Below are 43,491 nucleotides of genomic sequence, written 5' to 3' on the forward strand. Positions count from 1 at the left end.
CGATTGCGGTCACGAAATCTCACGGGTACATTCGTACAAGAACGCCGAGCCACGGCGGATAACAATAAGAATTCCCTGCTAGGGATGCGGAGTTGTACCCATGACAAGACGTCTGCTGGCTCTCACGCTGGTCGCCCTGTTCCTGTATTTCTCCCCCACTGCCAACGCCGACACCGGCGAAGACCTCCACAGGCTGCACCAGCTACGCCTCGCAGCCCAGAAGACCCTGGGCGACTTCTACATGTTCAACGGCATGGAGGGCGATCAGCGCTATGCGCAGAAGATCGACGAAGCCCTGCAGGCGGCCCATGGCTACCTGCAGCAGATCGGCGCCATGCCCGGCGACGCCTCGCGCGCCCTGCGCGAACGTCTGGACGAGCAATGGGCGGGCTACGAGTCCGCTCTCAACGTGCTGATCGGCCAGATCCGCAACCGGGGCTATCCGGAGCTGCAGCTGATCGCCGACCTGGCCGAGCGCAACCAGCAGCTGATGGAGCTGAGTGGCGAGCTGTACGAGCGGATCCAGCAGGAAAGCGGCAAGCCGGTGCCGCCACTGACCCAGCAGAGCCGCGCGCAGAGCCTGCTGATGCAGGCCATCGCGGTGGACTACGCCTCGCGCAGCGCCTCGGTGGGCGGCTCCTTCTTCGGCAACCCGGAGTCTGTGCGGCCGATCGATGAACTGGCCCGGGAGTTCGCCGGGCAACTGGAACGCATGACGAAGGCGCCGCAGAACAGCCCGCAGATCGCCCGGGACCTGGATAGCGTCAGCACCAAGTGGCGCTACATCGAAAAGTCCCTGCGGAACTACAACCAGAACAGCGTCCCATTCCTGGTCAACAAGTACTCGGACAGCATCATCGAGGAACTGGAAACGGTTGCACAGCAGTACGCGGTCGCCAACCTCTGAGGGCACTCACGGCGGGCCTGCAACTGCCCGCTCCTCCGGGGTCGATCAAGCCAGTGCGTCGAGCAGCGCGGCGATGCGGCGCAGGGTTTCGGCGTCGCCCCGTTCGCCCCAGTAGAGGGCGATCATCTGGCGATCCGCCTCGATCTTGTAGACATCCGCCGGCAGGCTGGCCAGGTGCTGGGCCAAGGTCTCATCCGTGCAGGGCTCGCCCCACTGGCTCACCCAGCGGCCGGCTTCCGGCTGCCAGTAGCACCAGGCGTCGGCGTGGCCGCTGCGGCGCGCCCGGGAGTACTGCGGGCAGGGGCTGGGCGGCGGGCCGGGCATCCAGTGCGGCCAGTCCTGCCGCGCCAGGTGCATGGCCAGGCCCATGCGTCGCGCCTCCAGGCGCAGGTTCATGCGCGCGTTCTGCCGCGCCGAGGGGCGCAGCCAGACCAGCGGGCTGAGCAGCAGAAAGAGCAGCGCGAGGATTATCCATGGGGCCATCGGGGGAATTCCGCTGGCAAAAGACTGTTCAGGGCGGCGATGATGGCCATACTTGAATGCAACGACCCACCTTTCGAGGAACTTCCATGACCTATCGGCACATTCTGGTCGCGACCGACCTTTCCGAGGAATGCCACCCGCTGATGGAGCGCGCCCAGGCCCTGGCCCAGGCCACCGGCGCGCGGCTGTCGCTGGTGCACGTCATCGAACCCATGGCGATGGCCTTCGGCGGCGACGTGCCCATGGACCTGTCGCTGCTCCAGCAGCAGCAGTTCGATCAGGCCCGCGAACGCCTGGACAGCTTCGCCGGACGCTACCCCGAGCTGACCCCGGACAACCGCCACCTGGTCTACGGCCAACCGCGCCAGGAAATCCACCGCCTGGCCTCCGAACAGGGCTGCGACCTGGTCATCGTCGGCAGCCACGGCCGCCACGGCCTGGCCCTGCTGCTCGGCTCCACGGCCAACGACGTGCTGCATGGCGCACCCTGCGATGTCCTGGCCGTACGCCTGAAGAAACCCGAGTGACGGCCGCACGGCTGCGCTCCAGTGCCCCCGGAGCGCAGCCGCCCGACTGAAACGGATCATTCCAGGGATTCGCCGGCGCTCATCACCAGCGGGCGGATCTTCTGCAGCTGCGTCTCCAGTGAATAGGTGATGCTCGAGGACATCGAGAAGAAGGTCAGGAAGGCCTTGAGGTTCGAGTCGCCCTCGCAGGTGTCGTGAATCCGCTGCCAGAACGCCTGGTTGACCAGTTGCAGCTGCTGGAACACCCGCACCAGGCCCTTCAGCTCCCAGTCCGGGCGGCGCCCCTCGCGCAGGTTGAAGTACTGCCGCGCCAGGTACAGGGACACCGCGCGCAGCACGAACTCCTGGTTGCTGGCGAACGGCAGGTGGTTGTGGGCCATGGGCTTGAGCTTGGCAAGCATCGGGCAGGCGCTGGTGGCCATGATCACTCCAAGCAGCGCACGCAGCCCCTCCTCCAGACCGGTTTCCTTGTGGTAGTCACGCTCCGGGGTGCGCACCCAGACGCTGGCGCGCTGGAAGGCCGGCAGACCGCGAAAGTCCTCGATCACCCGGTGCAGGTCGAGGGCCGCCGGGCAGTGACTGTACTCCTCGCGGCCGAGCGGACAGTTGCTGCACTGCTGGTACTCCAAACGCGTCCAGGCCGGTGCGGCGGGGATCCGCTCGCGGTCGTAGACGCGCTCCAGCTCGATGCGGTAATTGAACTCGTAATCGCCGCCCAGGCTGATGCGGTACTCGATGGCCATTCCCCGTCTCCTCAACCTTCCAGTTCGGCCCAGCGCTCGAGCATGGCGTCCAGCTCCTCCTGCAGCTCCTGCAGGCGCTGCAGCGCGGCGGCGGTCTCGCTGGCCGGCCGCTGGTAGAAGGCCGGATCGGTGACCTCGGCATTCAGCGCGGCGATCTTCGCCTCCTGTTCCTCGATCAGCCCCGGCAGCGCTTCCAGCTCGCGCTGCAGCTTGTAGCTGAGCTTCTTCTTCGCGGGCTGCTCCTTGGCGGCGCTTTCGGCCCCGGCCGGAGCGGGCGCAGCGGCCGGTTTCTCGGGCTTCTCGACCTTTTCTTCGACCACCCCGAGGAGGCTCGGCGAACCGCCCTGGCGCAGCCAGTCCTGATAGCCGCCGACGTACTCGCGCACCCGGCCCCGGCCTTCGAACACCAGGGTGCTGGTCACCACGTTGTCGAGGAAGGCCCGGTCGTGGCTGACCATCAGTACGGTACCGGGGAACTCCAGCAGGACTTCTTCCAGCAATTCGAGGGTTTCCACGTCCAGATCGTTGGTCGGCTCGTCCAGCACCAGCAGGTTGGCCGGCTTGCTGAACAGCTTGGCGAGCAACAGGCGTGCCCGTTCGCCGCCGGACAGCGCCTTGACCGGGGTACGGGCACGCTGCGGACTGAACAGGAAATCGCCGAGATAGCTGAGCACGTGACGGTTCTGGCCATTGATGCTGATGAAGTCGCGGCCCTCGGCAATGTTGTCGATCACCGTCTTCTCGGGTTCCAGCTGGTGACGCAACTGGTCGAAATAAGCCACTTCCAGTCGCGTGCCGATCTCGATGCGCCCCTCAGTCGGCTGCAGCTCGCCGAGCAACAGCTTGAGCAGGGTGGTCTTGCCGGACCCGTTGGCGCCGAGCAGGCCGATACGGTCGCCGCGCTGGAGGATCAGGGAGAAGTCGTCGATCAGCTTGGGGCCGCCCGGGTGGGCGAAGCTGACGTGCTCGGCGACGATCACCTGCTTGCCGGACTTCTCCGCAGCCTCCAGCTGGATACTGGCCTTGCCCTGCCGCTCGCGACGCTCGGCGCGCTCCATGCGCATCGCCTTGAGAGCGCGCACGCGGCCCTCGTTGCGGGTGCGACGGGCCTTGATGCCCTGGCGGATCCAGGCCTCTTCCTGGGCCAGCTTCTTGTCGAACAGAGCGTTGGCGGCTTCCTCGGCAGCCAGCTGCTGTTCCTTGTGGACCAGAAAGCTGGCGTAGTCACCGTTCCAGTCGATCAGGTGGCCGCGGTCCAGCTCGAGGATACGGGTCGCCAGGTTCTGCAGGAAGGCACGGTCGTGGGTGATGAACAGCACCGCACCGTTGAAGCCGAGCAGCGCCTCCTCCAGCCAGGCGATGGCACCGATGTCCAGGTGGTTGGTCGGCTCGTCGAGGAGCAGCAGGTCCGGCTCGGAGACCAGCGCCTGGGCCAGCAGCACGCGCCGCCGCCAGCCTCCGGAAAGCTCGGCCAGGATTTTGTCGGCCGGCAGCTGCAGGCGGCTCAGGATGCTTTCCACCAACTGCTGCAGACGCCAGCCGTCGCGAGCCTCGAGGGCCTGCTGGACGCGGGTCAGCTTGGCCAGGTCGTCGTCGGAGCGGATGTGCTGGCTCAGGTGGTGGTATTCGGCGAGCAGCGCGCCCACCTCGGCCAAGCCCTCGGCCACCACGTCGAACACCGTGCGCTGGTCGGCGGCCGGCAGCTCCTGGGGCAGTTCGCCGATCTTTAGCCCGGGCGCGCGCCAGATCTCGCCGTCGTCGGCTTGCTGGTCGCCCTTGACCAGACGCAGCAGACTGGACTTGCCGGTGCCGTTGCGGCCGATGATGCAGACCCGTTCGCCACGAGCAATCTGCCAGGACACCCGGTCCAGCAAGGGCATGGCGCCGTAGGCCAGGGATACGTCGGTGAACTTGAGCAGGGTCATGGATGCCTCCGGAAACAGGAGGCGGATTCTACCCGAAGCCACGCCTCCATTGGTCCTTCCACCGCTCGCCGACGGCCGCAACCAGCTGTTTTTTCGGGGATTGCCAGGCGCGCAACGGTGCTTCCTCCGGGTCCGGGCAACGGCTAAGCTAGTCACCAGCGATGCCCGACAACCGTGCATCCCTCAGTCGCCTGTCTGAATTTCCGGAAGTCCCATGCGCGGTCGCCTGCTCCTCCTGCTGTCCTGCTTCACCCTCTCCTCCGCCCTGGCCGTCACCAGCGTCCAGGCCGCCAGTCTGGCCCAGCAACGCCTGTACTACACCGAAGCCAAGCGCGCCCTGGCCAAGGGCGACGCCGGCCCCTACCGGCGCTATGCCGCGGCGCTCGCCGACTACCCCCTGGAGCCGCACCTGGCCTACGACGAGCTGACCGCCCGGCTGAAGACCGCCAGCAACGCGGAGATCGAGAAGTTCCTCACCGAGCACGGCGACCTGCCACAGATCAACTGGATGAAGCTGCGCTGGCTGCGCTGGTTGGCCGAGCGCGGCGACTGGAAGACCTTCCTCGACTATTACGACCCGCAGATGAACTTCACCGAGCTGGACTGCCTGTACGGCCAGTACCAGCTCAGCCACGGTCTGATCGAAGAGGGTAACGCCACCGCCGAGAAGCTCTGGCTGGTCGGCAAATCCCAGCCGGAAGCCTGCGACACCCTGTTCCGCATGTGGAGCAGCCACGGCCTGCTCACCGAGGAAAAGCGCTGGCAACGCGCCAAGCTGGCCGCCGAGGCCCGCAACTACGGACTGGCCAGCTACCTGGCCAAGGGCCTGGCGACCCGCGCAGTGGAAGGCCAGCTGCTGGTGGAGGTGGCCCAGAAGCCGCAGCTGCTCAGTCAGACCGCCCGTTTCGCCCCGGCCACCCAGGCCATGGCCGACGTGGTGGGTCTCGGCCTGCGCCGCCTGGCCCGTCAGGATCCGGAGAAGGCCCTCGGCCTGCTCGACCTCTACAGCAAGCGCATGCCCTTCTCCGCCGAGGAGAAGGTAGCCATCGCCCGGGAGATCGGCCTGACCTTGGCGCGACGCTTCGATGCCCGCGCCCTGCCGGTGATGGCCGAGTACGATCCGGAGCTACGCGACAACACCGTCAGCGAATGGCGCATGCGCCTGCTGCTGCGCCTCGGCCGCTGGAACGACGCCTACCAGCTGAGCCGCCAACTGCCCACAGAGCTCGCCGACACCAGCCGCTGGCGCTACTGGCAGGCGCGCAGCCTGCAGCTGGCCCAGCCCAACAGCCGGGAACCGATCGCCCTCTACCAGCCGGTGGCCCGGGAGCGTGACTTCTACGGCTTCATGGCCGCCGATCAGATCAAGACCCCCTACCGCCTCAACCACAAGCCCCTGGCCCTGGATCCCAAGGTGGTGCAGCGGGTGCGCAGTACCGCCGGCATCCGCCGTGCCCTGGAGTTTTACGCCCGCGGCGAGATCGTCGACGCCCGCCGCGAGTGGTACCACGTCAGCCGCCTGTTCGACCGCGAGGAGCTGGTCGCCCAGGCGCGTCTGGCCTACGAGATGGACTGGTACTTCCCGGCCATCCGCTCGATCAGCCAGGCCCAGTACTGGGACGACCTGGAGGTGCGCTTCCCCATGGCCTACCAGTCGATCCTTCAGCGCGAGGCGCGCAACCGCGGCCTGCACTCCAGCTGGGTGTTCGCCATCACCCGCCAGGAGAGCGCCTTCATGGCCGACGCCCGCTCCGGTGCCGGCGCCCTCGGCCTGATGCAGCTGATGCCGGCCACCGCCAAGGAGACCGCACGACGCTTCAGAATTCCGCTCAGCTCGCCGCAGCAGGTGCTGGCTCCGGAGAAGAACATCCAGCTCGGTGCCGCCTACCTGAGCCAGGTGCACGGCCAGTTCAACGGCAACCGCATCCTTGCCTCGGCCGCCTACAACGCCGGCCCCGGCCGCGTGCGCCAGTGGCTGCGCGGCGCCAGCCACCTGAGCTACGACGTCTGGGTGGAAAGCATTCCCTTCGATGAGACCCGCCAGTACGTGCAGAACGTGCTGACCTACGCGGTGATCTACGGCCAGAAGCTCAACGCCCCGCAGCCGCTGGTGGAGTGGCACGAGCGCTACTTCGACGGTCTCTGATCCTACGTGCCGGGGATGCACGCATCCCCGGATGAACCCTGGCGTCGCCCTATTCCAGCACTTCCACGGCCATGCCGAGGCGCAGCTCGCCCTGCCCCTGGTGGATCAGGTTCTGACCGAAGTACACCTCACCCTCGCGCGCACGGTAGGTCTGCAGGGTGGCCAGCGGCTCGCGGTCGGGGCTGCGCTCGCCGGTGGCCGGGTCGATGGTGGTCAGGATGCAGCGGCTGCAGCCCTTGACCACGCGAAATTCTGTAGAGCCGATGCGGATGCGCTTCCAGCCATCCTCGGCATAGGGCGCGCTGCCCTCCACCACCAAGTTGGGACGAAATCGCAGCATCTCCAGCGGCCGGCCGACCCGCGCCGAGAGGTCGTCGAGGGACGCCTGGCCGATCAGCAGCAGCGGAAAACCGTCGGCGAAGCCCACCTTCTCACCCGGCAGCCCGTAGCCGGTATCCACCTGACGGGCCCGCTCGGCCGGCACATGGACTAGGCGCAAGGGCTTGCCGAGCAGTTCGCTGAGCCAGGCCGCCGCCGCATCGCCGGAATCCGGCACCCGCAGGCTGTCACGCCACACGGTCACCCCGCGCAATGTGCCGTCCACCGGCAGCGGCACTTCCAGACGCGGCATGCCTGGCGCCTGCAGGGTCAGGCCGCCGGCAGCGTTCTCCCGGGCGAGAATCCGTCCCATCTGCGGCAGCGCGCGTTGCGACTGGAAGCGCCCGGTCTCGGCATCCACCACCATCCAGCGGCGGTCGCCGGCCAGCCCCAGCTCGTCCAGACGGGCCGCCTCCAGGGGCTCGGCCATGCCGGACTTGAGCGGGAAACGGTAGAGCGCGGAGAGTCGGATCATGGCCTGCGTCCTGACGGAGGAAAAGAGGTTGCCGTTATACGGAAGCCGCCCCCCGCAACTCAAGAAGAGGCGGGCTGATCGCGGCGCAGGCGGTCGAGGACGACGTCCACCAGGCCTTCCGGCTGAAACTTGGAGAGGAAATTGTCGCAGCCCACCTTCTTCACCATCGCCTGGTTGAAGCTGCCGGACAGCGAGGTGTGCAACACCACGTAGAGATCGCGCAGGCGCGGGTCGTGGCGGATCTCTGTGGTCAGCCGGTAGCCGTCCATCTCCGGCATTTCCGCGTCGGTAAAGACCATCAGCAGCCGGTCGCAGACCCGCTCGCCGCTGTCTGCCCAGGCCTTGAGCATGTTCAGCGCCTTGAGACCGTCGGTGGCGGTGTGCATCTTCAAACCCAGCTGGCTCAGAGTGTCGCGCAGCTGCGCCAGACCCACGCTGGAGTCGTCCACCAGCAGCACCTCGCGGCCACGCGCGGCCTCCAACAGCGGATCGCTGAGACGCTCGCCAGACAGCCGGGTGTCGTAGGGGACGATCTCGGCCAGGACCTTCTCCACGTCGATGATTTCCACCAGTTGGTCATCGACCCGAGTGATGGCGGTCAGGTAGTGGTGGCGCCCTGCACCGCCAGGGGGCGGCAGGATGGATTCCCAGTTGAGGTTGAGGATGCGCTCCACGCCGCTGACCAGGAAGGCCTGCACCGACCGGTTGTACTCGGTGACGATGATGGTGCTGCGCTCGTTTGCCTCCTGCGGACGCAGGCCGATGGCCCGCGACAGGTCGATGACCGGCAAGGTCTGGCCGCGCAAGGTGACCACCCCGCAGACATGGGGATGGCGATGGGGCATCAGGGTCAGGCGCGGCATGTGCAGCACTTCCTGCACCTTGAACACGTTGATCGCGAACAGCTGGCGGCCCGCCAGGCGGAACATGAGGATTTCCAGGCGGTTTTCGCCCACCAGCTGGGTGCGCTGGTCCACCGTGTCGAGAATGCCGGCCATCGTCTACTCCTTAGCTGAAACTGACGCTGCGGGGGATATGGACATATATCGGCCGGCGTCGGCGAAAACTGAAGCGCGGCACATAATGGCATAAAGACATCAGCAGACTCGTGCCACGCATCGGAATCCGTCACTGGCCGAGCAGCGGCGAGTCGACCGGCAGGTGCACGCGGAGCGCCGCGGGACGAACGCTGAAGCGCAGCCGGGCGCCGACCGACACCGATTCCAGGCCGAGGATGCCGCCGGCAGCTCCCCAAGCGTTCCAGCGCCGCATAGCATTCTCCCCAGGATTTTTAGCTGCCTATACTAGCCAGCCGCCGCGTGCGGTCACTGTCGAATCGAGCCCCCCCGAGTCGCCAATCAAAACAACGACAAGCATGCAAGCCCTGGGTTACACCGCCGTCCCCGCCCTGCGGAAATACCTGCGCCTGGCCGAACGCCAGGGGCTGGACCTGGAGGCCGCCCTCGCCGCCGCCGGCCTGGAACGCGACGACCTGCGCGACAATGGCCGGCGTCTGCCCAGCGAAACCCACGAGCGACTACTCGGTCATCTGATCGCTGCCTCCGGCGACCCGCTGTTCGGCCTGCACGCCGCCGAGTTCGTGCAGCCCGGCTCCTGGAGCGTGCTCGGCTACATCACCATGAACTGCGCCACCCTGGGCGAGGCCATGAGCCGCATCGCGCCCTACGAGAAGCTGGTGGGCGACATGGGCACCAGCCGCATCGAGCCGGCCGCCGACCATGTCCGGCTGATCTGGCACTGTCGCCATGAAACCCCGGAGATCCGCCGCCACATGGTGGAGAACGTCCTGGCTTCCTGGCTTTGCTACGCCCGCTGGATCGCCGACATGCAGCGCTCGCCCCGCGAGGTGTGGCTCGAACACCAGCGCCCGGCCGGTACCACGCAGGCCGACTACGAAACCGTGTTCGGCTGCCCGGTGCGCTTCGCCCAGCCGGTGAGCGCCCTACTGGTGCCTCTGGAGTTCCTGGACATCCCACTGCGCCAGGCCGATCCCAACCTGCTGCGCACCCTGGAGGAACATGCCCTGGCGCTCATGGCCGAGCTGGACGACGACGAACCGCTGCCACGCCGCGTGAGGAACACCCTGCGCCTGCTGCTCAAGGAAGGCCTGCCACGCAAGGAAAAGGTCGCTGAGCGCTTCGGCATGACGGTGCGCACCCTGCAGCGCCACCTGCAGCAGGCCGGCATCAGCTACCAGCAGATCCTCGACGAGCTGCGCCGCGAGCTCGCCGAGCACTACCTGACCCGCAGCGAACTGGCCGTGCAGGACATCGCCCAGTACCTGGGCTTCAGCGAGTCACGCTCCTTCCACCGCAGCTTCAAGGGCTGGACCGGCATGACTCCGGGGGAGTTCCGCGAGCGGCAGCGCGGCGCCGTGCCGCCCGCGGGGAGCGCTACACCAGCAGTTCGCTGAGCGGAATGAAGTCCACCGGCTCGCCCTCGACCAGGGTGCGGCCCTCGGGGATCTCCACCAGCCCGTCGGCCCAGGACACACTGCGCAGCACCCCGGAGCTCTGGTTGGGATAGAGCACCGCCCGTCCCAGCTCAAAGCGCGCGCGCAGGTACTCGCGGCGGCTGCCCGCCCTGTTCCAGGCGAAGCCGGCAGGCACCGGGAAGCGCAGCGGCGTGACCTTGGCCACGCCCAGGCGACGCAGCAGGTAGGGCCGCGCCAACAGGGCGAAGGTCACCAGGGTGGAGGCCGGATTGCCGGGTAGGCCGATCACCGGCACGCTCTGGTAGTGGCCGACAGTCAGCGGCTTGCCGGGCTTGATCGCCAGCTTCCAAAGCATCAGCTCGCCCTCCTCCCGCAGCACCTTGCCAAGGAAGTCCGCCTCGCCCACCGATACCCCGCCGGAAGACAGGATCAGGTCGACATCGCCCAGCTCGGCGAGGCGGGCGCGGGTGCGTGCCAGGTCGTCGGGCAGGATGCCGGCATCCACCACCGTGCAGCCGAGCCGCTCCAGCCAGCTGCCCAGCAGGCGACGGTTGCTGTTGTAGATCTGCCCGGGACCGAGCGGCTGGCCTGGCTCCACCAGCTCGTCACCGGTGGACAGCACCGCCACCCGCGGCCTGCGGCGCACCACCAGCCGCGCCGCTCCCAGCGAGGCGCACAGGCCCAGCTGCACCGGCCCGAGACGGGTGCCAGCATCCAGCACCTGCTCGCCGAGACGGGCTTCCTGGCCACGCGGGCGCACGTTCTGGCCGGCCTTCAGGGGCGCGAGGAAGCGCACTCGGCCGTCCGCCAGCACCTCGGTGTTCTCCTGCATCTCCACGCAGTCGGCGCCTTCCGGCAGCGGCGCGCCGGTGAAGATGCGCGCGCAGCTGCCCGGCTCCAGCGGCTCCGGCGCCTGGCCGGCAAGGATGCGCTGGCTGACGCGCAACGGCTCGCCCTGCCAGTCGGCCAGGCGCAGGGCGTAGCCGTCCATGGCGCTGTTCGGCCAGGGCGGCAGGTCGAGGCCAGCCACCAGCGGCTCGGCCAGCACCCGGCCCTGGGCCTCGGCCAGCGGCAGGGTTTCCCGGTCGAGGATCGGCGCCTGCTCCGCCAGCGCCAGCAGCTGTGCCAGCGCGGCTTCCACCGACAGCAGTCCGGGGCGCGCGTCGCCACTCATCCGCGCGACTCGCAGGGCGCCACCGGCTTGAGGTGGGCGACGAAGTTGCAGGGCCGGTGGCGGGCGTCCAGCTGCTCGGCGAGGATGCCGTCCCAGGCGGTGCGACAGGCATTGGTGGAGCCCGGCAGGCAGCACACCAGGGTACCGTTGGACAGCCCGGCCAGCGCCCGCGACTGGATGGTGGAGGTGCCGATGTCGGCCACCGAGATCTGCCGGAACAGCTCGCCGAAGCCATCGACCTGCTTGTCGAACAGGCAGGCCACTGCCTCCGGGGTGCTGTCGCGGCCGGTGAAGCCGGTGCCGCCGGTGATCAGCACCACCTGGATCTCGTCGTCGGCGATCCAGGTCGCCACCTGGGCGCGGATCCGGTACAGGTCGTCCTTCAACAGCACCCGCGCGGCGAGGCGGTGGCCGGCCGCGGTGAGGCGGTCGACGAACAGCTGGCCGGAGGTGTCGGTTTCCAGGGTACGGGTGTCGCTGACGGTGAGAACGGCGATGTTGAGCGGTACGAACACCGCATCGGCCTTGTGGCTCATGGGATATGGTCCGATTGTGCAGAAGGTTGGCCAGTGTTATATCACAGAGCCGCACCACCGGCCCCGAACCCCGCCATGCCCCGACCCGTCCGCCTCCCCGCCTGCTCCGTGCTGCTCCTCGCCGGCGGCCGCGGCCAACGCGTCGGCGGCGCCGACAAGGGCCTGCTGGAATGGCGCGGCCGGCCGCTGATCGCCCACCTGCACGCCCTGGTGCGGCCGTTCACCGACGACCTGATCATCTCCTGCAACCGCAACACCGATCGCTACGCGGCCTACGCCGACCGCCTGGTGCAGGACGACAGCCCCGATTTCCCCGGGCCGCTGGCCGGCATCCGCGCCGGCCTGGCCGCCGCCCGCCACGACCACCTGCTGGTGCTGCCCTGCGATGCCCCTCTGATCGATGCCGTGCTGCTCAAGGAGCTGTCGCGTCTTGCCGCGCAGCATCCGGAACAGGCGGTGATGGTGCGCCAGGCCAAATACTGGCAGCCGCTGGTCTGCATGCTGCCCAAGAGGCTCTCCGCCAGCCTGGAGGAAGCCTGGCAGCGCGGCGAACGCAGCCCACAGCGGGTGTTCCTGCCGCTCGGCGTCATCCCGCTGGACTGTGCACCGGACGATCCGCGCCTGGCCAACCTGAACACCCCCGAGCTGCTGGCCAACGCCGCAGCCGCGCGCTGATCGGACATTTTTTCTGAACCCTGGCGACCTCTTGATGTCAGATGAACGGTAATTCATCTCTTGATAAGGAGAAGCACCATGATCCAACGAATCCTGCCGGCCTTCCTGCTGGCCCTCGGACTCGGCATCCTGGCCGGCTGCTCGTCGCCCGCGGTGATCACCCTCAACGACGGCCGCGAGATCCAGGCGGTGGATACCCCGGAATACGACGAGGAGTCCGGCTTCTATGAATTCGAGCAGCTGGATGGCAAGCGCGTGCGGGTCAACAAGGATCAGGTCCGCACCGTGAAGGAGCTCTGAAGGCGTCCTGCCCCGCACGAAGCCGCGACGGATCGCGCTTCGCGCCCGCCCCCGGTTCCGGCGACTCCGCTGCCGGTGCCGGAGGCAAAAAAAATTTCACATAACCTCTTGTGCAATAAAAGTTTTTCGGTATCATTGTCGCCACTTACGGAGTGTAGCGCAGCCTGGTAGCGCGTCTCGTTCGGGACGAGAAGGTCGCAGGTTCGAATCCTGTCTCTCCGACCAATCGAAGAAACCCGCCCTCATGGCGGGTTTCTTTTTGCCCACGATTTTTCCGGACTGACCACGCCTCCCGGTCAGCCCGCATTCACCCCGTCAGCGCAGGAACTCCACCACCTGCTCGGCATCGAACGGCCAGTTCAACTCGGCCCCGGTGTCGCAGCGGCGCAGCACCGGAATCCGCAGGCCGTAGCGTTCGACCCACTCCTCGTGCTCGGCGATATCGATCAACTCGACCAGCAAGCCGTGCTCGACGAACGGCATGAGCAGCGCCTCGGCCACTTCGCAGAGATGACAACCCAGGGTGCCGAAGAGCTGGCATTCGGGAAGCATGGACGAACCTCGTGTGCGGAAAACTCGCAGTGTAACAAGCCCTCCGCCGGCAACCGAGCCTCTCCCGGGACAGCGCGACGGTCGGGTGACCAATTGCCGCGTTTCGTCCGGAAAATCCCTACCGACTAATGTCTAAAGGCCCGAACTTCACGGCATGTGCTTTAGTAAAGAAGTTGTAACAGTACGGTCACACACCGCCTGCCACATCCACGAGGAGACAACAATAATGAACAGCTCCCCTCTCGCCCGTGCCGTGGCCCTGGCCGCGCTGGGCGCTCTCACCCTTCCGGGGCTCGCCCAAGCGGAGTTCATCAAGGACAGCAAAGGCACGCTGGAACTGCGCAACTTCTACTTCAACCGCGACTTCCGCCAGGACGGCGCTCCACAGGCCAAGGCCGAGGAATGGGCTCAAGGCTTCCTGCTGCGCCTCGAGTCCGGCTACACCGAAGGCAGCATCGGCGTCGGGGTGGACGCCCTCGGCCTGCTCGGCGTCAAGCTCGACTCCAGCGCCGGCCGCAGCGGTACCGGCCTGCTCAAGCGCGACCGGGAAACCGGCGAAGCCCAGGACGAATACGGTGAGCTGGGCCTGACCGCCAAGCTGCGCGCCTCGAAGAGCACCCTGAAGATCGGCACCCTGCTGCCCAAACTGCCGGTGGTGCAGTACAACGATGCCCGCCTGCTGCCGCAGACCTTCAGCGGCGGCCACCTCAACTCCATGGAGATCGACGGCCTGACCCTCGACGCCGGCCGCCTGCGCCAGGTCAACCAGCGTGACTCCTCCGACTACGAAGACATGGTCATCACCGGTGGCGGTCAGCGTGGCATCAGCTTCGCCGACGGCACCACCGCGGACCACTTCGACTTCGCTGGCGCCACCTACAAGTGGAACGACCAACTGAGCACCAGCTACCACTTCGGCAAGCTGGACGAGTTCTACAAGCAGCATTACCTGAGCCTGGTCCACACCTGGCCGATCGCCGAGAAGCAGTCGCTGAAGTCGGACATCCGCTGGGCGCGCTCCACCGATGACGGCACCAGCAATGTCGACAACAAGGCGTTCAACGCCATGTTCACCTACAGCCTCGGCTCCCATGCCTTCGGCCTCGGCTTCCAGGACATGAGCGGCGACACCGGCTTCGCCTACATCAACGGCACCGACCCCTACCTGGTCAACTACATCCAGATCGGCGACTTCGCCAACAAGGACGAACGCTCCTGGCAGGCTCGCTACGACTACAACTTCGCCGCCCTGGGCATCCCCGGCCTGACCTTCATGACCCGCTACGTCACCGGCGACGACATCGACCGTGGCGCGGGCGTTTCCGAAGGCAAGGAATGGGAACGCAACACCGACATCGCCTACGTGTTCCAGGAAGGCCCGTTGAAGAACCTCGGCCTGCGCTGGCGCAACGCGACCTACCGCTCCAACTTCGGCAACGACCTGGACGAGAACCGCCTGATCGTCAGCTACACCGTGCCGCTGTGGTAAGCGCGTCACGCTGAAACACCGGGCGGTGCAAGGCCGCTCAGCGATGAACGCCGCGCTGCCGGTCAGGAGCGCGGCGTTCTTCTACCCGGAAGCAGGCGGCAAGAAGCCCCAAAACGACTCGCCGCGACAATCCGGCTCACCAGCCTGGGCCAGTGCCTGACAATCCACCGGCCCGGGCACGCCGGGGCCCCGCTCCCAGACCAGAAGTCATACTAGGAACCATTCGAAAGGCACTAGACTCATAACTTCATTCTTCAACCACAAGGAAGCTACCGCCATGCCTCGCAACACAGCGACATCCCAACAGGACGCGCTCCTGGCCGAATTCAAGGCTCTGGTCGCGGATACGGAAAAACTGCTGCAGGACACCGCCGAGCTGGCCGGTGCCGAAGCCGAGGCGATGCGCGCGCAGGTGCACGACAAGCTGAAGCGCGCCCGGGAAACCCTGCAGGGCGCCGAGCAGGCCATGCTGAGCCGCGGCCGGGAAGCGCTCGACAGCACCGAAGCCTACGTCGCCGAGCACCCCTGGCATGCCCTGGGCATCGCCGCCGGCGTCGGCTTCCTGTTGGGCCTGCTCAGCGCGCGGCGGTGACCATGAGCGACGCCATGGATACCTCCTCCAAGGAAGGCCAGGGCTCCTCGCCACGGCGCCTGGGGGCCGCCTTCCTGGGGCTGCTCGGCAACCACATCGAGCTGTTCGGCATCGAGCTGCAGGAACAGAAGGCCCGTACCCTGCGCCTGCTGCTGTTCGCCGGCTTCGCGCTGATCTTCGGCCTGCTGCTGATCGTCGGGCTGTCCGGGCTGCTGATCGTGACCCTCTGGGACACCCCCTACCGGGTCCCGGCGATGATCGGCCTGTGCCTGTTCTACGCCATCGCCGCCGCCTACTGTGCCCTGCGCCTGCGCGCCGCGGTGAACGACGAATCCTCCCCCTTCAGCGCCACCCTCGAGGAACTGGCACGCGACCGGGAGCACCTGCTGCCATGAACCTGCCCGAACTGCCTCCGAACGCCAGTCGCCGCGACATGCGCAAGGCCATCCTGCGCCTGCGCATGGAAATGCACCGCCAGGAGATCCGTCACGAGTCGCAGCAACTGCTGCAGCCCCTGCGCAGAGCCCGTGGCTTCACCAGCAACCTGTCCGGCACCCTGGGGCTCGATCGCGCACCAGCATGGGGCATTGCCGCACTGGCCGCGCTGGGATTCCTGACCGGCAGACGCCGGGGACTGTTGCGCCTGATCCGCCTAGGCACCCTGCTCTATCCCGTGCTGAGCCTGGCCCTGCGCCGTTCTTCCAGCCCAACTGACGGCAAACCGCCGGCTTCTTCCTGACAGCTGGCCGCAATCTTGCTAAGTGCTTGAGCCGTCGAGCGATTTCGACGGTCTCGAGCCAGCAGTTTCGACCCGCGCCCAGATGACGGGCTGGAACTGCCCGGCACGGGGACACTCACCCAGCCCAAGGATGCCGCCGTGATAGATGGGCAGCCCGTTGTCTGCTTCCAGCCCTTCATCGATACCGCCACCGGCCTGATCGCCGGGGTCGAGGCCCTCGGTCGGATTCGCCTGCCCGATGGCCAACTACTCTCCGTCGGCCCGCTGTTCGCCGATCCCAAGATCCCCGTCGGTGCCCTGCGCCGCCTGGACCGGCAGATCCGCGAGGAGGCCCTGCGTCGCCTGCACGAAGCGCCGGCCGACTGGTTCCTGAGCCTGAACATCTCGCCACGCTGGATCGGCCGCCTGCGCCCCCAGCAGCCACTGCCGAGCCTCAAGCAGCTGAAACGCACCGAGGTGGCGGCGCAGCGGGTGGTCTTCGAGATCACCGAGCTGAGCGGCGGCAGTCAGCGCCTGCCTGAGGTGGTCGAGCGCTACCGCGAGGTCGGCGCGCGTGTTGCCATCGACGATTTCGGCGCCGGCTATTCGCAGCTCGACCGCGTGCTGGCCCTGCAGCCGGACATCCTCAAGCTGGACATGCGCCTGTTCCAGGCCGCGGCCCGGGGCGGGCCGAGCAGCGAAGTGGTGCGGGCCCTGGCGCAGATGGCGGAAAAGACCGGCTGCTGGATCATCGCCGAAGGCGTGGAAACCGAGGCCGAGCTGGACTTCGCCCTGGAATGCGGCGCCCGCTACGTACAGGGCTACCTGTTCGCCAGACCCGAGCTGGAGTTCTTCCCGGCCGACACCTTCGTCGAATGCTTCTCGAGGCTGCGCGAGCGCTACGTGCAACGCAAGCTCGCCGAGCGCACCCGGCTGCTGCACCTGCGTCGGCAACTGGCGGAGCTGATGAGCCAGCTCAGGATCTGGGTCGAACGGGGCTACCGGCACGAGGAACTGCCGGCGCCGAACCAGTACCCCTGGCTGCTGCGCATCTACCAGTGCGACCGCAGCGGCACCCAGATCACTCCCAACCTGGACCGGCGCGACGGCAGCTGGCAGGAGGACTACCGCTACCTCGGGCACAACTGGTCGTGGCGGCCCTACTTCTACCAACTGCTCGCCGAGAGCCGCGAGGAACGCCGCCTGATCCTCTCCAGCACCTATCGCGACGCCACCAGCAACCAGTACTGCATGACCGCCGGACAGTTCATCGACGAGGGCCGGCGCCTGCTGCTCATCGACATCGAGGCGGCCGGACTGCAAGGTGCCTAGGGCTACGCGCCGGTCGGCGCGCGGGAGTCTTGTCGGGTTTTCCTCATCCGCTCATTTACTTTTCGGGCGCCATCCCCAACGCTTGCAGGACATCGTCCCAGGCAAGTAAGGAAGCCCGATGGCCGGAACCAGTCTGCTCGCACTGCTCGACGACATCGCCAGCGTGCTCGACGATGTCTCGCTGATGACCAAGATGGCGGCGAAGAAGACCGCCGGGGTGCTCGGCGACGACCTGGCGCTGAACGCCCAGCAGGTGGTCGGCGTCAGGGCCGACCGCGAACTGCCGGTGGTCTGGGCGGTTGCCAAGGGGTCGCTGCGCAACAAGCTGATCCTGGTGCCAGCCGCCCTGCTGATCAGCGCCCTCGCCCCCTGGGCGGTAACGCCGCTGCTGATGCTCGGCGGCGCCTTTCTCTGCTACGAAGGCTTCGAGAAGCTCGCCCACCGCTTCCTGCACTCCGCGGAAGAGGATGCCCGCGAGCATGCCGAGCTGCTCGCCGCGCTCAGCGACCCGCAGGCGGATCTGCTGGCCCTGGAGAAGGCCAAGATCGCCGGCGCGGTACGCACCGACCTCATCCTCTCCGCGGAGATCATCGCCATCACCCTGGGCGCGGTGGCCGGCGCGCCCTTCCCGCAGCAGGTGCTGGTGCTCGCCGGCATCGCCCTGCTGATGACCGGCGGGGTCTACGGACTGGTCGCCGGCATCGTCAAGCTGGACGACGCCGGGCTCTACCTGAGCCGCCAGGGTGGCGTGCTGCGCGCCCTCGGCCAGGGCATCCTGAGCGCCGCCCCCTATCTGATGAAAAGCCTCTCGGTGCTCGGTACCATCGCCATGTTCATGGTCGGCGGGGGCATCATCGTCCACGGCCTGCCGGTCCTGCATCACGACATCGAGGACCTGGCTCGGGCGACCGGCGAACTCGGCGGCCTCGGCCCGGCACTGGAGTGGCTCACCCCTGGAGTGCTCGGCGCCGTCGTCGGCGTCCTGGCCGGCGCCCTGGCACTCAGCCTGGTGACCCTGGCCGGCAAGCTGTACCGGGCGGTGAGGGACTAGGAGGGATGTCCCGGCAGGGGCAGGCTACCCTTCTTCAGGACGCCCGCAGCATCAGGCTTCAAATGGAACGGCCCGGTATCGGACCAGGCCACTGACTGGCGAGGACAAGCCTTGGATTGGCATACCCTGCTCACCCGCGAACGGCTCGGCAAACCGGTGCACAGCACCGAGGAGCTGGGGCGAAGCCCCTTCCACAAGGACCACGACCGCATCATCTTCTCCGGCGCCTTCCGCCGTCTGGGCCGCAAGACCCAGGTGCATCCGGTCACCAGCAACGACCACATCCACACCCGTCTGACCCACTCCCTGGAGGTGGGCTGCGTCGGCCGCTCCCTGGGCATGAGGGTCGGCGAGATGCTCCGCGACACCCTGCCCGACTGGTGTAGCCCGGGCGACCTCGGCGTGGTGGTGCAGTCCGCCTGCCTGGCCCACGACATCGGCAATCCGCCGTTCGGGCATTCCGGCGAAGACGCCATCCGCTACTGGTTCCAGCAAGCCGCCGACCGCGGCTGGCTGGACGCCATGAGCGACGACGAGCGCGCCGACTTCCTCAACTTCGAAGGCAACGCCCAGGGCCTGCGGGTGCTCACCCAGCTGGAATACCACCAGTTCGACGGCGGCATGCGCCTGACCTACGCCACCCTCGGCGCCTACCTCAAGTACCCCTGGAGCTCCCGCCACGCCCAGGCGCTGGGCTACAAGAAGCACAAGTTCGGCGCCTACCGCAGCGAGCTGCCGCTGCTCGAGCAGATCGCCGGCAGACTCGGCCTGCCGCCGCTGGAGGAGGAGCGCTGGGCGCGGCATCCGCTGGTCTACCTGATGGAGGCGGCGGATGACATCTGCTACGGCCTGATCGATCTGGAAGACGGCCTGGAGATGGAGCTGCTCGACTACCAGGAGGTGGAGGCGCTGCTGCTCGACCTGGTGGGCGACGACCTGCCGGAAACCTACCGCCAGCTCGGTCCGCGCGACTCGCGGCGGCGCAAGCTGGCGATCCTCCGCGGCAAGGCCATCGAGCACCTGACCAACGCCGCCGCGCGGGCCTTCGTCGATCAGCAGCCGGCCCTGCTCGCCGGCACCCTGAGCGGCGACCTGGTCGAGCACATGCACGGCCCGGCCAAGCGCTGCGTGCTGGGCGCCAAGGCCATCGCCCGGGAGAAGATCTTCCAGGACAAGCGCAAGACCCTCCACGAGATCGGCGCCTACACCACCCTGGAAATCCTCCTCAACGCCTTCTGCGGCGCGGCCCTGGAGCAGTACGGCGGACGCACGCCGTCCTTCAAGCACAGGCGCATCCTCGACCTGCTCGGTAACAACGCCCCGGCGCCGGAATGGCCGCTGCACCAGGCGTTCCTGCGGGTGATCGACTTCATCGCCGGAATGACCGACAGCTACGCCACCGAGATGGCCCGGGAGATGACCGGCCGTTCAAGCGCGGGCTGATCCCGACGGGGCTGCGAACATGCGATCTTTCCCGTACCGGATCTTTCGCTGGCATGCCGGCTCGCCCGCCTGGGGAGCCGGTGTGGTGGCCACGCTCGGCTGCGCCCTGCCGCTGTCGCTAGGGCTGACCACCGGACACAGCGGCTTCCTGGTGGCGGCCTACGGCGCCTTCCAGGCTTCCCAGGCCGATCCCCTGCAGCGCTTCGGCATGCTGCGCATGCTGCTGCTCACAGGCCTGGGCGCGCTGAGCGCCGGCCTCGGCTACTGGAGCGGCAGCCATCCACTGCTCAGCCTCGGCCTGTTCGCCGTCTTCGGACTGCTTCTCGCCTGGCTGCAGCGCTTCGGCAACGAGGCCGGCAAGCTGGGCGTCGGCCTGGCGATCTGCCTGGTGCTCGGACAAAGCCAGTACGGCACCGGCCAGCTGCACAACCCCGCGGCAGTGGGTACGCTGTTCATCCTCGGCGCACTCTGGGTGATGCTGCTGGCCTTCGGCCTGCGCGGCGCTCACGGTCTGCGCATGTGGCCACGCATGCCGCGCCTGCCCGGCCTGCTGCGGGCGCTACGCCGACATGCCCGGAGGCTGCCGCGCCGCCAGTGGCTGCTGCACGCCCTGGGCTGCAGCCTGGCCCTGGCACTGGCCGGCCTGGCGATCACGCTCGGCCAGCTGGCGCACGGCTACTGGCTGTCCCTGCTGGTGATCTGCAGCCTGCAGATCGAGCTGCAGGACAGCCTGGTCCACACCCTGCAGGCCAGCATGGCCGGCCTGTGCGGGGCGCTGCTGTCGATCCTGCTCGGCTACGGCCTGCAGAGCCCGGCGCAGATGGTCGCGACCCTGTTGCCGCTGATCTTCTTCTGCCGCACCTTCCAGGCCCATCGCTACGGCCTGTTCGTCCTGCAGTGCACGCTGTGCTTCGTGCTGCTCTCGGAAAGCCTCGCCGTGGACTGGGACCAACCGCAGGCCCGCCTGTTCAACAGCCTGCTAGGCGTCACCCTGGCGATGCTGGTCGCCCTGCTGATGCACGGCCTGCGCCAGCACCTCGGCCGGGCGGGACTGCCCGTCTCGAAGTCCGAGCAGTCGTGAACTTGCGACGGGGCAATGCCGGCGGGCTTGGGGCATAATGCGAACGAATTCACATCCTTGTAACCGCATCCTCATTCGTCACCTACTCGAACGCACGAGCGAAGGCTTACTACTTCCATGATCCAGATGCTTCGACGCTTCGCCCTCGTGGGCCTGCTGCTGCCTCTTGCCCTGCCCGTTACCGCCAGTCCCGTGAACACCGCCCTGCCGGCCAGCATCCAGAAGGCCCTGCAGAAGAGCAAGATCAACAGCCACTCGCTGGCGGTAGCGACCCTGCCGCTCACCGGCCCCGGCACCCCAACCCTGGTCAATGCCGACGTGTCGATGAACCCGGCATCCACCATGAAGCTGGTCACCACCTACGCAGCCCTGGAGCTGCTCGGTCCCGCCTACCAGTGGAAGACCGAGTTCTATGCCGACGGCCCGCTGAAGGACGGCGTGCTGAATGGCAACCTCTACCTCAAGGGCGGCGGCGATCCCAAGCTGAACCTGGAGAAGCTCTGGCTGATGATGCGCGACCTGCGCGCCAACGGCGTGCAGAGGATCACCGGCGACCTGGTGCTGGACCGCAGCCACTTCATCCAGCCGCAGCTGCCGATGTTCAACGACGACGGCGGCGACCCGCACCGCCCCTTCCTGGTCACCCCAGACTCCCTGCTCGTCAACCTCAAGGCCGTGCGCCTGGTCACCCGTACCGCGGACGGCAAGGTCAGCGTGTTCATGGATCCGCCGCTGACCAACGTGACCATCGACAACCAGATCAAGGCGCTGCCCGCCGCCAAGTGTCCGGGCTGGCCGGACGTGCGCTTCAACCCGGTGAACAACGCCGACGGCTCGGGCGCCACCCTGGTGGTCACCGGCAAGCTGCCGGAAGGCTGCAGCGCGCAGACCTATATCTCACTGCTCGACCACCCCGCCTACGCCGCCGGTGCCGTGCGGGCGATCTGGCAGGAGCTGGGCGGCAGCATCCAGGGCGGCGACAGGGTCGCCGAGGTGCCGAAGAACGCCCGCCTGCTGGCCCGCACCTTCTCGCCGGACCTGGCGGAGATCATCCGCGACATCAACAAGTACAGTAACAACACCATGTGCCGGCAGCTGTTCCTCAGCCTCGGCGCCCAGTTCCGCACCTCTGCCGATGCCGACGACGCCAAGGCCGCCCAGCGGGTGATCCGCCAGTGGCTGGCCCGCAAGGGCATCACCGCACCGCATCTGGTGATGGAGAACGGCTCCGGGCTGTCCCGCGCCGAACGGATCAGCGCCCGGGAAATGCTCACCCTGCTGCAGAGCGCCTGGCACAGCCCCTATGCCGCGGAATTCATCAGCTCCCTGCCGCTGGTGGCGACCGACGGCACCATGCGCAAGCGCCTGGCGCGCACCCCGCTGGCCGGTCAGGCCCATATCAAGACCGGCACGCTGAATACCGTGCGCGCCATCGCCGGCTACAGCCGCGACGTCAACGGCCACACCTGGGCCGTGGTGGCCATCCTCAACGACCAGCGGCCCTGGGGCGCGACCTCCATCCTCGACCAGGTGCTGGTCGAGCTTTACCGCCAGCCGAAACTGGCCAGCACCACGGTCCAGCGCTGACGAAAAAGCCCCTCATCCATTCGGGTGAGGGGCTTGCTTGGTCCGCCTCTCGCGATCAGCCAAAAACCGTCGCCACCTGTCGACTGAGCGCCATCAGCTCGCCGTCCGGACTCCACAGCCGGGCAGCGATATGGCCGTAACCGTCGCGGGAGTGCTCAACCTCCGCCAGATACTGGAACCAGTCACGAGTGGTCGCGCGGGGAACCGGCTGGACGAACTCGATGGTCCAGGTCAGCGAACTGCCCGGCGCCGGCCGGCGCAGGTACGGCAGGGTCGCCGGCGGCCAAGCGTCGACCAGCGCCAGCAGGTCCGACTCGTCCACCGGCCGTTCCCCGGCTTCGGTACGGAAACCCACCCAGCCGCCCATCCGCCGCCGCGGCGTATTGGTGAAGGGCATGCCGCCGACAGCCCAGCGCATGGCCAGGTGCTGGGTGAAGTCCGGGGTCACTCCCTTCACATAGGGCAGCTCCATGGCCTCCGCGGCGGATTTCATCTCCGGCGCCGGCTCCGCATCGACGCGGATCAGCGAATCCCGTGAAGCGCCGAAGCTACCCTGCACCAGGGTCACCACCTGGCCCTGCTGGAGTGCGCGACCGGATACCTGGCTCACCGACTTGCCCTCGCGCAGTACCTCGACCTCGAAATCCACCGGCGTCTCCAGCGCCATGGGTCCAACGAAGGTGATCGCCAGCGAGCGCACCGGCCGGTCAGCCGGCACCCGGGCACGCATCGCCTCGTAGACCAGCGCCGCCGCCAGCCCGCCAAATGCCGCTCTTCCCTGCCCCCAACCGTCCGGCACCACCATACCGTTGGGACTGGTTCGCACCTTCTGCAGCAATTCGGAAAAGTTCATCTTGACCTCGGTCTGACAGGAGTCGGTGATCTTAACGGATCGGAAAAAGGCCAAGGATAGGCAATGCGGATGGCGATCACGCCAACCCTTAGGGTGGAATGCCGGACTACCCAGCAAAGAGGCCGGTCATTCGACCGGCCTCGGAACGGCGCATCCCGCGATCAGTTGACGGTCAGCTTCTCGCGGTTCTTTTCCAGCGTAGCCGGGCCGATGCCCTTCACTTCCAGCAGTTCGTCCACGCTGGCGAAGGGACCGTTGGCCTCGCGATACTCGACGATCGCCCTGGCCTTCACCGCGCCGATGCCATTCAGCTCACGCTGCAGGGTGTCGGCATCGGCGGTGTTGAGGTTCACCTTGCCTACCGCCTCCACCTGGGCAGCCGCCGGCTTGGCAGCAGCCTCCTTCGCCGGCTCCGCCGCGGAAACCCCCACGGAAAGACCGGCCAGCAGGACGAACAGCAGGGAAAAGATGCGCAGGTTACGCATGGGACAACTCTCCTTGTCATGGATGGAAAAAACGCACTCCAATCTCTCGAGTGCGACTTCCAATCTAGATGGGGACATTTCCCAGTCAAGCCGATCGCCCGTGATGATTTTCACAGTATCGGCAAGCGTGCCTTTTCGCTCTGCGCAGCTTTCTCGCCACGGTCCCGGTGCAGCCAGTCGACGATCTCCCCCTGCGGCTGATAACCGTCCACGGTTTCCTTCAGCAGCTGGCGCAACGCCGGGTAATCGTCCGCCTCCAGCAGCTCCAGCACGCGGGCCAGCACAGCCTTGAAGGCCTCCCAAGGCAGATGAGCCTCACGGGCCCGCATGATCATCGGATGTTCGGTGGTACCGACGTTGTCACCGATCAGCAGCTCCTCGAAAAGCTTCTCGCCCGGCCGCAGGCCGATGAACTCGATGGCGATGTCGCCGTGAGGATTCCTCTCCGAGCGCACGCTGAATCCGTAGAAACGGATCATCCGCTCGGCAAGATCGACGATTCGTACCGGCCGGCCCATGTCCAGAACGAACACTTCCCCGCCCTGTCCCATGGCCCCGGCCTGAATCACCAGCTGGGCCGCCTCGGGAATGGTCATGAAGTAGCGGGTGATGTCCGGGTGGGTGACCGTCACCGGCCCGCCCCTGAAGATCTGTTCCCGGAACAGCGGAATCACCGACCCCGACGAACCCAGCACATTGCCGAAGCGCACCACCGCGAAGCGGGTCTTGTTGACATGGCACAGCCCATCATCCTGGAACAGCACCGGAGCAGGCTCGTGACTCAGGGCCTGCAGCAGCATTTCCGCCAGGCGCTTGCTGCAGCCCATCACGTTGGTGGGGCGCACCGCCTTGTCGGTGGAGACCAGCACGAAGTTGTCCACCCCGCCCCGGATGGCCGCCTGGGCGACCTGCAGGGTTCCCATCACGTTGTTGAGCATGCCCTCGGCCACGTTGTGCTCGACGATGGGCACATGCTTGTAGGCTGCAGCGTGGTAGATGGTATTCACCTGCCAGGTGCGAATCAGATCGTACATCCGCTTGCCGCTGCGTACCGTGCCAAGGATCGGCACCAGTTGCACGGCCAACCCTTCGCATTCGATTCGCTGGACGAGATCGGCATGGATGCTGTACAGGTTGAACTCGCTCTGGTCCAGCAGCAGCAGGGTTTTGGGGCCGGCGGCAAGAATCTGCCGGCACAGCTCGCTGCCGATCGATCCCCCTGCCCCAGTGACCATCACCACGCGCCCGCGAATGCAGCGCTCGAGCAGATCCGTCCTCGGCGGGACCACATCCCGTCCCAGCAGGTCGGCGATATCCACGTCCTGGACCTCATCGACGCGTACCCGCCCGCTGGCCAGCGCCGACAGGTCCGGGACCGTCCGCACGCGCAGGGGCAGGCCTTCGAGCATCTCGAGGATCTCCCGGCGGCGCGCCCGGGAGGCCGAGGGAATCGCCAGGAGGATCTCCTGGGCGCCGGTCCGCTCGATCATCCTCAGGATGTGGGCGGGCTTGTAGACCACCAGCCCCGATATCATCCGGTAGGCCAGGCCCGGGTCGTCGTCGATGAAGGCCACCGGCCGCATCGACCGCCCCGAACGCAGGGCCGCCACCAGTTGGTTGCCCGCCCGGCCGGCCCCGTAGATGGCCACCTTGCGCAGTCCTTCGTCCTGCCGGCTGGCGATGAAGGGAAACTGCTGGCTGGCCACATACCAGTCGCCCATGAAGTACTGGCGCATGGCCAGACGCAACCCGCCGATCAGCATCAGGGAAAGCCACCAGTAATTGAAGATCAGCGAGCGAGGCACGATCACCGGCGTATGACCATAGAGGTAGAGCAGCAGGGTGAGCACCAGAACGGAGAGCGTGACCGCCTTGAAGATGGCCAGCAGGGCATCGTTGCCGAAATAGCGCATGACGGCCCTGTACATGCCGAGACGGATGAAGATCGGAATGGAAACCAGCGGAGCGATGGCGAACAGCCAGAAATGATCGCCGAACGGATCGATCCGGCTGTCGAAGCCCAGACGGAGGACGAATGCCCCCCACAGAGCCAGCCAGATCAGCATCACATCCGTGACGACTTGCAGCAGACGCTTACGATGACGAGGCAACCCCAGGAGAGCGGAACGCAGTGAGTCGAGCACTTTTGTTATTACCCACTTGAGTCAGCCGCCATTCTGCCCCGAATCGGCCGCAAAAATCACCTCAAGCAGCCAATATCGTCAGCACCCGCTTCAGTGCCGAAGCGCGGTCACTCCTCATCCGCGCCCGCCTGAAACCACCAGGCCAGCCCCCCCAGCGGCAGGTAGGCCAGCAACACGCCCAAGGTCCCCGGCATGCCGCCCGAGCCCACCCACAGGGCCATGGGCAGCAGCCAGAACAGATTGATGGCCCCCACGGCCAGCGTTACCGGCAGATGTCCGCCGAAGCGCCGGGAGGCTACCTGGTAGGCATGGCTGCGATGCGCCTGGTGCAGCTTCTCCCCTCGGAGCAGACGACGCAGCAGGGTCCAAGTGGCATCCACGATGAACACCCCGAGCAGGATCAGCCAGCTCCAGAACAGTTCGGGAGCAGCCCATGCGGCCTGCAGCGACAGCCCGCCAAGGACGATGCCGAGAAAGCCACTGCCCACATCCCCCATGAAGATCCGGGCCGGCGGCCAGTTCCAGCCCAGGAAGCCTGCAACGGCACAAGCCAGAACCAGGAGCACGATCATGTGCCCGCCCTGGCCGACCACCCAATACAGCAGGGCGCCGCCCAGGCAGACGGAAATGGCCTCCACCGCAGCGATGCCATCCAGACCATCCATGAAGTTGTAGAGATTCAGGAGCCAGACCAGGTAGAGAAGCCCCAGGCCGGCACCAAGCCAGCCGGCCTCCAGGCCGATGCCGAATATCTCCAGCGCCGGCAGTCCACCAAGCCAGCCCAGCATCCAGGCCGCACAGACGGCATGCACCAGGAGCCGCCACCTTACCGGCAGCGAAACATGGTCATCGAGAAAGCCGATGCCGGCCACTCCGACTCCGGCCCCCAGCAGGGCCCACAGGTGGGACCAGGGCAATGCGTCGGCGAGATAGAGCAGCGGCAATGCGGCAACAAAGCTGAGGACTATCGCCACGCCACCGCCGCGCGGCGTCGGCACCGAGTGGGAACTGCGGCTGTTGGGAACATCCAGCAGTTGCTGCGCCCTGGCGTAATGCAGCAGCGCGGCTGTCAGCCCGAACGACAGTCCTGCCACGACAGGCAACAGCCACCACAACTCCATCCCGCCCCCGGCAATCCTTGAGGTTCACGTCATCGAGCAAGTCGATGGGCTTCGGCCGTCCGCCGCAATGCCTCATCGACACACACTGGCGGAGACCATCCTAGCAAGTCGCATGTCTCGCCGATATCCACCTGGAGATGGCCGCACAGCCGCCGGGCCAGGGCCTCGCGACCCAGCAGGGAAGCCCCCGCCTCCAGCCAGCGCGGGGGGACCGGCAGCAGCCTTGCCGGTCGCCCCATGGCCAGCCCCAGTCGGCGCAGCAACTCGGGAGTGGAAAGGTCCTCCCCGTCGCTGACCAGCAGAGCCTTTCCCACCGCAGCCGGATGCTCGATGCAGAGAAGGACGAGATCGACGAGATTATCCAGCGCCACCAGACTGCGGCGGTTATGGATCGACGCCAGAGGCAGCGGCACGCCTCTGCCCAGCCAGTCCATCATCGCCTTGAAGTTGGCCCCGACGCCCGGGCCGTAAACCAGGGGCGAGCGGATGATCACCAGCTCCATGCCGCTTTCCGCCGCCAGGGCCCGCAGCGCCTGCTCGGCTTCCATCTTGGAGATGGCATAGGCATCGGCAGGCGCATAGGCATCCCCTGCCCTGAAGGGGGAGCCCGGCAGGCTGCTTTCGCCATGCACCTTCACCGAGCTCAGGAAGACGAACCGCCTGACGCCCTGCTCCGCCGCCTGCCGGGCCAGGCGCGCAGTGCCCGCAACGTTGACCTCGCGAAATGCATCGAGCGGCCTTGGTTCCCGCTCCCTCAGCACATGCACACGGGCCGCGCAATGAATGACGACCTCGACCTGCTGCAACGCAGATCTCCAGTCCGTGGCCGGCCCCAGACTCCCCACCGAGACAGAACGCACCCGGGAATCCGCTGCCGCTCCGTCTGCGGAACGGCCTGCCAGGACCAGCTCATGACCGGTCCCGGTGCGAATCGCGTCAGCCAGCGCCGAGCCGATGAAGCCGGTCCCCCCCGTCAGGAGAATGCGCATGGAGCGTCCATCACCCGTCGGCCTATTGCGAACCGGCTAGGCATCCGCAGCTCTGGATTTGGACGCGGGCACAGCCAGCAAGATAGCCAGAGGAAGCCAGAACACCGTCCAGTAGCCTCCCGGGCGAACGAAGATGCGCTCCACGTCGGTCAGCATGGCAATCAATGCAAATACGAACGCCGGAAAAGCCAGACGCACCCACGGGTCATCCCGCAGCGTCCACACCTTCCAGAACACGCCCAACAGGCCGGCGACCATCAGGGCCAGGGCGACCAGGCCGCTATCGTAGATCAACTGCAGGAACAGACTGTGGGCGTGGTAGACCTTGAAGCCTCCAGAAAACTCAAACACGAACGGTGTGCCCAGACCGTGACCGAACAACCAGTGCCCGGACATTACACCATCAAAAAAGTACTCCCAGATTTGCTCTCGACCACTCAACGGATTGTGCTGAAACTGAGAGGTCAGGCTGCCCCACCACATCAACAAGACGAGCAGGAAACAGCAGCCCCCGACACCCAGCAACACCCAGCCCCGCACGGAGCGCTGCATGAACACCGCCGCAATGGCGCATCCCAGCAAACCGAACCATGCGCCACGGGTATAGGTGAGCAGCACATAAAGAGCCAGCGCCGAAAATACGGCCAGCCAGAATATGGCCATTCGAGCAGGCGTTCTCCTATCCAGGAATGCCCCCAGCGCCCAGGCGGCTATGGCTCCGTGGAAGATGCCCGCGACGACCGGATGATCATAATTGGCGAAGTTGCCAATCCCCAGTCGATCGATGCGAAACGCCCGATAGGCCAAAGGCTTCTCAAGCCACACGAACTGGTACAGCAAGCTGGCCAGGGCTCCCAGGGCAACCACTGCAACCCCCAGCAGGAGCGCCTTGCGCGTGAAGGCGGCATCCCTCCTAAGCAGGCAGTGGATGGCCAACAGGAACAGGGCGATCGGAATGCTACGCTTTGCCCAATCCCATGGCTCCTCCGCGCTTCCCCAAAGCGTGCTGAGCGCCATCCACAGCAGCAGAAGCAGCCAGGAAAAGTACTGCCAGCTCGGCCAGGCCGCCCGACCGGTGAACAGCAGGCGTCCCCCGTAAATCACGGCCGGCAGCAGCAGCCACAAATAGACCTGTGCATTGCGCGCACTGCCAGACTCGAAAAAAACATACCCAGCTATCTGGATGAACAGTCCCAGCCCCATCACCCACAGCAGCCAACGCTCCTTATCGGCCATGACAGAGGCCAGCTGCTTGATTTGAGCACCCACCTATTTCTCCCCATTCACTTGCAAAAGCGCGAACAGCAAGGGACTCAGTAAGCGTTCTTGCCAACGAAGCCCTTGAAAACCGTCAGGAAAATGATCTTCAGATCGAGCCAGAGCGACCAGTTGTCGATGTACCAGAGGTCGTACTCCACGCGCTTCTGCATCTTCTCCAGGGTGTCCGTTTCGCCGCGATAACCGTTCACCTGAGCCCAGCCGGTAATGCCCGGCTTGACCTTGTGACGCTGCATGTAGGACTCGACGAGATCCTTGTAATACTCGTTGTGGGCAAGGGCATGGGGCCGTGGCCCGACAATGGACATTCGCCCCTGCAGGACATTGAAGAACTGGGGCAGCTCATCCAGGCTGGTACGCCGCAGGAAAGCGCCCAGGCGTGTCACGCGGGGGTCGTTTCTCGAAGCCTGGGTAACCGCACCATCCGTTTCTTGGTGCACCACCATGGAGCGGAACTTGTACACCTTGAACTTCTTGCCGTTGATCCCCGTCCGGTATTGCTTGAATACCACCGGCCCTGGAGAGGAGAGCTTGATGGCAATGGCTATGCCCAGGCACAACGGCAGGATCAGCAGGGAAATCAGCCCGCCGATGAGCAGATCTTCCAGGCGCTTGATGATCCGCGCCGGACCATCCATGGGGCTGCAACTGAGGTCGAGAGCATAAAGACCGGCGATCTTGCTGACCTTGTGGTTGAGGAGAGGAATCCCGGCCAGATCGGGGAAGTAACGCACTTCGACGGGGTGGTGGCGCAGGGCATACAGCACCTGCCCAATCGCATCTCCATCCTTGAGCGGCAGGCACAACCAGACCTCATGGACACCCGCATCGACCACTTCCCGGACCAGGGCATCGGCCCATTCCGTACCGCGCTCGAACGGAAGGCATTTCGCTACGCGAAAGCCGTACTGGCTGAGGCCCCGCCCCTGACTCAGAGAGTCCGCGAGCACCCCGCCCTCCCCTACGAGCAGGACGCTCTTGAGATTGCGCCCCCGAGTCCGTACCGCGCGCAGAAAGAAGAAACCTCCCAGGCGCACCGCCGTACAGAGCCCTATGCCGATACAGATGGTCGAACCGAGCCAGATCCGCGAATAGTTCGCGGACACCTTGAGGAAGAAGGACAACGCAAGGACGACACCGATTGCGATGATCCAGGCCCCATAGACCAGGCCCAGCTGACGCAGGAAGAAGCGCCCCCGCCAGGAGCCGTAGACTCCCAGCATGATGGAGCACATCACGACGGTCACGGAGGTCAGCAGGGTCGCACTGGCGTACCGCCCCGTCATCTCCCAACCCCCGAAGCGCAGGTAGTAGGCGAGATAGGCTGCGCCGATGACCATCAACAGATCGAGCAAGGCAGCAAACAGCGAGACAGGGTAGCGCTCAGCGAAGGTGGGTTCGTAATGAGTGGATTGTGGCATTCCCGCGCTAAGCTCCTGAAACTCAACGGTAACTCGTAACAAAGTTGCACATCCTAGCACGCTTCCCCATCTCTCACGGAAAGAACCCGCGCTAATCCTCCCCCAGCCCCAGGATGGGCGGGCCATGAACAGCAGATCGATGAAGGATCGTCCCTGCCCATGCAATGAATGGCCAGATGCCATGAAGAGCACAGGCTAGCCGTACTCGGGCGCGGCGGGGCAACTCCGGAAGCCTCGCTAGCCTGCAAGCTCTTCCAGCACCCGCCGCAAACCTTCGCGCCAGTCGGGCTGCCCGATGCCATGGTCTGCTTCAAGCCGGCTACAGCTCAGTACCGACCAGGCCGGGCGCCGTGCCGGCGTCGGATAGTCGCTGGTGGAAATGGCGTCTACCCGCGGCAACCGCTCCAACAGCCCCATTTGTCCGGCCTGGCGGAATATCTCCACCGCGAAGTCGTGCCAGGAGCATGCCGGCGCGCCACTGAAATGGTAGATGCCCCACTGCAGATTGCCTTGGGAGCGATAAGAAGAGGCCAGTTGCCAGAGCGCATCTGCAATGCTGTCCGCCGGAGTCGGCCCACCATGCTGGTCCGCGACCACCCCCAGCTTGTCGCGTTCGCGCCCAAGCCGCAGCATGGTCTTCACGAAGTTGTTGCCATGCGCGCCAAATACCCAGCTGGTGCGCAGAACCAAATGGCGGGGATGAATCTCGGCCAGCACCTGCTCCCCTGCCAGCTTGCTGGCGCCATAGACACCACTGGGCGCGGTTGGGTCGGTCTCCAGGTACGGCTGCTGCGCATCCCCGGCGAACACATAGTCGGTGGAAATATGCAGGATCGGAGCCCCGATTTCCGCCGCGGCCCTAGCCAGGTTGGCCACGCCATCCCGGTTCACCCGGTAGGCCTGCCCGGGTTCGCTTTCTGCCTTGTCCACGGCAGTGTAAGCCGCCGCGTTGATGATCAGCCGTGGCCGTAACTGCCGGAGGGTGGATTCGACCGAACCAGCATCGCCGATATCCAGCTCCGACGACCCCAGCCCCATGACCTCGAAACCGGACGGAGCCCGTCGCAACAGCTCATGACCGACCTGACCGCGAGCCCCGGTGATCAGAACCCGCATGCTCACTTCTCCTTGCCCAGCAATTGGCGCAGGGTCGGATTGCGCAGATCCTTTTCCGATAGTTGCGGAGCCTCGATAGGCCAAGGGATGTTCACGTCAGGATCGTTCCAGATCAGGCCACCCTCGTCCTCGGGGAAGTACAGGTCCGTGCACTTGTACTGGAAATCGGCGACCTCGCTGAGCACGCAGAAGCCATGGGCATAGCCCGGCGGGATCCACAGCTGGCGATGGTTCTCGTCCGTCAGCTCGACCCCTACGAATCTCCCGCAGGTCGGCGATGCCGGATCGATATCCACGGCCACGTCGTACACCGCGCCGCGGCTTACGCTCACCAGCTTGCCCTGTGGCCGGGTGCGCTGAAAATGCAGCCCCCGGAGCACACCACGCCGCGAGCGGGAATGATTGTCCTGCACGAAGGGAAGATCGATGCCAGCCTGCCGATAGCGCTCGATCTGGAAGGTTTCGAGGAAGAACCCACGGTGATCGCCGAAAACCTTCGGCTCGATGATCAATACGCCAGGCAGCTCAGTTTCGATGACGTTCATAACTCGGAAGCACAAAGAGATAGAAAGAAAAAGCACCGGCCGGAAAGACCGGTGCAATATGCATGCTTGGCCTACACCAGCAAACGCTTCAGGTACTGGCCGTAGCCCGTCTTGCCGAGCATCTCAGCCTGGCGTGCCAGCTCCTCACGGCTGAGCCAGCCCTGATGGAAGGCGATTTCCTCCAGACAGGCGACCTTCAAGCCCTGTCGTGCCTCGATGGTCTGCACGAAGTGGCTGGCCTCCATCAGGGAATCGTGCGTCCCGGTATCCAGCCAGGCAAAACCGCGCCCCAACAGGCTCACATGCAGCTCGCCGCGCTGGAGATAGGCGTTGTTCACGTCGGTGATTTCCAGCTCGCCACGGGCAGACGGTTTCACCTGCCTGGCGATCTCCACCACCGAGTTGTCGTAGAAATACAGCCCGGTAACCGCATAGTTCGATTTCGGCCGGGCAGGCTTCTCCTCGATGGAAATCGCCTTGCCGTTGGCATCGAACTCCACCACACCGAAGCGCTCGGGATCGTTCACGTGATAGCCGAATACCGTGGCGCCCTTCTCCCGGGCTGCAGCCTCGCGCAGCATCGCGCTGAAACCGTAACCGTAGAAGATGTTGTCCCCCAGAATCAGGCAGACGCTGCTGTCGCCAATGAACTCTTCCCCGATCAGGAAGGCCTGGGCCAGGCCATCGGGCGATGGCTGCTCCGCATAGGAAAGGGAAATGCCGAAATCCGAACCATCCCCCAGCAGCTTGCGGAAGTTGGGCAGATCGTCAGGCGTGGAGATGACCAGTATCTCCCGAATGCCGGCCAGCATCAGCACCGACAGCGGGTAATAGATCATCGGCTTGTCGTAGATCGGCAGCAGTTGCTTGGATACGCCTCGGGTAATGGGATGCAGCCGCGTACCTGATCCCCCGGCCAGAATGATCCCCTTCATGCCTTGTCTCCCAAACGTGCAAGCCGATAGCTACCATCCAGTACCCGCTCCCACCACTGGCGGTTGTCCAGGTACCAACGGACCGTCTTGCGTATCCCACTCTCGAAGGTTTCCTGCGGCTTCCAGCCCAGCTCGCGAGCGATTTTCGAAGCATCGATGGCATAGCGCCGGTCATGCCCTGGCCGATCCTTCACGAAAGTGATCAGCTCTCTATACGAACGCTTCTGTCCGCCATCGTTCCAGGGGTGCATCTCGTCCAGAAGATCACAGATGGTCTCGACCACCTCGAGATTACGCTTCTCGTTGTGCCCGCCGATGTTGTAGGTCTCCCCCACCTTGCCCCGGGTAACCACCTCGACCAGCGCTCGGGCATGGTCCTCCACATAGAGCCAGTCGCGAATCTGCGAACCGTCGCCATACACAGGCAGAGGCTTGCCGTGCAGGGCATTGAGGATCATGTGCGGGATCAGCTTCTCGGGAAAGTGGTAGGGACCGTAGTTGTTGGAGCAGTTCGTTACGATGGCCGGCAGCCCATAGGTTCGATGCCAGGCGCGTACCAGGTGATCCGAGCTGGCCTTTGAGGCCGAATAGGGAGAACTGGGAGCGTATGGGGTGGTCTCGGTGAATAGATCGTCCGTGCCCTCCAGATCCCCATATACCTCATCGGTGGAAATATGATGGAAACGGAAGGCCGCCTTCGCTTCGCCCTCCAGAGTATTCCAATAGCGCCGCGCAGCCTCCAGCAACGTGTAGGTGCCAACGATATTGGTCTGAATAAAGTCAGCAGGCCCATCGATGGAGCGATCCACGTGGGACTCGGCTGCCAAGTGCATCACCGCCGTCGGCTGGAATTCGCCAAAGGCCTTATCCAGTGCAACTGCATCGCAAATGTCTACCTGATAGAAGCGGTACCTGGGCGAATTGGCAATGGAGGATAGCGACTCGAGATTTCCTGCATAGGTGAGCTTGTCAAGGTTGGCAACCTCGTGGCAGGTGTTTTCGATCAGATGGCGAATGACAGCCGAGCCGATGAAGCCGGCGCCGCCGGTGACGAGCACCTTTTTATTATCCAACATAATATTTTAGCGCATCAATTAAATGTATTCTTAGCGGCCGACTTTTAATTATTGCCAAAAGCCCCCCCTCACTGCATCTACGCCCATCCGCAAACACAGTACATCTTGGATCATATATAACTTCCCCACCATACTCATAAGCCTTCTTACATATCTCTATATCCGCCATAAATAGGTAGTATTTTTTATTTAGACCACCTACAGCATCCCAGTACGATTTCCTAATTAATACACAAGAAGACTGAATCCAAGGAACAGCTTGCCTTCTAGATAAGTCGAAATCATCCAGAAGATATTTTGAAACGCTTTTTGCCCCCCAAGATGTTTTCCCAAGGACTGTTCTTTTGGAAGCAAGAGCAAAAAGCGACGGATAGCCTCTAACTATTCGAGGCATGCTGCCATCATCATTTATTTGCGCCGGCCCTACAATGTAGCAGGCCGGATCCTCAAAATTACTATAAAGGCCGTATAATACACCCCGATCCTTAATTAGAATATCTGGATTCAGAAGAAGTATGGCATCTGCATCCGGCACACGCTTAGCAGCAAAATTAACCGCTGCGACATAGCCTATATTTCTCGGAGACTCCACCACCTCCACATTACAACCTTTAACCCCCTTCAGCACCGCAAAGTTGTCTGCGCAGCAGGAGTTATCAATTATAGTTATAGTTATTTTTATTCCTTTCAAATCCTGCTCTTCAAGCAAACGAACTGACTCTACCACCCTAGGCGCCTTGAAATAATCAACAATAATTATGTGGACAATACCATTCATACGAGACCATCACCCCAGAACAAGGATTCCATAACACCAATAAGAAAGAAGAACAGAACAACTCACAATAAAAACACGCCACAAGCAGAATATCTGCAGCCCCACCAAACTACCGAGCCGAAACCAATCTAACCTTAAAAAAGAACAAAACCATAAGCCCAAGCAAAAAATAATAACGCGCCAAAAGCTTTAAAGTTAATAACACATCGCCATTCGATAGCATAGTTACGGTAAAGGTAAGACCGTAAAAAAAGAAAAGCGATGAAACTCCGCCCGAGCGTAGCGCCCTAAACCAAAAAGAAAGCCACCCGCCCAATACAATTGGATAAATTATTACCCCTGGCAGCCCCCATAGAATCAACGCATTACCAATTAATGATGGCGGAATTGAGCCACCAACAAATTCGTACCCAAAGAGAACACTACCCACAATAGATCCGAGATAGTTTACAAACAGAAAATCCCCATTAACCAAGGAAATATTTATGTACCCCCTCAAATAATCCAAATGATATGCAACAAGAGCAAAACAATCAAAAATCGCAAACTCAGGAGAACTCAAGAGTTGTTGAAAACCAAGATCATCAGAGTATGTCGATATTCGATACCAAACCATGGAGACAAATGCAAAAATCAGGAATACTGAAAGTGACACTATTACCCTATAGCTAATATTCCTAATATTAAAATTCCAATAATAAACCAAAGGAATAACCGCCAAGAGAATTACTGAACGCCTAGACAAGATAATAAACGGCAAACAATAGAGCAATATTAGAGCCCCTCCAATAAATTGGACCTTCAAAACTGCCGAACTTTGAGTCTCCAGAAGATAGCAAATATAAACATGGATTGGCACAATAGCCAACCCCATAAGTCCGTAAAAAAGCCCAAGATTAAGCTCTAGTACATGAGATGCAACTGCCGCCTGATTTTTCAACAAGGCGGAAACGCCTCCAAACCGTGAAGCTATAACATAAAAAGACAAGTAACATACAACAAGCGCTATAATCACCGATAAATTAATCAATACTTTGTTCTGGACACCCACTCGAGGAAAAGCCTCAACCTTAAAACCAGAACCAAATAAACTTGAAATCTTATATGAAACAACCATTAATAGAAAAAATAAAGCCCCGCAGATCAATGCAAAAAAAGCATAATCTACAGGAAGCTCCCAGCGTAATACATCCGGATAAAAAAGAGAATACACCCCCTTAAAAAAGAATCTAATGACAAAATATGCCAGAATAATTGACAAAGGACTAAACAGCACACGATTAAGCATCTAAAACCTTCTCATAAAGTTTAAAATACCTACCTGCAATTACATCCCAACTATAATTTGACTCGATGTGCGCGTCAGCGAAAAGATTGTTACGCGGTGCATCATATGCGCGGACAATCGCCTCCCTAATTGAGCTGATATCACCAGGAGAACAAAACTCTGCAATACCATCAAAATATTCTCTTACTGGCGGGCAGTCGCCAACAACCAGATTGTTTCCAAAAAGACCTGCCTCAAGGCTTACCAGTCCAGGAGTTTCCAGCCAACTGGGCAATACATGCATATGACTAAGCCTATATAGCGAGGAAAGCTCTTCTTGACTAAAACCTCGGCCCAAATGGATAACATTCTTTAAACCAAGAATTTCCTTTTTAACTTCATGAAAATAATCCTGATGCAGAGGCGCCGGCTTTCCGACAATCAAAAGATTAACTTCAGTACCCTTTACAGCCTTAACCAGGTTCAAAATATTTTTACGCTCATCAATACGAGCGATGCAAAGCGCAAACTTCTCCCACGGGACCCCCGCCTCCCTAGCTATTTCTGCCTTAAGTGGTATATCTTTCAGAGCAAGATTCACACCATTAGGAATAACCGAGATATTCGAAGGATCTATTGGAAATCTATCTTTAAGATAATCAGCTTCCGCGCTAGAGTTAGGAATTAATGCAGCACTTAACGCGGAGGCAGCAACAATATTATCGAAATGAGATCCACGAATGGAGGCCCACAGCGTAGAAAACTCTTGAACGCCCCTAGCCACCCGCGCAACATCCTTAATAATATTGGATCTACTCTTAAAGCTTTTTTCAATGAACCGCTTTAATCCCGTTCTGGCCAAATTATTTATTTCGGAAAAGTCAGCAATTATCGGAGAAAGCACAGCTTTCTTTGAGTACTTTGCACACAGCCTAAGCTGTTGCACCGTTTCCGAAGAACGCTGGAGATTATAAACATGCGCAATATCGCACCACGGGAGTTGCTCTTTTATTTCATCGACTCCAGCGACATACTTAACCTCATGCCCCATAGACTCAAGAGATCTTCCCACCGAAATCATCTGTACAACATCGCCGCCAAGATTAGTCCGCCAATCATAGCGATTAATTTTTAATATCTTCACTAATTACACCTTTTGAAATAAGTAATGACTCTAATCGTGAGCAGGACGGAGGGGCAGAATATATGGAGGGATCATATGAAGGAGGCATCCCAAGCTTACTAACAAGCTCTTTGGCACTTCGGGATAAATAAAAGGGCAAATTTTCTATATCAATGTAAAGCCCCCCCCGCTCAGATGTATAACTTTCAAGATCGGGGCAATACAGATGTATAGGCCTACCTGTTATTGCATAATCAAAAGCTATCGACGAATAGTCAGTTATTAGCGCGTCAAAATCTTGAAGGGCAGAATAAACATCCTCAAAAGAGTTCGCATTAATTATATTCCCCTCAAAAAAACCATCTGGCAACTTACCGAAATCAAAAGGATGTAGCCTTATATACAGTACAGAGTCTTTAAGGCCTCGAAACTCCGCTTTTAAATCTTCACAAGCTCGCTCTATTGAAACCCCTTCGGATCTGTAAGTGGGAGCATACAGGTATTTTTTTCGCCCATCTGCCCTCTCCAAACCTTGCTGCGCTAAAGCTGAATTCCTAGGTAGACCATTTACGATTATCTTATCCTCTCCATATCGCAACGAGCTCTTAAAGAAATCTTTAAAATAATCTGATGCAACCAATATATAATCCCAGCGGTCATATGGTGTCTTTAATTTAAACGCATGGTATTTACTCAACCATTTTAGATCCTGAGGAGAGTCATACCCCATCTTCTTAATAGGCGAACCATGCCAAAGATTTACCAGGGAAGATCTTTTGGGTATGTACCAACCAATATCTCGCTCCGAATGAGTAAAGAAAAACCTACGGCACTGTTTTAATGCCTTGTAATACTCTTTTGTACCATAAGTCAGGAACCTATCGGAGAACTTGGAGTCCACTGGTGAAGTAAATTTTAAGCCGTCAGCAACAACATAAAATGCATTATATCCCTCCCCCACCATGTACTCAAAAAAATACTTTGCATTATCTTTATAACCCTGATTGTAACTTGAAAAAATTATACTATTCTTGAAACGCTTGTCCCTTGCAGCAAAAAGAATTTTTGCCCAGGAAACAAATATACAAAGCGCCTTGATTATATAACTTCTGAGGTTAACCATACGCATTAATAATCGCACTTATAATCTTGGCACAAGCATTGCCATCACCGAAAGGACTACTAGCGTTACTCATTGCTTCATAAGCTTCTGTATCTACCAACAACTCTTCAACTGCCTCTACTATCCTGCTTCGATCGGTCCCAACCAACCTCACAGTACCCGACGACACCGCCTCTGGCCTTTCGGTGGTATCTCTCATTACCAATACGGGCTTGCCTAATGCCGGCGCCTCCTCTTGGATTCCCCCTGAGTCAGTAAGAATTATATGTGCCCTCTTCATTAAGCATACAAACGGCAAATAATCTAATGGTTCTATGAGGTGTATATTCTGAATCCCTTTTAATAGCTCATGCACTGGCCTCCTAACATTTGGATTAAAATGTACTGGGTATACAATGTCTATCTCCTTATGGCGACGAGCAATTTCAGCAAGTGCTTCACATATTTTCCTGAAGCCTTCTCCAAAACTCTCCCTTCTGTGACCAGTAACTAATAATACTTGCCGCTCGTCATTTAGGAAGCCTAGGGGAAGCGAGGCTTGATCAAATAAAGAAGAATCGCGTTCTAACTTTTTAATTACGTCTAAAAGAGCATCAATTACTGTATTGCCAGTCACATATATCTTATTTTCTGGAACTCCCTCACGCACGAGATTGTATTTAGCAGCCTCTGTAGGAGCAAAATGCAAGTCCGCGAGGGTAGTTGTCAGCTTTCGATTTGCCTCTTCCGGCCAAGGTGAAAAAATATTCCCAGTTCTAAGCCCTGCTTCAACGTGCCCGACAGGAATTTGCTGATAATACGCCGCCAACGCTCCTGATAATGTTGAAGCGGTATCCCCATGCACTAAAACCAAATCGGGTTTGAATTCATAAAAAACAGATTTGATTTTTTGCAGAATTTCCGTAGTTATATCAGTCAGATCTTGGCCTGGCCGCATAACCGCCAAGTCAAACTCTGGCTCTATCGAGAATATTTTTAAAACTTGATCAAGCATTTCCCGATGCTGACCAGTCACACATACCTTTGCTTCAAACCTGCTATCTGCCTCTAATGCTTTAACCAGAGGCGCCATCTTGATCGCCTCGGGCCTTGTACCAAAAACGGATAGCACCCTTAACTTCTTCACAACCTAGACTCCATCAAAAATACGCAGCAAACCTGCATGCACATTAAACATTCTTGATACGGTTTATTAGCATTTTAACCTTAACCCCCCGATACCCCAAAACAAAAATCTCCACCAACAGAACCGAAACAGCAACCGGCGATGCTTCTACCCAACCGAAAAACCAAATAAAAACTAACAAGACAATTTGCAGAACGCCCGCAAACATCACGCTCAAATTTGCTGAGCGCGTATCCCCCATAGCACCAAGGAACGGGTAGCCCATTAGAACAGATGGCGTCGTCACACAAAACGCAATCATAAAGATCACCAAGACTGAATAACTCTCCGAAAAACCTTGCCCAAAAAAAAGCATCAAGAGCCAGTCTCCAAATAAAAGACCAAATGACAAACCAAGCAGGCTAATAGCCACAGCACATTTCATTATTTTAAAAAAAAGTGGAATGTTTTTTGTCCTGGTCATATATGGGTAGAGTGCTTGTGAAATTGGTTGGAACAGTGCCTGGGCCCCTTTGTAAAGCTGCTCGGCAGCAGAATAATGCGCAACGGCAACTGGAGTAGAAATCAGCCCCAAAAAAAACGCTCCACCTGCTGTATACGTAGCGACGGCAGCACGCGACCAGAAAAACTCAATAGACTCGGTAAATATAGCTTTTGTAAAGCCCCATTCTGGCAGCAAAGGAGAATATCCAAGCCTAACCATGAAACCTATTGCGACTACCGCCCCTAAAACTTGAGCAACTCCATTGGCAATAGCAACCCATAGATAGTCATCAGGAGTACTTACGAATAATATAGCTAGCAGCACGTAGGAGCTTCGCGCTAAGACGACAAACAGGGTTATAAACCCCATTTTCTCCATTCCTTGGAAAAACCAAATTGGCTGAAAAGTCTGCCCAACAATTGGTATCAACAAAAGCCAGAAGAAGCTGGCGTATTCTCCGTATTTCTGATCCTGGAAGTACAAAAAGAAGAAAAACAGTGCGCCAACCGGCACTAGAAGAAACAATTTACAAAGATGAACCGCACCAATGATCTTCCTAACAAATTCCCTGTTTGTCTGATGGCTGGCTATCTGGCGCGTTGCTGATAAGTTAAAGCCGAAATCGGTGATGATGCAGGCTATTTGCACCATCGCCAAACCGAAAGCCACTACCCCATATAAAGAGACGCCGAGCATTCGAGTCAAAAACGGTATTATCAGAAAAGGCAAAATATAGTTTGCCAATTGCAGTGCGAACAGAGCCCCCGTGTTTGATATAAGTTTATTCTTAGCGCTCAAAGTCTCACCTACTCTAGATGCCATTGAATGAGCGGCCATAGGCCACGGCCGCCCCTGCAGCTTTAGAGTTTCCGCATATCCTTTATTGAACCAAGGACAAAGTCAGGCTGAACTTCGGAGGTTTCGAGCTGGTCGCGGGTTGTCTCACCTGTCAATACCAACAAACCGTAACATGGCAGTGCTTTCGCCATCATAATATCTGTATGAAGACGATCCCCTACTATTAATGTCTTACTGGGGTCCAGATTAAATCTTTGAATCAGCGGTGAAATCATTTCAAAACTAGGCTTACCAAAAACTTTGCTCGGACTTTTACCAGTTGTAATCCTAATCATCTCAAGCAAAGACCCTATATCGGGAATAGGGCCATACTCTGAAGGACAAAAAACATCGCAATGAGTTGCCAGAATATCCGTCCCTTCATTTATGTATTTACATGCCGTTATAAGCTTTTGATAGCTCAGCTCAGTATCGTAACCAATAACCACGTATTCTGGATTAGCTGAGTCAATATTGAATCCCTGATCCATCAGATATTTCTTTAAGCTATTGGTCCCTAACACATGAATTTTTTCAACTTTCTGATCAAACAAATAGTCCACCAGCGCATCGGTTGAAAGCACTATTTGTGACTCCGAACATTTGATGCCGATATCCTTTAACCTAGTTACGTAATCGCTTTTATTTTTCGAGGAATTATTGGTTAAGAAGTACACATTTTTTCCGTCTTCTTGCAACGCCTCGATCACCTCGGGCGCACCATCAACAACTTGACCACCAACGTAAACTGTCCCATCAAGATCAAATAGAATATTTTCAATATTTTTAATTGCGTCATCGTAATGCGAAAACTTACGATCAGACAAGGCCAAGTCTTCATAATTATCAATCTCGACCCAATTTAGCCCCGCAATGTCACAAGGTGTGAACTTAAGCTTTTGGGACCGAAATAAGCGCTGCATTGCGACTTCGGTCCAGTCTTTCAAGTTCTTCTCTTCCTCTATAATCCTGACAATCTCTTCGAAGAATATTGAACTCGCCTCTGAAGAGAACTTATAGAAATCGATAGAGCACGCAAACGATTCATGCTCTTTAATCTTCTTCGAAATATCGATTACAAAGCCATCCGATGAGACAACAACCTTCATTGACTCTTCGTTGTAGAGCGAGCTATCTACAGCCACTGCATTCGCGGACTCATGCTCCAAGAGACGTTTGACAACATCCACATCAACACTCAGATCAGCATTATTGAGGATAAAACTCCTGCCTGCTGCCTGCTCCCTTGCCAAGTAAAGGGAGTACATATTGTTAGTCGTCTCGTAATCGTTGTTTTCAACAATTCGGATATTAACATCCTTGATATGCTTGCAATATTCCTTGATCGCGCCCCCCTCATAACCTACAACGATTAACAAATCCCTAATGCCCGCTGCCTTATAGGCATCGATCTGGTATTGAAGAATCGCCTTCCCAGCAGTGGTTACCAAGCATTTTGGCTTTGCATTAGTCATTGGGCGCAAACGCGAACCTACACCCGCAGCAAGGATTATGCCAATCATCTAACAAGTTCCCTTCTATTAATTAAAATTCAGCCTAAAGGGCCATGCAATAAATTATTTAATAACACGCTAAAATTCTACAAAGGATATCAACTGCCACACCGTATAAGGCGCTCTTCGCTATGGTTTATCCAGAGCATTGACTCCAGCCTCTTATGGCAATCGATGCGAACACCCACTTGGTTGAATCGAAACGCCCACGGCCCCATCCGAACTGAGATGGCGACGAATCCTTACAACTGACAAGCGAGACCACGCTTTCTTATCCCTCGTCATGCTAAGGATGGTCTGAAGTAGCCACGTATTTCTGGCCGACTACAGACCTCGCTGTTTTTTGAAGCGGTCCATCGATCAAAAACTGCTCAGATCGACTACTTATGTAGGGTTTTTAGCCGCTACGCGCACCCCGTAGCGGCTATTCGCCGTGTTACAGGCGCACCTCTCCTGTGTTCGCGAGTAAATGCCGCCGCGCCATCCACAGATTCGACAGCGCAAACAGCGTAATCAGTTGTGCGGTGTTCTTGGCCAGGCCACGGAAGCGCACCTTGGTGTAACCAAACTGGCGCTTGATCACTCGAAACGGGTGCTCGACCTTCGCTCGCACTTGTGCCTTGGCCTTCAAATCCCTGTCGAATGAGGTGATCCAGCGCACGCTCATCCTGACGAGGCTTGCAGTGCGCGAGGCGCCAGGCGGATCC

43 protein-coding genes and 1 tRNA gene are annotated in these 43,491 nt (G+C 61.0%); 16 read left to right on the forward strand and 28 right to left on the reverse strand.

The window, feature by feature from the left end; translation table 11 throughout:
• The first annotated feature begins 100 nt into the window (after positions 1-100).
• Positions 101-907: a hypothetical protein gene (locus H165_RS0112285; protein WP_017939231.1), complete on the forward strand. Its 807-nt coding sequence runs from the start codon at positions 101-103 to the stop codon at positions 905-907.
• 45 nt (positions 908-952) lie between these two features.
• Here H165_RS0112285 and H165_RS0112290 read toward each other — a convergent pair whose 3' ends face one another.
• Positions 953-1,390, reverse strand: a complete 438-nt coding sequence (locus tag H165_RS0112290) for a hypothetical protein (protein ID WP_017939232.1) — start codon at positions 1,388-1,390, stop codon at positions 953-955.
• An 86-nt stretch (positions 1,391-1,476) separates the two neighbouring features.
• Between H165_RS0112290 and H165_RS0112295 the strand changes: the two genes are divergently transcribed.
• Positions 1,477-1,917: a universal stress protein gene (locus tag H165_RS0112295; protein ID WP_017939233.1), complete on the forward strand. Its 441-nt coding sequence runs from the start codon at positions 1,477-1,479 to the stop codon at positions 1,915-1,917.
• Between the two features lie 56 nt (positions 1,918-1,973).
• Here the strand turns inward: H165_RS0112295 and H165_RS0112300 are convergent, their stop codons facing one another.
• Both H165_RS0112300 and H165_RS0112305 read right to left on the reverse strand, forming a co-directional pair.
• Positions 1,974-2,660, reverse strand: a complete 687-nt coding sequence (locus tag H165_RS0112300) for a DUF6901 family protein (RefSeq protein WP_017939234.1) — start codon at positions 2,658-2,660, stop codon at positions 1,974-1,976.
• Between the two features lie 11 nt (positions 2,661-2,671).
• Positions 2,672-4,585: an ATP-binding cassette domain-containing protein gene (locus H165_RS0112305; RefSeq protein ID WP_017939235.1), complete on the reverse strand. Its 1,914-nt coding sequence runs from the start codon at positions 4,583-4,585 to the stop codon at positions 2,672-2,674.
• A gap of 214 nt (positions 4,586-4,799) precedes the next feature.
• Here H165_RS0112305 and H165_RS0112310 point away from each other — a divergent pair, with 214 nt between their 5' ends.
• Positions 4,800-6,731 carry a transglycosylase SLT domain-containing protein gene (locus H165_RS0112310; protein WP_017939236.1) on the forward strand — a complete coding sequence of 644 codons (1,932 nt, stop codon included), beginning with the start codon at positions 4,800-4,802 and terminating at the stop codon, positions 6,729-6,731.
• A 49-nt stretch (positions 6,732-6,780) separates the two neighbouring features.
• On the opposite strand, the gene H165_RS0112315 is transcribed toward H165_RS0112310, so the two are convergent.
• From H165_RS0112315 to H165_RS19595, 3 genes are all read right to left on the reverse strand, one after another.
• The gene (locus H165_RS0112315; protein ID WP_017939237.1) at positions 6,781-7,584 is read right to left on the reverse strand and encodes an MOSC domain-containing protein; all 804 of its coding nucleotides are present in this window, start codon (positions 7,582-7,584) and stop codon (positions 6,781-6,783) included.
• A 59-nt stretch (positions 7,585-7,643) separates the two neighbouring features.
• Complete coding sequence (locus H165_RS0112320) at positions 7,644-8,582, reverse strand: chemotaxis protein CheV (RefSeq protein ID WP_017939238.1); 939 nt, start codon at positions 8,580-8,582, stop codon at positions 7,644-7,646.
• Between the two features lie 130 nt (positions 8,583-8,712).
• The gene (locus tag H165_RS19595; protein WP_017939239.1) at positions 8,713-8,856 is read right to left on the reverse strand and encodes a hypothetical protein; all 144 of its coding nucleotides are present in this window, start codon (positions 8,854-8,856) and stop codon (positions 8,713-8,715) included.
• Between the two features lie 103 nt (positions 8,857-8,959).
• Here H165_RS19595 and gliR point away from each other — a divergent pair, with 103 nt between their 5' ends.
• Positions 8,960-10,018 carry an AraC family transcriptional regulator GliR gene (gliR, locus tag H165_RS18565; RefSeq protein WP_017939240.1) on the forward strand — a complete coding sequence of 353 codons (1,059 nt, stop codon included), beginning with the start codon at positions 8,960-8,962 and terminating at the stop codon, positions 10,016-10,018.
• Here the strand turns inward: gliR and H165_RS0112335 are convergent.
• Complete coding sequence (locus tag H165_RS0112335; protein WP_017939241.1) at positions 9,999-11,213, reverse strand: molybdopterin molybdotransferase MoeA; 1,215 nt, start codon at positions 11,211-11,213, stop codon at positions 9,999-10,001. The two genes, gliR and H165_RS0112335, sit on opposite strands and share 20 nt — an antisense overlap.
• On the reverse strand, positions 11,210-11,749 hold the full coding sequence (gene moaB / locus H165_RS0112340) for a molybdenum cofactor biosynthesis protein B (RefSeq protein WP_017939242.1): 540 nt from the start codon (positions 11,747-11,749) through the stop codon (positions 11,210-11,212). The genes H165_RS0112335 and moaB overlap by 4 nt, the downstream gene beginning before the upstream one ends.
• A gap of 75 nt (positions 11,750-11,824) precedes the next feature.
• Between moaB and mobA the strand changes: the two genes are divergently transcribed.
• From mobA to H165_RS0112355, 3 genes are all read left to right on the forward strand, one after another.
• Complete coding sequence (gene mobA / locus H165_RS0112345; protein ID WP_017939243.1) at positions 11,825-12,424, forward strand: molybdenum cofactor guanylyltransferase MobA; 600 nt, start codon at positions 11,825-11,827, stop codon at positions 12,422-12,424.
• 78 nt (positions 12,425-12,502) lie between these two features.
• Complete coding sequence (locus tag H165_RS0112350) at positions 12,503-12,724, forward strand: YgdI/YgdR family lipoprotein (protein WP_017939244.1); 222 nt, start codon at positions 12,503-12,505, stop codon at positions 12,722-12,724.
• Positions 12,725-12,872: 148 nt separating this feature from the next.
• A tRNA-Pro gene (locus H165_RS0112355) sits at positions 12,873-12,949 on the forward strand.
• A gap of 90 nt (positions 12,950-13,039) precedes the next feature.
• Here the strand turns inward: H165_RS0112355 and H165_RS0112360 are convergent.
• On the reverse strand, positions 13,040-13,276 hold the full coding sequence (locus tag H165_RS0112360) for a glutaredoxin family protein (RefSeq protein ID WP_017939245.1): 237 nt from the start codon (positions 13,274-13,276) through the stop codon (positions 13,040-13,042).
• 226 nt (positions 13,277-13,502) lie between these two features.
• Here H165_RS0112360 and H165_RS0112365 point away from each other — a divergent pair, with 226 nt between their 5' ends.
• The 9 genes from H165_RS0112365 (at position 13,503) to dacB (ending at position 22,569) form a co-directional block, all read left to right on the forward strand.
• A complete protein-coding gene (locus tag H165_RS0112365) occupies positions 13,503-14,765 on the forward strand; it encodes an OprD family porin (protein ID WP_017939246.1) in 1,263 nt (420 codons plus the stop codon).
• Between the two features lie 277 nt (positions 14,766-15,042).
• Positions 15,043-15,357: an ElaB/YgaM/YqjD family protein gene (locus H165_RS0112370; protein WP_017939247.1), complete on the forward strand. Its 315-nt coding sequence runs from the start codon at positions 15,043-15,045 to the stop codon at positions 15,355-15,357.
• Positions 15,358-15,359: 2 nt separating this feature from the next.
• Positions 15,360-15,752 carry a phage holin family protein gene (locus H165_RS0112375; RefSeq protein ID WP_026146593.1) on the forward strand — a complete coding sequence of 131 codons (393 nt, stop codon included), beginning with the start codon at positions 15,360-15,362 and terminating at the stop codon, positions 15,750-15,752.
• On the forward strand, positions 15,749-16,096 hold the full coding sequence (locus tag H165_RS0112380) for a hypothetical protein (protein WP_017939249.1): 348 nt from the start codon (positions 15,749-15,751) through the stop codon (positions 16,094-16,096). Before H165_RS0112375 ends, H165_RS0112380 begins: the two co-directional genes overlap by 4 nt.
• Before the next feature lie 138 nt (positions 16,097-16,234).
• A complete protein-coding gene (locus H165_RS0112385; RefSeq protein WP_017939250.1) occupies positions 16,235-17,407 on the forward strand; it encodes an EAL domain-containing protein in 1,173 nt (390 codons plus the stop codon).
• Positions 17,408-17,525: 118 nt separating this feature from the next.
• Positions 17,526-18,458: a DUF808 domain-containing protein gene (locus tag H165_RS0112390; RefSeq protein ID WP_017939251.1), complete on the forward strand. Its 933-nt coding sequence runs from the start codon at positions 17,526-17,528 to the stop codon at positions 18,456-18,458.
• A 111-nt stretch (positions 18,459-18,569) separates the two neighbouring features.
• The gene (locus H165_RS0112395) at positions 18,570-19,901 is read left to right on the forward strand and encodes a deoxyguanosinetriphosphate triphosphohydrolase (protein ID WP_017939252.1); all 1,332 of its coding nucleotides are present in this window, start codon (positions 18,570-18,572) and stop codon (positions 19,899-19,901) included.
• 19 nt (positions 19,902-19,920) lie between these two features.
• Complete coding sequence (locus tag H165_RS0112400) at positions 19,921-20,982, forward strand: FUSC family protein (RefSeq protein WP_026146594.1); 1,062 nt, start codon at positions 19,921-19,923, stop codon at positions 20,980-20,982.
• 117 nt (positions 20,983-21,099) lie between these two features.
• Complete coding sequence (gene dacB / locus H165_RS0112405) at positions 21,100-22,569, forward strand: D-alanyl-D-alanine carboxypeptidase/D-alanyl-D-alanine endopeptidase (protein ID WP_017939254.1); 1,470 nt, start codon at positions 21,100-21,102, stop codon at positions 22,567-22,569.
• Between the two features lie 55 nt (positions 22,570-22,624).
• On the opposite strand, the gene H165_RS0112410 is transcribed toward dacB, so the two are convergent.
• The 19 genes from H165_RS0112410 to H165_RS0112480 all read right to left on the reverse strand — a co-directional run.
• Positions 22,625-23,422 (reverse strand): acyl-CoA thioesterase, encoded by a 798-nt coding sequence (locus tag H165_RS0112410; RefSeq protein ID WP_017939255.1) that lies wholly within the window; start codon positions 23,420-23,422, stop codon positions 22,625-22,627.
• Between the two features lie 161 nt (positions 23,423-23,583).
• Positions 23,584-23,907 (reverse strand): ComEA family DNA-binding protein, encoded by a 324-nt coding sequence (locus H165_RS0112415; protein ID WP_017939256.1) that lies wholly within the window; start codon positions 23,905-23,907, stop codon positions 23,584-23,586.
• Positions 23,908-24,017: 110 nt separating this feature from the next.
• Positions 24,018-26,051, reverse strand: coding sequence for a polysaccharide biosynthesis protein (locus tag H165_RS18570; RefSeq protein ID WP_040640635.1), 2,034 nt, complete (start codon positions 26,049-26,051; stop codon positions 24,018-24,020).
• A 107-nt stretch (positions 26,052-26,158) separates the two neighbouring features.
• A complete protein-coding gene (locus H165_RS0112425) occupies positions 26,159-27,172 on the reverse strand; it encodes an MraY family glycosyltransferase (RefSeq protein WP_026146595.1) in 1,014 nt (337 codons plus the stop codon).
• 29 nt (positions 27,173-27,201) lie between these two features.
• Positions 27,202-28,161 carry an NAD-dependent epimerase/dehydratase family protein gene (locus tag H165_RS0112430; RefSeq protein ID WP_017939259.1) on the reverse strand — a complete coding sequence of 320 codons (960 nt, stop codon included), beginning with the start codon at positions 28,159-28,161 and terminating at the stop codon, positions 27,202-27,204.
• A gap of 36 nt (positions 28,162-28,197) precedes the next feature.
• Positions 28,198-29,430, reverse strand: coding sequence for an O-antigen ligase family protein (locus H165_RS0112435; protein ID WP_017939260.1), 1,233 nt, complete (start codon positions 29,428-29,430; stop codon positions 28,198-28,200).
• A gap of 44 nt (positions 29,431-29,474) precedes the next feature.
• Positions 29,475-30,860, reverse strand: a complete 1,386-nt coding sequence (locus H165_RS0112440; protein WP_017939261.1) for an undecaprenyl-phosphate glucose phosphotransferase — start codon at positions 30,858-30,860, stop codon at positions 29,475-29,477.
• Positions 30,861-31,097: 237 nt separating this feature from the next.
• Positions 31,098-31,976 carry a dTDP-4-dehydrorhamnose reductase gene (gene rfbD, locus H165_RS0112445; RefSeq protein WP_017939262.1) on the reverse strand — a complete coding sequence of 293 codons (879 nt, stop codon included), beginning with the start codon at positions 31,974-31,976 and terminating at the stop codon, positions 31,098-31,100.
• A gap of 2 nt (positions 31,977-31,978) precedes the next feature.
• On the reverse strand, positions 31,979-32,521 hold the full coding sequence (rfbC, locus tag H165_RS0112450; protein ID WP_017939263.1) for a dTDP-4-dehydrorhamnose 3,5-epimerase: 543 nt from the start codon (positions 32,519-32,521) through the stop codon (positions 31,979-31,981).
• Positions 32,522-32,592: 71 nt separating this feature from the next.
• Positions 32,593-33,456, reverse strand: coding sequence for a glucose-1-phosphate thymidylyltransferase RfbA (rfbA, locus tag H165_RS0112455; protein ID WP_017939264.1), 864 nt, complete (start codon positions 33,454-33,456; stop codon positions 32,593-32,595).
• Positions 33,453-34,532, reverse strand: a complete 1,080-nt coding sequence (gene rfbB, locus H165_RS0112460; protein WP_017939265.1) for a dTDP-glucose 4,6-dehydratase — start codon at positions 34,530-34,532, stop codon at positions 33,453-33,455. Before rfbB ends, rfbA begins: the two co-directional genes overlap by 4 nt.
• Positions 34,522-35,310 carry a glycosyltransferase family 2 protein gene (locus H165_RS19600; RefSeq protein WP_155943609.1) on the reverse strand — a complete coding sequence of 263 codons (789 nt, stop codon included), beginning with the start codon at positions 35,308-35,310 and terminating at the stop codon, positions 34,522-34,524. The genes rfbB and H165_RS19600 overlap by 11 nt, the downstream gene beginning before the upstream one ends.
• A gap of 109 nt (positions 35,311-35,419) precedes the next feature.
• Positions 35,420-36,598, reverse strand: a complete 1,179-nt coding sequence (locus tag H165_RS19605; RefSeq protein ID WP_155943610.1) for an O-antigen polymerase — start codon at positions 36,596-36,598, stop codon at positions 35,420-35,422.
• Entirely contained in the window at positions 36,591-37,721 is a 1,131-nt protein-coding gene (locus H165_RS19205) for a glycosyltransferase family 4 protein (protein WP_155943611.1), read from the reverse strand. Before H165_RS19205 ends, H165_RS19605 begins: the two co-directional genes overlap by 8 nt.
• Positions 37,702-38,829 (reverse strand): CDP-glycerol glycerophosphotransferase family protein, encoded by a 1,128-nt coding sequence (locus tag H165_RS19210; RefSeq protein ID WP_081609356.1) that lies wholly within the window; start codon positions 38,827-38,829, stop codon positions 37,702-37,704. Before H165_RS19210 ends, H165_RS19205 begins: the two co-directional genes overlap by 20 nt.
• Positions 38,816-39,895 (reverse strand): non-hydrolyzing UDP-N-acetylglucosamine 2-epimerase, encoded by a 1,080-nt coding sequence (gene wecB, locus H165_RS18575; protein ID WP_040640639.1) that lies wholly within the window; start codon positions 39,893-39,895, stop codon positions 38,816-38,818. The genes H165_RS19210 and wecB overlap by 14 nt, the downstream gene beginning before the upstream one ends.
• Positions 39,896-39,992: 97 nt before the next feature.
• Positions 39,993-41,231, reverse strand: coding sequence for an oligosaccharide flippase family protein (locus tag H165_RS19215; RefSeq protein ID WP_169333529.1), 1,239 nt, complete (start codon positions 41,229-41,231; stop codon positions 39,993-39,995).
• A gap of 62 nt (positions 41,232-41,293) precedes the next feature.
• A complete protein-coding gene (locus H165_RS19220) occupies positions 41,294-42,793 on the reverse strand; it encodes an HAD-IIA family hydrolase (protein WP_081609358.1) in 1,500 nt (499 codons plus the stop codon).
• Between the two features lie 427 nt (positions 42,794-43,220).
• The coding region (locus tag H165_RS0112480; RefSeq protein ID WP_248681214.1) for a transposase at positions 43,221-43,491 on the reverse strand (271 nt) is incomplete at its 5' end.

It is taken from the genome of Pseudomonas thermotolerans DSM 14292, from assembly GCF_000364625.1.
GTDB lineage: Bacteria > Pseudomonadota > Gammaproteobacteria > Pseudomonadales > Pseudomonadaceae > Aquipseudomonas > Aquipseudomonas thermotolerans.

Bases quoted from the DNA above. Each gene is read 5' to 3' on its own strand.
- H165_RS0112430 (WP_017939259.1), bottom strand. From the start codon at position 28,161: ATGCGCATTCTCCTGACGGGGGGGACCGGCTTCATCGGCTCGGCGCTG.
- H165_RS19600 (WP_155943609.1), bottom strand. From the start codon at position 35,310: ATGAATGGTATTGTCCACATAATTATTGTTGATTATTTCAAGGCGCCT.
- H165_RS0112285 (WP_017939231.1), top strand. From the start codon at position 101: ATGACAAGACGTCTGCTGGCTCTCACGCTGGTCGCCCTGTTCCTGTAT.
- gliR (WP_017939240.1), top strand. From the start codon at position 8,960: ATGCAAGCCCTGGGTTACACCGCCGTCCCCGCCCTGCGGAAATACCTG.
- rfbD (WP_017939262.1), bottom strand. From the start codon at position 31,976: ATGCGGGTTCTGATCACCGGGGCTCGCGGTCAGGTCGGTCATGAGCTG.
- H165_RS0112380 (WP_017939249.1), top strand. From the start codon at position 15,749: ATGAACCTGCCCGAACTGCCTCCGAACGCCAGTCGCCGCGACATGCGC.
- H165_RS0112315 (WP_017939237.1), bottom strand. From the start codon at position 7,584: ATGATCCGACTCTCCGCGCTCTACCGTTTCCCGCTCAAGTCCGGCATG.
- H165_RS0112390 (WP_017939251.1), top strand. From the start codon at position 17,526: ATGGCCGGAACCAGTCTGCTCGCACTGCTCGACGACATCGCCAGCGTG.
- wecB (WP_040640639.1), bottom strand. From the start codon at position 39,895: ATGGCGCCTCTGGTTAAAGCATTAGAGGCAGATAGCAGGTTTGAAGCA.
- rfbA (WP_017939264.1), bottom strand. From the start codon at position 33,456: ATGAAGGGGATCATTCTGGCCGGGGGATCAGGTACGCGGCTGCATCCC.
- H165_RS0112370 (WP_017939247.1), top strand. From the start codon at position 15,043: ATGCCTCGCAACACAGCGACATCCCAACAGGACGCGCTCCTGGCCGAA.
- H165_RS0112305 (WP_017939235.1), bottom strand. From the start codon at position 4,585: ATGACCCTGCTCAAGTTCACCGACGTATCCCTGGCCTACGGCGCCATG.
- mobA (WP_017939243.1), top strand. From the start codon at position 11,825: ATGCCCCGACCCGTCCGCCTCCCCGCCTGCTCCGTGCTGCTCCTCGCC.
- H165_RS0112375 (WP_026146593.1), top strand. From the start codon at position 15,360: ATGAGCGACGCCATGGATACCTCCTCCAAGGAAGGCCAGGGCTCCTCG.
- H165_RS0112295 (WP_017939233.1), top strand. From the start codon at position 1,477: ATGACCTATCGGCACATTCTGGTCGCGACCGACCTTTCCGAGGAATGC.
- H165_RS0112400 (WP_026146594.1), top strand. From the start codon at position 19,921: ATGCGATCTTTCCCGTACCGGATCTTTCGCTGGCATGCCGGCTCGCCC.
- H165_RS0112415 (WP_017939256.1), bottom strand. From the start codon at position 23,907: ATGCGTAACCTGCGCATCTTTTCCCTGCTGTTCGTCCTGCTGGCCGGT.
- H165_RS19595 (WP_017939239.1), bottom strand. From the start codon at position 8,856: ATGCGGCGCTGGAACGCTTGGGGAGCTGCCGGCGGCATCCTCGGCCTG.
- H165_RS0112335 (WP_017939241.1), bottom strand. From the start codon at position 11,213: ATGAGTGGCGACGCGCGCCCCGGACTGCTGTCGGTGGAAGCCGCGCTG.
- H165_RS0112360 (WP_017939245.1), bottom strand. From the start codon at position 13,276: ATGCTTCCCGAATGCCAGCTCTTCGGCACCCTGGGTTGTCATCTCTGC.
- rfbC (WP_017939263.1), bottom strand. From the start codon at position 32,521: ATGAACGTCATCGAAACTGAGCTGCCTGGCGTATTGATCATCGAGCCG.
- H165_RS0112365 (WP_017939246.1), top strand. From the start codon at position 13,503: ATGAACAGCTCCCCTCTCGCCCGTGCCGTGGCCCTGGCCGCGCTGGGC.
- H165_RS19210 (WP_081609356.1), bottom strand. From the start codon at position 38,829: ATGCGTATGGTTAACCTCAGAAGTTATATAATCAAGGCGCTTTGTATA.
- H165_RS19220 (WP_081609358.1), bottom strand. From the start codon at position 42,793: ATGATTGGCATAATCCTTGCTGCGGGTGTAGGTTCGCGTTTGCGCCCA.
- H165_RS0112440 (WP_017939261.1), bottom strand. From the start codon at position 30,860: ATGCCACAATCCACTCATTACGAACCCACCTTCGCTGAGCGCTACCCT.
- moaB (WP_017939242.1), bottom strand. From the start codon at position 11,749: ATGAGCCACAAGGCCGATGCGGTGTTCGTACCGCTCAACATCGCCGTT.
- H165_RS0112350 (WP_017939244.1), top strand. From the start codon at position 12,503: ATGATCCAACGAATCCTGCCGGCCTTCCTGCTGGCCCTCGGACTCGGC.
- rfbB (WP_017939265.1), bottom strand. From the start codon at position 34,532: ATGTTGGATAATAAAAAGGTGCTCGTCACCGGCGGCGCCGGCTTCATC.
- H165_RS0112290 (WP_017939232.1), bottom strand. From the start codon at position 1,390: ATGGCCCCATGGATAATCCTCGCGCTGCTCTTTCTGCTGCTCAGCCCG.
- dacB (WP_017939254.1), top strand. From the start codon at position 21,100: ATGATCCAGATGCTTCGACGCTTCGCCCTCGTGGGCCTGCTGCTGCCT.
- H165_RS0112410 (WP_017939255.1), bottom strand. From the start codon at position 23,422: ATGAACTTTTCCGAATTGCTGCAGAAGGTGCGAACCAGTCCCAACGGT.
- H165_RS0112310 (WP_017939236.1), top strand. From the start codon at position 4,800: ATGCGCGGTCGCCTGCTCCTCCTGCTGTCCTGCTTCACCCTCTCCTCC.
- H165_RS0112425 (WP_026146595.1), bottom strand. From the start codon at position 27,172: ATGGAGTTGTGGTGGCTGTTGCCTGTCGTGGCAGGACTGTCGTTCGGG.
- H165_RS0112320 (WP_017939238.1), bottom strand. From the start codon at position 8,582: ATGGCCGGCATTCTCGACACGGTGGACCAGCGCACCCAGCTGGTGGGC.
- H165_RS0112300 (WP_017939234.1), bottom strand. From the start codon at position 2,660: ATGGCCATCGAGTACCGCATCAGCCTGGGCGGCGATTACGAGTTCAAT.
- H165_RS19605 (WP_155943610.1), bottom strand. From the start codon at position 36,598: ATGCTTAATCGTGTGCTGTTTAGTCCTTTGTCAATTATTCTGGCATAT.